This is a genomic window from Plantibacter sp. CFBP 8775 (assembly GCF_014839505.1).
Lineage (GTDB): Bacteria > Actinomycetota > Actinomycetes > Actinomycetales > Microbacteriaceae > Plantibacter > Plantibacter auratus.
The window spans coordinates 2,262,758-2,319,810 of the sequence record NZ_JACYNV010000001.1 but is presented as its reverse complement, the minus strand read 5'-3'; the positions used below and the strand labels follow the sequence as shown (position 1 = coordinate 2,319,810).

The 57,053-nt window shown below is 69.7% G+C and carries 48 protein-coding genes, 1 other RNA gene and 1 pseudogene (2 of these 50 running past the window's edge); 17 read left to right on the top strand and 33 right to left on the bottom strand.

Annotation, left to right across the window (positions count from 1 at the left end; genetic code table 11):
- Positions 1–836, bottom strand: partial view of an alkaline phosphatase family protein gene (locus tag IFR14_RS10940; protein ID WP_249406908.1) — the 5' portion only. Its footprint begins 307 nt before the window's first position; 836 of the gene's 1,143 nt are visible here — the first part of the coding sequence; the start codon lies at positions 834–836; its stop codon lies beyond the left edge, outside the window.
- Between the two features lie 87 nt (positions 837–923).
- Between IFR14_RS10940 and IFR14_RS10935 the strand changes: the two genes are divergently transcribed.
- Entirely contained in the window at positions 924–3,431 is a 2,508-nt protein-coding gene (locus tag IFR14_RS10935) for a DNA gyrase/topoisomerase IV subunit A (RefSeq protein WP_191941077.1), read from the top strand.
- Positions 3,432–3,523: 92 nt separating this feature from the next.
- On the opposite strand, the gene IFR14_RS10930 is transcribed toward IFR14_RS10935, so the two are convergent.
- On the bottom strand, positions 3,524–5,602 hold the full coding sequence (locus IFR14_RS10930) for a DNA gyrase/topoisomerase IV subunit B (protein WP_229938850.1): 2,079 nt from the start codon (positions 5,600–5,602) through the stop codon (positions 3,524–3,526).
- 231 nt (positions 5,603–5,833) lie between these two features.
- Between IFR14_RS10930 and IFR14_RS10925 the strand changes: the two genes are divergently transcribed.
- Positions 5,834–6,064, top strand: a complete 231-nt coding sequence (locus tag IFR14_RS10925; RefSeq protein WP_079705880.1) for a DUF7455 domain-containing protein — start codon at positions 5,834–5,836, stop codon at positions 6,062–6,064.
- A gap of 107 nt (positions 6,065–6,171) precedes the next feature.
- On the opposite strand, the gene IFR14_RS10920 is transcribed toward IFR14_RS10925, so the two are convergent.
- The 5 genes from IFR14_RS10920 to IFR14_RS10900 form a co-directional block, all read right to left on the bottom strand.
- Positions 6,172–6,921 carry a hypothetical protein gene (locus IFR14_RS10920; protein WP_191941076.1) on the bottom strand — a complete coding sequence of 250 codons (750 nt, stop codon included), beginning with the start codon at positions 6,919–6,921 and terminating at the stop codon, positions 6,172–6,174.
- Complete coding sequence (locus IFR14_RS10915) at positions 6,918–8,180, bottom strand: MurT ligase domain-containing protein (protein ID WP_191941075.1); 1,263 nt, start codon at positions 8,178–8,180, stop codon at positions 6,918–6,920. The genes IFR14_RS10920 and IFR14_RS10915 overlap by 4 nt, the downstream gene beginning before the upstream one ends.
- A gap of 4 nt (positions 8,181–8,184) precedes the next feature.
- Complete coding sequence (locus tag IFR14_RS10910) at positions 8,185–9,507, bottom strand: RNA polymerase sigma factor (protein ID WP_079706303.1); 1,323 nt, start codon at positions 9,505–9,507, stop codon at positions 8,185–8,187.
- Between the two features lie 185 nt (positions 9,508–9,692).
- Positions 9,693–11,000 (bottom strand): MFS transporter, encoded by a 1,308-nt coding sequence (locus IFR14_RS10905; protein WP_086473334.1) that lies wholly within the window; start codon positions 10,998–11,000, stop codon positions 9,693–9,695.
- 9 nt (positions 11,001–11,009) lie between these two features.
- Positions 11,010–11,933, bottom strand: coding sequence for a proteasome assembly chaperone family protein (locus tag IFR14_RS10900; protein WP_079705876.1), 924 nt, complete (start codon positions 11,931–11,933; stop codon positions 11,010–11,012).
- Between the two features lie 120 nt (positions 11,934–12,053).
- Between IFR14_RS10900 and IFR14_RS10895 the strand changes: the two genes are divergently transcribed.
- The 3 genes from IFR14_RS10895 (at position 12,054) to IFR14_RS10885 (ending at position 16,574) form a co-directional block, all read left to right on the top strand.
- Positions 12,054–13,556: a leucyl aminopeptidase gene (locus IFR14_RS10895; protein ID WP_191941074.1), complete on the top strand. Its 1,503-nt coding sequence runs from the start codon at positions 12,054–12,056 to the stop codon at positions 13,554–13,556.
- 95 nt (positions 13,557–13,651) lie between these two features.
- A complete protein-coding gene (gene lpdA / locus IFR14_RS10890; protein ID WP_064293772.1) occupies positions 13,652–15,025 on the top strand; it encodes a dihydrolipoyl dehydrogenase in 1,374 nt (457 codons plus the stop codon).
- Positions 15,026–15,086: 61 nt separating this feature from the next.
- Positions 15,087–16,574 carry a 2-oxo acid dehydrogenase subunit E2 gene (locus IFR14_RS10885; RefSeq protein ID WP_191941073.1) on the top strand — a complete coding sequence of 496 codons (1,488 nt, stop codon included), beginning with the start codon at positions 15,087–15,089 and terminating at the stop codon, positions 16,572–16,574.
- Between the two features lie 30 nt (positions 16,575–16,604).
- Here the strand turns inward: IFR14_RS10885 and IFR14_RS10880 are convergent, their stop codons facing one another.
- Positions 16,605–18,119, bottom strand: a complete 1,515-nt coding sequence (locus IFR14_RS10880) for a hypothetical protein (protein ID WP_191941072.1) — start codon at positions 18,117–18,119, stop codon at positions 16,605–16,607.
- Positions 18,120–18,250: 131 nt separating this feature from the next.
- Between IFR14_RS10880 and IFR14_RS10875 the strand changes: the two are divergent.
- Positions 18,251–18,916 (top strand): annotated as a pseudogene (locus IFR14_RS10875) (DUF4191 domain-containing protein); the annotation flags it as partial.
- A 51-nt stretch (positions 18,917–18,967) separates the two neighbouring features.
- On the opposite strand, the gene IFR14_RS10870 reads toward IFR14_RS10875, so the two are convergent.
- Positions 18,968–19,399: an RDD family protein gene (locus IFR14_RS10870; protein WP_191941307.1), complete on the bottom strand. Its 432-nt coding sequence runs from the start codon at positions 19,397–19,399 to the stop codon at positions 18,968–18,970.
- A gap of 139 nt (positions 19,400–19,538) precedes the next feature.
- Here IFR14_RS10870 and glnA point away from each other — a divergent pair, with 139 nt between their 5' ends.
- Entirely contained in the window at positions 19,539–20,963 is a 1,425-nt protein-coding gene (gene glnA / locus IFR14_RS10865; RefSeq protein WP_056005986.1) for a type I glutamate--ammonia ligase, read from the top strand.
- Between the two features lie 75 nt (positions 20,964–21,038).
- Here the strand turns inward: glnA and IFR14_RS10860 are convergent, their stop codons facing one another.
- From IFR14_RS10860 to IFR14_RS10845, 4 genes are all read right to left on the bottom strand, one after another.
- The gene (locus tag IFR14_RS10860; protein WP_191941071.1) at positions 21,039–24,032 is read right to left on the bottom strand and encodes a bifunctional [glutamine synthetase] adenylyltransferase/[glutamine synthetase]-adenylyl-L-tyrosine phosphorylase; all 2,994 of its coding nucleotides are present in this window, start codon (positions 24,030–24,032) and stop codon (positions 21,039–21,041) included.
- Between the two features lie 21 nt (positions 24,033–24,053).
- Positions 24,054–25,409, bottom strand: a complete 1,356-nt coding sequence (locus IFR14_RS10855; RefSeq protein WP_079705870.1) for a glutamine synthetase family protein — start codon at positions 25,407–25,409, stop codon at positions 24,054–24,056.
- 97 nt (positions 25,410–25,506) lie between these two features.
- Positions 25,507–27,474: a hypothetical protein gene (locus tag IFR14_RS10850; protein ID WP_191941070.1), complete on the bottom strand. Its 1,968-nt coding sequence runs from the start codon at positions 27,472–27,474 to the stop codon at positions 25,507–25,509.
- Positions 27,475–27,578: 104 nt separating this feature from the next.
- On the bottom strand, positions 27,579–27,764 hold the full coding sequence (locus IFR14_RS10845; RefSeq protein WP_064293764.1) for a hypothetical protein: 186 nt from the start codon (positions 27,762–27,764) through the stop codon (positions 27,579–27,581).
- A 34-nt stretch (positions 27,765–27,798) separates the two neighbouring features.
- On the opposite strand from IFR14_RS10845, the gene map reads away from it, so the two are divergent.
- Entirely contained in the window at positions 27,799–28,701 is a 903-nt protein-coding gene (map, locus tag IFR14_RS10840; RefSeq protein WP_137241724.1) for a type I methionyl aminopeptidase, read from the top strand.
- A 9-nt stretch (positions 28,702–28,710) separates the two neighbouring features.
- Positions 28,711–29,487 carry a polyphosphate--glucose phosphotransferase gene (gene ppgK / locus IFR14_RS10835; protein WP_085510829.1) on the top strand — a complete coding sequence of 259 codons (777 nt, stop codon included), beginning with the start codon at positions 28,711–28,713 and terminating at the stop codon, positions 29,485–29,487.
- A 128-nt stretch (positions 29,488–29,615) separates the two neighbouring features.
- Here the strand turns inward: ppgK and rnpB are convergent.
- The 4 genes from rnpB to IFR14_RS10815 all read right to left on the bottom strand — a co-directional run bounded on the left by rnpB (position 29,616) and on the right by IFR14_RS10815 (position 32,305).
- Positions 29,616–29,982, bottom strand: an RNA gene (gene rnpB, locus IFR14_RS10830) — RNase P RNA component class A.
- Between the two features lie 71 nt (positions 29,983–30,053).
- Positions 30,054–30,791 (bottom strand): zinc ribbon domain-containing protein, encoded by a 738-nt coding sequence (locus tag IFR14_RS10825; protein ID WP_137241725.1) that lies wholly within the window; start codon positions 30,789–30,791, stop codon positions 30,054–30,056.
- A gap of 44 nt (positions 30,792–30,835) precedes the next feature.
- Entirely contained in the window at positions 30,836–31,651 is an 816-nt protein-coding gene (locus IFR14_RS10820; protein ID WP_191941306.1) for a Nif3-like dinuclear metal center hexameric protein, read from the bottom strand.
- A gap of 36 nt (positions 31,652–31,687) precedes the next feature.
- Complete coding sequence (locus IFR14_RS10815; RefSeq protein ID WP_191941069.1) at positions 31,688–32,305, bottom strand: LysE/ArgO family amino acid transporter; 618 nt, start codon at positions 32,303–32,305, stop codon at positions 31,688–31,690.
- Positions 32,306–32,373: 68 nt separating this feature from the next.
- On the opposite strand from IFR14_RS10815, the gene IFR14_RS10810 reads away from it, so the two are divergent.
- From IFR14_RS10810 to IFR14_RS10800, 3 genes are all read left to right on the top strand, one after another.
- Positions 32,374–33,273: a LysR family transcriptional regulator ArgP gene (locus IFR14_RS10810; RefSeq protein ID WP_137241727.1), complete on the top strand. Its 900-nt coding sequence runs from the start codon at positions 32,374–32,376 to the stop codon at positions 33,271–33,273.
- Positions 33,274–33,336: 63 nt separating this feature from the next.
- Positions 33,337–33,756: an organic hydroperoxide resistance protein gene (locus tag IFR14_RS10805; RefSeq protein WP_064293757.1), complete on the top strand. Its 420-nt coding sequence runs from the start codon at positions 33,337–33,339 to the stop codon at positions 33,754–33,756.
- 80 nt (positions 33,757–33,836) lie between these two features.
- A complete protein-coding gene (locus tag IFR14_RS10800; RefSeq protein ID WP_159878695.1) occupies positions 33,837–34,001 on the top strand; it encodes a hypothetical protein in 165 nt (54 codons plus the stop codon).
- Positions 34,002–34,015: 14 nt separating this feature from the next.
- Here the strand turns inward: IFR14_RS10800 and IFR14_RS10795 are convergent, their stop codons facing one another.
- From IFR14_RS10795 to IFR14_RS10785, 3 genes are all read right to left on the bottom strand, one after another.
- Positions 34,016–34,255, bottom strand: coding sequence for a hypothetical protein (locus IFR14_RS10795; RefSeq protein WP_124769288.1), 240 nt, complete (start codon positions 34,253–34,255; stop codon positions 34,016–34,018).
- A gap of 133 nt (positions 34,256–34,388) precedes the next feature.
- Entirely contained in the window at positions 34,389–35,315 is a 927-nt protein-coding gene (locus tag IFR14_RS10790) for an aldose 1-epimerase family protein (RefSeq protein WP_191941068.1), read from the bottom strand.
- A gap of 10 nt (positions 35,316–35,325) precedes the next feature.
- On the bottom strand, positions 35,326–36,624 hold the full coding sequence (locus IFR14_RS10785) for a kynureninase (RefSeq protein WP_191941067.1): 1,299 nt from the start codon (positions 36,622–36,624) through the stop codon (positions 35,326–35,328).
- A 71-nt stretch (positions 36,625–36,695) separates the two neighbouring features.
- Here IFR14_RS10785 and IFR14_RS10780 point away from each other — a divergent pair, with 71 nt between their 5' ends.
- Together IFR14_RS10780 and IFR14_RS10775 are read left to right on the top strand one after the other, a co-directional pair.
- Positions 36,696–37,340: an FMN-dependent NADH-azoreductase gene (locus tag IFR14_RS10780; protein WP_191941066.1), complete on the top strand. Its 645-nt coding sequence runs from the start codon at positions 36,696–36,698 to the stop codon at positions 37,338–37,340.
- A gap of 90 nt (positions 37,341–37,430) precedes the next feature.
- On the top strand, positions 37,431–39,002 hold the full coding sequence (locus IFR14_RS10775; protein ID WP_137241731.1) for a molybdopterin-dependent oxidoreductase: 1,572 nt from the start codon (positions 37,431–37,433) through the stop codon (positions 39,000–39,002).
- Between the two features lie 24 nt (positions 39,003–39,026).
- Here the strand turns inward: IFR14_RS10775 and IFR14_RS10770 are convergent, their stop codons facing one another.
- The 4 genes from IFR14_RS10770 to IFR14_RS10755 form a co-directional block, all read right to left on the bottom strand.
- Entirely contained in the window at positions 39,027–39,803 is a 777-nt protein-coding gene (locus IFR14_RS10770; protein WP_137241732.1) for an SGNH/GDSL hydrolase family protein, read from the bottom strand.
- A gap of 45 nt (positions 39,804–39,848) precedes the next feature.
- The gene (locus IFR14_RS10765) at positions 39,849–40,892 is read right to left on the bottom strand and encodes an LLM class flavin-dependent oxidoreductase (RefSeq protein WP_191941065.1); all 1,044 of its coding nucleotides are present in this window, start codon (positions 40,890–40,892) and stop codon (positions 39,849–39,851) included.
- Positions 40,893–40,961: 69 nt separating this feature from the next.
- Entirely contained in the window at positions 40,962–41,312 is a 351-nt protein-coding gene (locus tag IFR14_RS10760; protein WP_064293749.1) for a hypothetical protein, read from the bottom strand.
- 177 nt (positions 41,313–41,489) lie between these two features.
- Complete coding sequence (locus IFR14_RS10755; protein ID WP_191941064.1) at positions 41,490–42,149, bottom strand: ThuA domain-containing protein; 660 nt, start codon at positions 42,147–42,149, stop codon at positions 41,490–41,492.
- Between the two features lie 210 nt (positions 42,150–42,359).
- On the opposite strand from IFR14_RS10755, the gene IFR14_RS10750 reads away from it, so the two are divergent.
- Both IFR14_RS10750 and IFR14_RS10745 read left to right on the top strand, forming a co-directional pair.
- A complete protein-coding gene (locus IFR14_RS10750) occupies positions 42,360–43,715 on the top strand; it encodes an O-acetylhomoserine aminocarboxypropyltransferase/cysteine synthase family protein (protein ID WP_191941063.1) in 1,356 nt (451 codons plus the stop codon).
- Positions 43,712–45,043, top strand: a complete 1,332-nt coding sequence (locus tag IFR14_RS10745; RefSeq protein WP_191941062.1) for an LLM class flavin-dependent oxidoreductase — start codon at positions 43,712–43,714, stop codon at positions 45,041–45,043. Before IFR14_RS10750 ends, IFR14_RS10745 begins: the two co-directional genes overlap by 4 nt.
- Before the next feature lie 12 nt (positions 45,044–45,055).
- On the opposite strand, the gene IFR14_RS10740 is transcribed toward IFR14_RS10745, so the two are convergent.
- Positions 45,056–46,042, bottom strand: coding sequence for an NAD-dependent epimerase/dehydratase family protein (locus IFR14_RS10740; RefSeq protein ID WP_191941061.1), 987 nt, complete (start codon positions 46,040–46,042; stop codon positions 45,056–45,058).
- A 111-nt stretch (positions 46,043–46,153) separates the two neighbouring features.
- The gene (gene arfB / locus IFR14_RS10735) at positions 46,154–46,576 is read right to left on the bottom strand and encodes an alternative ribosome rescue aminoacyl-tRNA hydrolase ArfB (protein WP_159878673.1); all 423 of its coding nucleotides are present in this window, start codon (positions 46,574–46,576) and stop codon (positions 46,154–46,156) included.
- Between the two features lie 79 nt (positions 46,577–46,655).
- Here arfB and IFR14_RS10730 point away from each other — a divergent pair, with 79 nt between their 5' ends.
- The gene (locus IFR14_RS10730) at positions 46,656–47,663 is read left to right on the top strand and encodes a diacylglycerol/lipid kinase family protein (protein ID WP_342365683.1); all 1,008 of its coding nucleotides are present in this window, start codon (positions 46,656–46,658) and stop codon (positions 47,661–47,663) included.
- A gap of 7 nt (positions 47,664–47,670) precedes the next feature.
- Here IFR14_RS10730 and IFR14_RS10725 read toward each other — a convergent pair whose 3' ends face one another.
- The 7 genes from IFR14_RS10725 to IFR14_RS10695 all read right to left on the bottom strand — a co-directional run.
- Complete coding sequence (locus IFR14_RS10725) at positions 47,671–48,381, bottom strand: cyclodeaminase/cyclohydrolase family protein (RefSeq protein WP_191941059.1); 711 nt, start codon at positions 48,379–48,381, stop codon at positions 47,671–47,673.
- Between the two features lie 24 nt (positions 48,382–48,405).
- Entirely contained in the window at positions 48,406–49,416 is a 1,011-nt protein-coding gene (locus IFR14_RS10720; protein WP_191941058.1) for a LacI family DNA-binding transcriptional regulator, read from the bottom strand.
- A 49-nt stretch (positions 49,417–49,465) separates the two neighbouring features.
- A complete protein-coding gene (locus IFR14_RS10715; RefSeq protein ID WP_191941057.1) occupies positions 49,466–51,718 on the bottom strand; it encodes a beta-L-arabinofuranosidase domain-containing protein in 2,253 nt (750 codons plus the stop codon).
- 2 nt (positions 51,719–51,720) lie between these two features.
- Positions 51,721–54,081 (bottom strand): beta-glucosidase family protein, encoded by a 2,361-nt coding sequence (locus IFR14_RS10710; protein ID WP_191941056.1) that lies wholly within the window; start codon positions 54,079–54,081, stop codon positions 51,721–51,723.
- Positions 54,078–54,971 carry a carbohydrate ABC transporter permease gene (locus IFR14_RS10705; protein ID WP_079002436.1) on the bottom strand — a complete coding sequence of 298 codons (894 nt, stop codon included), beginning with the start codon at positions 54,969–54,971 and terminating at the stop codon, positions 54,078–54,080. Before IFR14_RS10705 ends, IFR14_RS10710 begins: the two co-directional genes overlap by 4 nt.
- On the bottom strand, positions 54,971–55,930 hold the full coding sequence (locus IFR14_RS10700) for a carbohydrate ABC transporter permease (RefSeq protein WP_079705845.1): 960 nt from the start codon (positions 55,928–55,930) through the stop codon (positions 54,971–54,973). Before IFR14_RS10700 ends, IFR14_RS10705 begins: the two co-directional genes overlap by 1 nt.
- An 82-nt stretch (positions 55,931–56,012) precedes the next feature.
- On the bottom strand, positions 56,013–57,053 hold the 3' portion of the coding sequence (locus IFR14_RS10695) for an extracellular solute-binding protein (protein ID WP_191941055.1). 219 nt of this gene lie beyond the right edge of the window; only the last 1,041 of its 1,260 coding nucleotides appear in the window; its start codon lies off the right edge, out of view — the gene reads right to left on this strand; its stop codon occupies positions 56,013–56,015.

The following is a 57,053-nucleotide window of genomic DNA, read 5'->3' as shown; positions in this document are numbered from 1 at the left end:
AGGTGAAGGCATCGCGGCTCGCCGCCGATGTGGCGGACACCGGCGACCAGCTCGGGGACCTGGTCGAAGAGCACGTGCTGGTGCTGTGCAACGTCGATCACCCCGTGGTCGGCGGTGATGAGCGCGCCGGTCGACGCGGGCAAACGTGACGACCACCGCTTGAGATCGCCGTCGAGCTCCTCGAGGAGCGCCGTCCAGCGGCCCGACTCCCACCCGTACTCGTGCGCTGCCTGATCGAGCTCGGGGACGTACACGTAGCTGAGTGTGGGGCCGGCGGTCGTGGACGCGATCTCTCGGGCCGCGTTGAGGCGGTCCGCCATCGAGCGTCCGGCCCGGTAGTCCGCCCCTCGGAGCACGGCTCGGGTGAAGCCCGAATTGCGGTATCGCTCCTGACCGATCACCGTCGTGGTGACGCCCTCGGCTCTCGCTCGCTCGAACACGGTCGGGAGGCGCTGCCAGGTCTCGGGCACCATGCCGGCGTCCCAGCCGCTGAGTTGGTTCACGACCCGGTCCCCCGCCACGTCCCGTGCTCGGTAGCTGACGAGGCCGTGCCGGCCCGGCAACGAGCCGGTGGTCAGCGTCGCGATCCCGGCCGCGGTCGTCGACGGGAACGCCGACGTCGTGGTGGAGCGCGGACCGAGGCGCGGCGCGAGGAACCGAGCGTGGGCGGCTGCTCCACGGAGGTTCGCGGCGCCGAGGCCGTCGACGAGGACGACGACGGCATGGTCGGCCCGGGGCAGCGATCCACCGCCCACCGTCAGGGATGCGAGGCAATCCGGGAGGACACCGGCAAGGCTGCGTGACTCCGGATCGACCGTCGGTAGCATGGTGGTCATCGGGCTCAGTCTCGCACACCGCGCTGACGACCACGCCCCGCCATCCTCGCCGAGCACCGGCTCGACTCCCCTCAGCAGAGACACGGAATGACCCGCCAACAGCAGACCCCGCCGACGGAGACCAGTGGCGAGCGCATCGAGGACATCGATGTCTCGTCGGAGATGCAGACCTCCTTCCTGGAGTACGCCTATTCGGTCATCTACGCCCGTGCCCTCCCCGACGCGCGCGACGGCCTGAAGCCGGTGCAGCGCCGCATCCTCTACCAGATGACCGAGATGGGCCTGCGCCCGGATCGTGGCCACGTGAAGTCGGCCCGCGTCGTCGGCGAAGTGATGGGGAAGCTGCACCCGCACGGCGACACGGCGATCTACGACGCACTCGTCCGCCTCGCACAGCCCTTCACGCTCCGCGTCCCGCTCATCGACGGGCATGGGAACTTCGGCTCGCTCGACGACGGACCCGCCGCGCCGCGGTACACGGAGGCCCGGCTCGACGCCGCCGCACTCGCCCTGACGGCCGACCTCGACGAGGACGTCGTCGACTTCGTCCCGAACTACGACAACCAGTTCATGCAGCCCGAGGTCCTCCCGGCCGCGTTCCCGAACCTCCTCGTGAACGGCGCCAGCGGCATCGCGGTCGGTATGGCGACCAACATGGCGCCGCACAACCTCGTCGAGGTGATCGGCGCGGCCCGGCACCTCATCGCGCATCCTCAGGCCACCCTCGAGGACCTGATGGAGTTCGTCCCGGGTCCCGACCTCCCCTCCGGCGGCACGATCGTCGGGCTGGACGGCATCAAGGACGCCTACGCCACCGGTCGCGGCTCCTTCAAGACCCGCGCCAAAGTCTCCGTCGAAGCGGTCACCGCGCGGAAGACCGGTCTGGTCATCACCGAACTGCCCTACCTGGTCGGTCCGGAGAAGATCATCGAGAAGATCAAGGACGGTGTCAGCTCCAAGAAGCTCAACGGCATCTCCGACGTCACCGACCTGACGGACCGCATCCACGGGCTCCGCCTCGTGATCGGGATCAAGACCGGCTTCTCCCCCGAAGCCGTCCTGGAGCAGCTCTACCGCTACACGCCCCTCGAGGACTCCTTCAGCATCAACAACGTCGCGCTCGTCGACGGCGGCCCGCAGACGCTCGGCCTCCGGGAACTGCTGCAGGTGTACGTCGACCACCGCATCAGCGTGGTCACCCGCCGGAGCCGGTTCCGGTTGGCAAGACGCAAGGAACGCCTCCACCTCGTGGAGGGCCTCCTCATCGCCATCCTCGACATCGACGAGGTCATCCAGGTCATCCGCGCGAGCGACGACTCCGAACAGGCCCGCGCGAGGCTCATCGAGGTCTTCGACCTCTCGCAGCTGCAGGCCGAGTACATCCTCGAGCTCCGTCTTCGACGACTCACCAAGTTCTCGCGGATCGAGCTCGAGGCCGAGCGCGACAAGCTGCTGGCCGAGATCGCCGAACTCGAGCGGTTGCTCGGGAGCCAACGACTCATCCGCGCCGCGGTCTCCGCTGAGCTCGCCGCTGCGGCCGAGCAGTTCGGCACACCGCGCCGGACCATGCTGACGAACGCGAAGCCGAGCGTCGCGACGACCGGCCGAGGGAAGAGCGCCCCGGTGCTCGAGCTCGCCGACACCCCGTGCCGCGTCTACCTCAGCGCGACCGGACGGGCGCTCCGCGTCGACCTCGAGCAGGACGCGCCCGCCCCACGACCCGGTCGGCGGAGCAAGCACGATGCGATCCTGAGTGTCGTCGAGACCACGAGCCGCACCGAACTCGGTGCGGTCACGAGCCTCGGTCGCGTCATCCGGTTCACCCCGCTCGACCTCCCCGCGGTGCCGGCGGCCTCCATCCAGCTCGCGGCCGGAGTCCGGATGGGCGAGTACCTGTCGCTCCCGAACCGCGATGAGCGCGTGCTGGCGATCGTCTCGCTGACCTCGGAGCAACCGATCGTGCTGGGAACCGAGACCGGCGTGGTCAAGCGGGTCATCCCCGGCGACCTGCCGAACAAGCCGGACTTCGAGGTCATCACGCTCAAGCCGCGCGACCACGTCGTCGGGGCGACGCAGGTCGGCGACGACGCGGAACTCGTCTTCGTCGCCTCCGACGCACAACTGCTCCGGTTCGCCGCGACGTCCGTCCGTCCGCAGGGGCGGGCCGCGGGTGGCATGGCCGGCATCAACCTGGCGGCCGGTGCGAAGGTCATCTCGTTCACGGCGGTCCTGCCCACCGACGACGTCGTCGTCGTGACCGTCGCGACCAATTCGCTGACGCTCGCCGGAACGGACACCGGGAGCGCGAAGGTGTCGGAGTTCTCCGAGTTCCCCGCCAAGGGTCGTGCGACCGGCGGTGTCCGGTCGCAGCGCTTCCTGAAGGGCGAGGACCAGCTGGCCGTCGCGTGGGTCGGCGCCGCTCCGGCGCACGCCGTCGGGACGGACGGGACACCGCGGACGCTCCCGGAGGTCGGCGCGAAGCGGGATGCCTCAGGGGCGCCGCTGGACGCCCCCGTCGGGTTCATCGGCGGCGCGATCACCGCACCGGCAGCACCGGCGACGGACGACGCGGTAGCGAGCGACGAATCGTCCTGATCGGAGCTGCGCACTGACGAAGGCCCGGACTGAGCGCACTGCTCGATCCGGGCCTTCGTCGTCGGTCCTGCTTCTCGGTGGACGACCGACGATCAGACGTCGATGCTCTCCCGTGACAGCCGGTCGGAGCTGTCGACGATGAACTCCTTGCGCGGGGCGACGTCGTTGCCCATGAGGAGTTCGAAGATCCGTCCGGCCGACTCCGCATCCTCGACCCGGACACGGCGCAGCGTCCGGTGACGGCGGTCCATGGTGGTCGTGGCCAGCTGGTCGGCGTCCATCTCGCCCAGGCCCTTGTAGCGCTGGATCGGTTCCTGGTGCTTCTTGCCGGTGCGCTTGAGGTCGCTGAGCACCGCGTGCAGTTCGGCTTCGGAGTAGGTGTAGATCGTCTCATTCGGCTTGGAGCCGGGATTGATGACGATGACGCGGTGGAGCGGCGGTACCGCGGCGAACACGCGACCCGCTTCGATCAGCGGCCGCATGTACCGGAAGAAGAGCGTGAGCAGGAGCGTCCGGATGTGGGCGCCGTCGACGTCGGCGTCGCTCATGAGGATGATCTTGCCGTAGCGGGCGGCGTCGAGATCGAACGATCGTCCGGAGCCCGCGCCGATGACCTGGATGATGGACGCGCACTCGGCGTTCGACAGCATGTCGGAGACGGAGGCCTTCTGCACGTTGAGGATCTTGCCTCGGATCGGGAGCAGCGCCTGGTAGGAGCTGTCTCGGGCGAGCTTCGCCGTACCCAGTGCCGAGTCGCCCTCGACGATGAAGAGTTCGCTGGACTCGAGGTTGCCCGAGCGGCAGTCGACCAGCTTGGCCGGGAGCGACGAGTTCTCGAGCGCGTTCTTGCGGCGTTGCGTCTCCTTGTGGGTCCGCGCGGAGATCCGGGACTTCATCTCCGACACGATCTTCTCGAGCACGAGCGCGGTCTGCGCCTTGTCGTCGCGCTTGGTCGAGGCGAACCGCTCCTTGAGCTCCTTCGTGACGACGTTGGCGACGATGGCGCGGACGGCCGGCGTGCCGAGGATCTCCTTCGTCTGGCCCTCGAACTGCGGCTCCGCGAGGCGCACCGTCAGCACCGCTGTAAGGCCGGCGAGGACGTCGTCCTTCTCGAGCTTGTCCGTGCCGACCTTGAGTCGACGGGCGTTCTGCTCGACCTGGGCGCGGAGGAACTTCAGGAGGCCCTGGTCGAATCCGAGTTGGTGCGTGCCGCCCTTCGGCGTGGCGATGATGTTGACGAAGCTGCGCATGACCGTCTCGTACCCGGTACCCCACCGCAGCGCGATGTCGACCTCTGCCTCGCGCTCCACCTCGGTGGCGACCATGGTGCCCGACGGCGACAGCACCGGGACGGTCTCGGTGAACGTGCCGCTGCCGGTGAGGCGCCAGGTGTCGGTGAGCGCGGTGTCGCCCGCGAGGTAGTCGACGAACTCGGAGATGCCGCCCTCGTAGCGGAACATCGCCTCGGTCGGCTCCTCGACGGTCTCGTCGCGGATGTGGATGCCGAGCCCCTTGATGAGGAAGGCGGTCTGGCGCGCGCGGCCGAGGAGCTCCTCGGCCTGGAACTGGGCGCCTTTCGTGAAGATCTGGCGGTCGGCCCAGTAGCGGATCCGGGTGCCGGTCACGCCGCGCTTCGTCTTGCCGATGACGCGGAGCTCGCTCTGCTTCTCGAACGGCGTGAAGGGTGCGTCCGGGGTCGGCTCCCCCGTGTCGGCGAAGATCCCCGGCTCACCGCGGTGGAAGGACATGGCGTAGGTCTTGCCGCCGCGATCCACCTCGACGTCGAGTCGCTCGGACAGGGCGTTGACGACGGATGCGCCGACGCCGTGCAGCCCGCCGGACGCGGCGTACGAACCGCCGCCGAACTTCCCGCCGGCGTGGAGCTTGGTGAAGACGACCTCGACACCGGAGAGGCCGGTCTTCGGCTCGATGTCCACCGGGATACCACGTGCGTGGTCGCGCACCTCGACGCTCTGATCGGCGTGGAGGACGATCTCGATCTGATCGCCGTACCCGCCGAGGGCCTCGTCGACGGAGTTGTCGATGATCTCCCAGAGGCAGTGCATGAGGCCACGCGAGTCGGTGGAACCGATGTACATGCCCGGTCGCTTGCGCACCGCCTCGAGGCCTTCGAGGACGGAGAGATGCCTGGCGGAGTAGTCGCTGCTCACGCTTCCCAGCGTAGTCGTCGGCACCGACACGCCGAGGGAGACACTCGGCGCGCGATCGCCCGGACCCGCTCGACGGCGCGTTCTCGCGGGCCGTCGACCCATCCGGCTGCACGGTTGATCCGAATCATCTACGCGCACAGCGAAACGAACACGGAATGGGACCCCGTTGTGACAATCGCGTGCTTTCATGAGTACTACGAGTTTCGTAGCCGCCCGAGTCAGGAGGAGCACATGTCACAGACTGCTACCGAGAGCACGCCGAGTGACCTCGACGCCCAGCAACTGACTGCCGCCGATCGTTGCGATCTGTGCGGAGCACAGGCCTACATCCGCGTGCAGATGAACAGCGGTGAACTGCTGTTCTGCGCGCACCACGGCAAGAAGTACCAGGAGAAGCTGACGCAGGTCGCGACCGACTGGCACGACGAGTCCGCGCGACTCTTCAACGAGCAGCGCGCCTAGTCCACCGGCATCACGACGAAGGGCCCCGGATCCGAGATCCGGGGCCCTTCGTCATGTCATCGAGGAAGCTCGGTCTCAGACCAGCGCGGGCTCGATCGCGCGCGTACTCAGGCGAGCGCCGAGACGATCTGCGCTCTGGCGTTGGCGGCGATCTCGTCGAGGTCGTGGAGCTCTGGCGATTCGTCGAGCATCGAGGTGCCCCCGGCGACCGTGATCGCCAGACGGAGCAGTCGATCGGCCAGTTCCGGGTTCTTCGCGAGGACGGGACCGTGCAGGTGGGTTCCGACGAACGGTCCGACCAGCGCACCCTCCGTGCCGTCGCCGTTGCCTCGTCCGTGCTGCACGGTGCCGATCGACTCGACGCCCGTCCCGGCTCGGAAGTCCCGCCCGTGGTTCTCGTACCCGACGAGTACCGGGGCGTCGAGCTCGAGGCCGCCGCTCGGCACGACGACGAGGTCGTCACTCGCCCGCGCGCGCCGCAACGGGGCGTCGCCCTCGATGATGGCGAGGCCCTCGACCCAGCTCCCCGGTACCAGCTCGAGCCGGCGAGTGAGGAGCTTCCATCCGTTGGCGACCGCGAGGACGGGCACCCCGGCCTCCACCCAGGCGATGAACGCGTCGCGGAACGGCCGCAGCGTCTCGAGCACCTGTGGCGCCGACGGGTCGTCGCACGACCCGAGGACGACCGCGTGGACCGTGCTCGGGAGCTCGGCGACCGATTCGACGGGGACGAGCTCGACGGCGAGGCCACGCGCGCGGGCCCGGCGGGCGAGGACCGCGCCGTTCTCGGCGTCGCCGTTCACATTGCAGCTCGAGGGCAGGAGGACGGCGATGGTGATCGTCGGCTCAGTCGTCATGCGTCGTCCTGATCGTTCGAGGCGAGGCCGAGGTGCGCGCGGGTACGGCGCATCGAGTCGGCGGTGAAGATCACGGTCTTCCGACCGTGCGCGGGCGCAGGGAGTGCGAGGAACGCGTCCAACGCCGTGCCGAGGTCCGGTTCGATCCGGTCGATCTCGACGCCGTCGTAGCCCAGCTGCAGCGCGGCCTCCCAGGCCTTGGACCCCGACACGAGCGCAACACGACCGAGCCTGGACGTGTCGACCGGCCAGAGGTACGAGGGATCGCGGACGTCGCTCCCGACGGCAACCAGGATCTGCTCCGTGTCGGCCGCCAGGCTGTCGACGTTGAGCTGGAAGCTCGCGGGGTTCTGGACGAGGACGAACTCGACCTCGACACCGCGGACGGTCGTCACCTCACCGCGGCCGAACACCGGCGTGAGCGCACGGAACGACTCCGACGCGATGGTGAGCTGGAACTCGGGGCCGAGGATCGCGGCGGCGCCGGAGAGGGCTGCAGCGGCATCCACGGCGTAGTGCACGCCGCGAGCCGGCAGACGGAACCGGACGGTCTCGCCGCGGTGGGTGATGGACACCAGGTCGCCGTCGAGGGCTTCGACGACGGTTCCGGAACCGGGATCGACCCGATCGGACGAGGTCGTGCTGTACCCCAGGCCGCGTGCGCTGGCGCCGAGCACGGCCGTCGAGACGCCGTACCGCCATCGCCTCGCGTCGCTGCCTGGCGCGACGGCGTCGACGAGCGCGTCATCGCCGTTCAAGACGAGCGACGTGCTCGATCGGGCAGCGATCGCGTCGAGCATGCGCGCCACCATGGCAGCGTCGTGGAAGCGGTCGATCTGGTCGACGGACACGTTGGTCAGGATGACGTGGGCGGGCGCGAGTCGCGGCGCGATGAGCGCGCCGTGTCCTTCGTCCATCTCGAGCACCCCGAGCTCGGCGTCGATCCGGCCGCGGAGGTCGGCTCGTTCGAGGAGAGCCGAGGTGAGCCCCTGCGAGATGTTCGCCGTGGACGGGTTCGTGAAGACCGACACACCGTGGGCACGCAGGATGCCGACGAGCATCTTGGTCGTCGTCGACTTCCCGCTCGAGCCGCTCACGATCACGAGACCACGCGGGAAGGCGTTCAACGTGTCGGGGAGGAACCCGGGCGCGATGCGGTTGACCACGAGGCCGGGAACGGCCGATCCCCCGCCCGGCTTGCGCAGCCTGGCGAGGAATCGGACGGCACGACCGGCGAGGATGGCCGGGGCGTAGCGCATGCTCCTACTCGAGGTAGTCGCGGAGCGACTGGGATCGGCTCGGGTGACGCAGCTTCGCCATGGTCTTCGACTCGATCTGCCGGATGCGCTCACGGGTGACCCCGAAGGTGTCGCCGATCTGGTCGAGCGTCTTCGGCATGCCGTCGCCGAGGCCGAAGCGCATCCGGATGACGCCCGCTTCCCGCTCGGAGAGCGAGTCGAGGAGCGACTCCAGCTGCTTCTGCAGCATCGTGAAGCTGACGGCGTCGGCCGGCACGACCGCCTCGGTGTCCTCGATCAGGTCACCGAACTCGCTGTCGCCGTCCTCGCCGAGGGGCGTGTGCAGCGAGATGGGCTCGCGGCCGTACTTCTGGACCTCGATGACCTTCTCGGGCGTCATGTCGAGTTCGCGGCTGAGCTCCTCGGGCGTGGGCTCGCGGCCCAGGTCCTGCAGCATCTGCCGCTGGACGCGGGCGAGCTTGTTGATGACCTCGACCATGTGCACCGGGATGCGGATGGTGCGTGCCTGGTCGGCCATGGCGCGCGTGATGGCCTGACGGATCCACCAGGTCGCGTAGGTGGAGAACTTGAAGCCCTTGGTGTAGTCGAACTTCTCGACCGCACGGATGAGGCCCAGGTTGCCCTCCTGGATGAGGTCGAGGAACTGCATGCCGCGGCCCGTGTACCGCTTGGCGAGGCTCACGACGAGTCGGAGGTTCGCCCCGAGGAGGTGGCTCTTGGCGCGGGCGCCGTCCTTCGCGACCCACTGGAGCTCACGGCCGACCCGCGAGCGCTTCTCGAGGTCGGAGAGCTGGGCGAGCTTGTCCTCGGCGAAGAGGCCCGCCTCGATGCGCATCGCGAGTTCGACCTCTTCGGCCGCGTTGAGGAGCGCGACCTTACCGATCTGCTTGAGGTAGTCCTTGACCGGGTCGGCGGTGGCGCCGGTGATGGCGGCCGAGTACACCGGGATCTCGTCGTCGTCGCTGTTGGAGAGCACGAGTGCGTCGGTGGGGAGGGTGATCTCCGGCACGGACTTGTCGTCCTCCTCCTCGACCGCTTCGGTGGCGTCGCCTGCGGGCGCGTCGACCACGGCGTCGTCGGCGACGACCTCGACGACGACGTCCTCGTCGTCCGTGCCCTCATCGGGCTCCGTGCTGGACTTCGTGCCCGCCTTGGCGCGGGTGGCCTTCTTGGGAGCAGCCTTCGCTCGGGTCGTGGTGGCCTTGGTGGTCCGAGCCTTCGCTGCGGGAGCCTCCGTGGCCTCGTCTGCTGGCGCTGCTTCGTCTGCGCGAGCCGTCTTGGTGGCCATAGCTGCACCTTCCTGTTCGGACCCGGCATGGACAGTCATCGCCGGATCGTCCGTGATTTCGGACATTACGAGGACCCATGTCAAGTCTTGGTGCAGTGCAACCCGAAAAGGGCCGCCGACATTCCGAGAGGTGAACGGGTCCGTGTTCCATTATAGCGCGCGGCGGAAGACCTCAGAGCCACAGGCCGTTTGTCAAGGGTGGGATCGGTGGACGAAGCGAACGCTCAGCGACGGCGACCGAGCCTGGCACGGACAGCGATCCACAGCGGACCGACGGCGATGCCCTCGTCCTCGGCGAAGCGTCTCCGCGTGCGGGACCGGGCGACGAGCAGCATCGCGACCCCGAATCCGACCACCAGGTACTGCACGGAGAAGGCGATCCGGAAGCTGTCCATGGAGTAGTCGGCACGGGATCCCCCGCTGACCGCGTCGATGATGAGACCGATGAGGAACATCATGACGAAGCTGGCGAGGAACCCTCCGACGTTCACGATGCCGTTCGCCCCGCCGAGCGCGCGGATGGGGTTGAAGGTGCGGGCGAAGTCGAACCCGATGAGTGAACCGGGGCCGCCGACTCCGACCACGACGAACAGGACGATCACGAGCCACATCGGTGGGACGCCCGGCCAGAGGAGGAGTGCGGCCCAGGCGACGCCCATGACCGTGACGATCCCGAGCACGAGGTTGCTCCGCCGGTAGGGGAACCGGGCGGTGAGCACCCCGAGGATGGGTCCGGCGATCATGCCGGAGACCACGATGACGATGAGCAACGATGCGGCGAGGGGCTGCGGGTAGCCGAGGGCGTAGACCATGAACGGGAAGCCCCAGAGGAGCGTGAGGACCGTACCGGAGGACTGGGTGACGAAGTGCGACCAGAACCCGAGACGCGTCCCTGGCCGACGCAGACTGATGACGACCTCGCGGACGACGTGGCCCCACGTCTCGGGGCGCGGCGCCTCGTCGGAACCGGACGGCCGGTCGCGGACGACGATCACCACCCCGACGAGCGCCAGGAGGACGAGTCCGGCCGCACTGAGGAACGCCGGCGACCAGCCGAAGGCGTGCAGGACGAAGGAGAACGGCACCGCCGAGAGGATCTGTCCGATCTGCCCGATGTTGCCGACCCATTGCGAGACGATCGGCACCCGACGGGTCGGGAACCAGGAGTTCACGAGCCGCAACACGGAAGTGAACACCGCGGCGTCGCCGAGGCCGACCAGCATCCGCCCGACGATCGCGCCGCCGAGTTCGGTCGTGAGACCCAGCCAGACCTGGCCCGCCATGACGACCGTCAGCCCAGCGAGGATCAGGACGCGAGGTCCGAGGCGGTCGATGAGCACCCCGACCGGGACCTGCATCGCGGCGTACACGATCAGCTGTGCGACGGCGAGGGTCGACAGCGCTGCGGCGTCGATCTGGAACCGCTCGGTGGCGTCCACCGCCGCCACGCCGAGCGTGGACCGCTGCATGACGGTGATGAGGTAGGCGAACACCCCGACGCCGAACACCCACCAGACGCGTCGAGATCCCACCGATCCAGCTTAGGTGGTCGAGCGGTCCTCGTCGCCGTGGCGCCGGCTGGCGAGGAACTTCTCGAGCTCCGCGGCGATCTCGTCGGCCGTCGGGAGCGCCCCGTCGATGTCGGTGAGCGGCGATTTCGGCGAGTTGTCGGCCATGTAGGCGTCGTACCGCTCCTCGAGCGTCGTGACCAGCTGGCCCAGCTCGTGGTTGGTCCCGACCTGCTCATCGATCTTGACGAGGAAGTCGCGGCTGTCCTCGCGGAGGCGGTCCGTGGGGAAGATGAGCCCGGTCGCCGCGCTGAGGCTCTCGATCGCCGTGATCGCCGCGGCCGGGAACTCCGTGTCGGCGAGGTAGTGCGGAACGAGGAGCACGAACGCCGCGATGCTGTCGCCGCGCTCGTAGAGGCGGTACTCGAGGAGGTGGAGGACGTTGGACGGCACCTGGGTGCGGGGGCGCCAGACCGAGAGCGACTCGATGAGGTCGAACCGGTTGCCGCTGACGGTGACGCCGATCGGCCTGGTGTGCGGGACCGGCATCGGGATGGCGTGCACCCACGTGGTGTCGCTGACCCGGAAGCGATCGACGAGCTCGAGCACGGCCGCGACGAACCGGTCCCAGAGGAAGTCGGGCTCGAAACCGGTGAGCAGCAGGAATGGCGACCCGAGCTCGTCGTGGGCGAGCGACAGGGTCAGCCGAGGTGGCCGGTACTCCGTCAGGTGGTCCTGGTCGAACGAGATGATCGGCCGGCGGGCCCGGTAGTCGAGCAGGACGTCGGCGTCGAACTCGGCGATGACCGTCGTGTCGAGGACGTCGTCGAGGTAGGCGTTCAACTGCCCGACCGCGCCGCCGGCGTCGGAGAACCCGGTGAGCCCCGCGACGAGGTGGAGGCCGGCGGGGATGTCGATCTCCGGGTGCACCTCGTAGAGGTCGTCAGGCGTAGGCATGGTTCAACTCTAAACGGGGGTGTCGCAGCGCCCTTCCCCTCCGAGCGTCGGCGGTACCGCCGAGAGCGAACACCGGCGGCCCCGCCTCGGTCCGGAACGGCACGTGCCTACGATGGAGGCATGACGATCCCTGTGCTCTCCGTGTTGTCCGCTGCCGTCGAGGGAGTCGAGGCCGAGCTGCTCGTCCTCGCGGTGAGGAAGGGCGACGACGGACCTGAGCTCCTGGCGCCCGATGTCTACGCGCCGCTCGCGGACGAGCTGCGCGCCTCCGGTGTCACGGGATCCGAAGACCAGGTGCGACGCCTCCCGGACCGGTTCGGCGCGGCCTCCGGTCTCGTGCTGGTCGGCCTCGGTCCGGATGCGGACGACGCGGCCTTCCGACGAGCCGCGGGTGCAGTGACCAGGACGATCGACGGCCAGGCCTCGATCGCGTTCGCGTTGACGGAGGAGACGGCCGCCGCCGCCGAAGCCGTCCTCGAGGGGGCGGCCATCGGTGCCTACCGCTACACCGCGTCGCGCGGGGTCGGATCCGCGCCGGCGCCGACACCGCTCGAGCAGATCACCGTCGTCGTCCCGTCGACCGTCGACGCACCGGATGCCGGGCTCGCGGAACACGCCACCGCGGTCGCCGAGGCCATCGCGCTCGTGAAGGACCTGGTCAACACGCCGCCGAACGAGCTCTACCCGGCGACCTTCGCCGACGCGGCCCGAGCAGCGGTCGACGGCCTCGACGTCGAGGTCGAGGAATGGGACGAGACCCGCTTGGCCGAGGACGGCTTCGGCGGCATCCTCGGCGTCGGGCAGGGTTCCTCGCGGCCTCCGCGACTCGTCAAGCTGAGCTACCACCCGGAGGCCGCCAGGAGCCACCTGGCCCTCGTCGGGAAGGGCATCACCTTCGACAGTGGCGGCCTCTCCCTGAAGCCGCCGGTCTCGATGGTCGGCATGAAATACGACATGACCGGCGCGGCGACCGTGCTCGCCGTCCTGGCCGCGGCCGCGCGTCTCGGGGTGCCCACCAGGCTGACCGCATGGCTCTGCCTCGCCGAGAACCTCCCGTCGGGCACGGCGATCCGGCCGAACGACGTCCTCACCATCCGGGGCGGACGCACGGTCGAGGTCACCAACACCGACGCCGAGGGCCGGCTGGTCCTCGCCGACGGACTCGTCGCTGCAGGCGAGGAGGGCCCGGACGCCATCATCGACGTGGCGACCCTCACGGGAGCCGCCGTGGTCGCGCTCGGCAACCGCTACACGGGCGTCATGGGCGACGCGTCCTTCGTCACCGACCTCATCGCGACCGGTTCCGGTGCGGACGAACTGTTCTGGCCGATGCCGTTCCCCGCGGAGCTGCGCAAGGTCCTCGACTCCGACGTCGCCGACCTCGCCAACGCCAAGCCCGGGACCACCGCGGGCGGCATGCTCGTCGCAGGCACGTTCCTCCAGGAGTTCATCGCCGAGCGGACCGACGAGGACGGCGGCACCACCCGCATCCCGTGGGCACACCTGGACATCGCCGGGAGTGCGATGAACGGCGACGCCCCCTACGGCTTCACTGCCAAGGGCCCGACCGGCGTCGCGGTCCGCACCCTCCTCGCAATGGCCGAGGAGATTAGCCACCCGTAGTAAGGTCGGTGGGGGCGGTTCGACCCGCCTCGACGCCGCCGAACACACCACGACGGTTTCCGATCGACCACGAAGCACACACAAGGAGCAACGGAGTGTCCGAGCAGAATTTTGACCTGGTAGTCCTGGGAGGCGGAAGCGGCGGATACGCTGCGGCGTTGCGCGCTTCGCAGCTCGGCCTCACCGTCGGCATGATCGAGAAGGACAAGGTCGGCGGCACCTGCCTCCACCGCGGTTGCATCCCGACGAAGGCGCTGCTGCACTCCGCCGAGGTCGCGGACGCATCGCGCGAGTCGGAGAAGTACGGCGTCAAGTCCACCTTCGAAGGCATCGACATCGAGGGCGTCACGAAGTACCGCGAGGGCATCGTCGCGAAGAAGTACAAGGGACTCCAGGGCCTCGTCAAGGCCCGCGGCATCACCACCATCGAGGGTGAGGGCCGTCTGGTCTCCCCGACGAGCGTGCAGGTCGGCGACGACCTCATCACCGGCAAGAACGTGATCCTCGCGACGGGCTCCTACAGCCGCTCGCTCCCCGGTCTCGAGATCGGTGGCCGCGTCATCACGAGCGAGCAGGCGCTGCAGCTCGACTTCGTGCCGAAGAAGGTCGCCGTTCTCGGCGGCGGTGTGATCGGCGTCGAGTTCGCGAGCGTCTGGAAGTCGTTCGGGACCGAGGTCACGATCATCGAGGCGCTCCCCCACCTCGTCCCCAACGAGGACGAGTCGATCAGCAAGGCCCTCGAGCGCGCGTTCCGCAAGCGCGGCATCGAGTACTCGCTCGGCGTGCGGTTCCAGGGCGTCACCCAGGACGACTCGGGCGTGCACATCACGCTCGAGGACGGCAAGACGATCGACGCCGAGCTGTTGCTCGTCGCCGTCGGCCGTGGCCCGTCGACCGCCGGACTCGGCTTCGAGGAGGTCGGTGTCACCATCGACCGCGGCTTCGTCATCACCAACGACCGTCTCGAGACGAACATCCCCGGCCTCTACGCCGTGGGCGACATCGTCCCCGGCCTGCAGCTCGCGCACCGCGGCTTCCAGCAGGGCATCTTCGTTGCCGAGGAGATCGCCGGTCTCAAGCCGGTCATCATCGAGGACGTCAACATCCCGAAGGTCACCTACAGCGACCCCGAGATCGCGTCCGTCGGTCTCAGCGAGGCCAAGGCGGCCGAGCAGTACGGTGCCGACAACATCACGAGCTACGACTTCAACCTGGCCGGCAACGGCAAGAGCGAGATCATCGGCACGAGCGGCAACGTCAAGGTCATCCGCGTCAACGACGGCCCCGTCATCGGTGTGCACATGATCGGCGCCCGCGTCGGTGAGCTCATCGCCGAAGGCCAGCTCGCCGTCAACTGGGAGGCCTACCCCGAGGACATCGCGCCGCTGATCCACGCGCACCCCACGCAGAACGAGGCGCTCGGCGAAGCATTCCTCGCGCTCGCAGGCAAGCCCCTGCACGCGCTGTGACGCATTCCGAACACCCCAATAAGCTAGTGAACACACAACAGGTTTCAAAGGAGACAAGGTCATGAGCGAATCCGTCAGCCTCCCGGCACTCGGCGAGAGTGTCACCGAGGGTACGGTCACCCGCTGGCTGAAGAATGTCGGCGACACCGTGGAGGTCGACGAGCCACTGCTCGAAGTGTCGACCGACAAGGTCGACACCGAGATCCCTTCGCCCGTCGCGGGTGTCATCGAAGCGATCCTCGTCCAGGAGGACGAGACCGTCGAGGTCGGCACCGCTCTCGTGACCATCGGCGATGGTTCGGGTGCGGCTGCGGCCGAGGAGCCCGCGCCCGCCGCGGAACCGGCTGCTGCCGAGCCCGCTCCGGCTGAGCCCGATCCCGCGGCCGAGCCCGAGCCGGCACCTGCTGCCGCGCCGGCTCCCGCTGCTGCTCCGGCTCCCGCCGCTGCGCCTGCTGCTGCACCGGCACCTGCTGCTGCACCGGCACCTGCTGCTGCACCTGCTGCTGCACCTGCTGCTGCTCCGGCTCCTGCTGCTGCTCCGGCGCCCGCCGCTGCTCCGGCTCCCGCCGCTGCACCTGCTGCTGCTCCGGCACCAGCTGCTGCGCCTGCTGCTGCGGCTCCGGCCGCCGCTTCGACGCCTGCCGCCGGCGGGGTCGTCAACTCCGGCTACGTCACGCCACTGGTGCGTCGTCTCGCCAACCAGCACGGGGTCGACCTCAGCACGGTCACCGGCACCGGTGTCGGCGGACGCATCCGCAAGGAAGACGTCCTGCAGGCTCAGAGCGCCGGTGGCGCCACGGAGTCGCCCGCTGCTCCGACCGTCCAGGTCTCCGAGCTGCGTGGCACGAGCAAGGCCATGTCGCGTCTGCGCAAGGTCGTCGCCGAGCGCGCCGTCGCTTCGATGCAGGGCACCGCCCAGCTGACGAGCGTCGTCGAGGTCGACGTCACGAAGGTCGCGGCACTCCGCACGGCCGTCAAGGACGAGTTCCTCGCCAAGACCGGCAACAAGCTGTCGTTCCTGCCGTTCTTCGCCCTTGCTGCCAGCGAGGCGCTCCAGACGTACCCGATCATCAACGCCACCGTCGACGGCGACCAGATCGTGTACCCGGAGACGGAGAACCTCGCGATCGCCGTGGACACCGAGCGTGGTCTGCTGACGCCGGTCATCCGCAACTCGGGTTCCAAGTCGATCGCCGAGCTCGGTGCCGAGATCGCCGATCTCGCGCAGCGCACTCGCGACAACAAGCTGCAGCCCGACGAGCTGTCGGGCGGCACGTTCACGCTGACCAACACCGGTTCGCGCGGCGCCCTGTTCGACACCCCGATCGTGTTCCTGCCGCAGTCGGCGATCCTCGGTACGGGCATCGTCACGAAGAAGCCGGTCGTCGTGACGGTCGACGGTGCAGACGCCATCGCGATCCGTTCGACGGTCTACCTCGCGCTGAGCTACGACCACCGCATCATCGACGGCGCGGACGCTGCACGCTTCCTCGTCCAGGTGAAGAACCGCCTCGAAGCAGGCGACTTCCGCGGCTCGCTCGGGATCTGATCCCGAACCGATCGCGCTGTGTCCACCGCCTCATCCGGCGGTGAACACCTCCCGCAGACGCCAGCCCGTCTCGCCCCTCACCACGAGGAGCGTGACGGGCTGTCGTCGTCCTGCGGCGGCCTCGTCCGTCTCGGACGGCTCGGCCGTGCCGCGCAGGACCGCCGCGTCGCCCTGACGGTCGACGAGGTCCAGACTCGCCGCATCGATCGATCCGATCCCGACACCGAGGTGCTCGTCGTCCTCGAATGGGGACCCGCGTTCGACGGAGTCCCAGACGCACCCCTCCTCCCCCGTCGTGCGGCACTGATCACGTCGACGGACGAGCTCGCGGGCCGCGGCCGCCGGATCGTCACCGGTGACCACGTCGACGGCGTCAGCTTCGTCCGCCGGTGGCGTCGGCGTCTCCACCGGCGGCGCGATCGTCGTTACCGCCGCGGACGCCGGGCCGACTGAACCGGCCGGCGTCGGTGCGATCGCGGTGCTCGGGTCTTCGGACGGCAGGAACACCATCGCCGCCGACACCAGTGCCGCTGCCGCGCCCGCCGCTCCGATCACGAGTCGACGACGTCTCGGGCTGGAGTCGACGGACGGCGTCGAGCGGGTCGCGGCCGTGACCCGTGTGCCTCGACCGGGTCGCCAGGCCAGACGACGCAGCGACGACCCGGGATGTCGTGACCGACGCCTCGATTCGACAGCGGCTCGTCGGGTCGGCGGGAGCGGAGCCGTCCGCTGCGCGCGATCGGCGGAAGCACGGATGGCATCGGCAGGTGATGCGGACGGCGGGTCGACGCGGTCGAGCAGGACCGGGAGCGGTCGTGCCAGGGCGTGGATCCGCTGTTGCAGTCGGTTGGCGATCTCGTGGTCGGCGAGTTCAGGCACGACGTCGGCCCAGGCCGCGGTCGAGGGGGCCTCGTCGGGGTCGGTCGCCTGCAGGACACCGTCCATGAGCCCCGCGAACGCCGTCCAATCGGCGGCGAACGCCGGAGCGGTGCGGCCGAGCCCACCATCGATCGTCTGGTGGTCGACGGGAGCTGCGCCCGACCAGCCGGAGAGGACCGGTCGGCCGTCGTCGGCGAAGCGCACGGCCGAAGCGCTGATCGACCCGTGGCTGATCCCGGAGAGGTGCGCCGCGCGGATGGCGTCGACCAGTGGTGCCAGGATCGTGACGGCCTCACCGGGAGCGATCGACTCCCGGCGGCGCAGCAGTTCTCCCAACGTGCCGCCGGCGAGCCGCTCGACCAGCAGACACGGGAGGCCGGTGCGATCCTCGGCGACGTCGACGAGTCTCACGATGTGCGGGTGGTCGAGTCGGGACAGGATGGCCGCGCGACGCCAGAGGTCGCGTTCGGCGGCGTCCGCCCTCGCTCGGAGCAGCACGGCGTCGCCCGCCGGGGCGGCCTGGTCGGTGCGCCCTCCGTGCGCGGATCCGGCGTGGGCGAGCACCGTCGAGTAGGCCGTCCACTCCCGGCCCTCGCCCAAGCGCCGGACGAGACGACGGCCGGCAACTCGGGTTGTGGTGGCCGACGGGTCTGGCAGTGTTTCCATAGCTCGATCCTCCGACGCGGAGCCCCGTCCGACGGCGTCGGCGCACGCGGCTGTGGACAAGCTCCCCGCGCCGCCGGCCTGTGGAGCAGAACGCAGCATCAGGACCCTCCGTCACCGGCTATCCTGGGAGCATGGCTCAGAAGGACGCGCCCCCGGCGGCGCAGAAGGAACCAGGGCGGATCAAGCAGCTCTGGCAGGTGTTCCAGCTCACCCGTCGCCACGACAAGGCGGCGCAGTGGTTGATGCTCGGCGGCTTCATCCTGCCGGTGCTCATCGGTGTCGCGGTCGCGCTGCTGTTCTCGGCGGGCAACATCTTCGCGCTCGTCATGTGGATCATCGCGGGCGTGCTCGCCGGCATCCTCGCGGCTCTGTTCATCCTCACCCGGCGCGCGGACAAGGTCGTCTACACGCAGATCGAGGGTCGGCCGGGCGCGGTGGGCCAGGTGCTCCGCGCTGCCCCGCGCTCGTGGCAGACCAGCGAGATGCCCGTCGCCGTGAACCCGAAGACCCAGGACGCGATCTACCGGGCCGTGGGCCGTGGTGGCGTCGCACTGATCGCCGAAGGACCCCGATCGCGGACCTCACGCCTGCTCGAGGACGAGAAGCGCAAGGTCACCCGCATCCTCCCGAACGTGCCGATCACGGTCTTCCACGTCGGCCCGGACGCCGACTCGGTGCAGCTCCGTCAGCTCTCCGGCGCCCTCCGGAAGGTCAAGAAGTCCTTGACCAACCCCGAGGTGCTCGCGGTCAGCAACCGTCTGTCCTCGTTCGGGACGCAGCTCCCCATCCCGAAGGGCGTCGACCCGATGCTCCTGACGGAGGGCGGCCGTTCGCGTTTCCGGCTGCGTTCAGCGCACCCGCAGGAGCACCGTGCCGGCGACCTTGTCGTGGAAGCCGCGCTGGTCCGAATCCCAGACGAGCGCTGGAACGACCACGCAGAGGAGCACCGTCCGGACGGCCGGCCGCCAGAGTCCGACCCACCCGCCGGTCAACGGCATGAGACGCATCCCGCAGAGGCGATGGCCGAGACTGCCGCCGATGGTCGGGATGAACACGAACTGCATGATGGCGAAGATCACGAGCGTCGCGGTGGCGTCGTAGGCGAAGAACGCGACGGAGAGGACGACCGCCAGGGCCCAGTCGATGACGAGGGCGGTGATCCGCCGACCGACCCGCGCGACCGACCTGACGCCGCTCTCCGGGAGTCCCAGGCGTTCACCGGGGAAGGCGCTGGGAGGAAGCTCTCCGAAGGTCCGTGGATTCTGCGGGGTGTGGGGCACTGTGCCATTCTATTCGGGCGGGGATTCTCGTAACATCCACGAAACATGGGTGTCATGGCGGGGTAACCCCCTCCCCGTAGTCTCACAGATGGCTGCGCTGTGCAGCCTCCCTGTACCAACCCCATTTGGAGCCATTCACATGTTCAGTGATTCTTCCGAAGTGCTCAAGTTCATCAAGGACACCGATGTCAAGTTCCTCGACATCCGCTTCACGGACCTTCCCGGCGTGCAGCAGCACTTCAACATCCCGGCCAGCACCGTCGACGAGGAGTTCTTCACCGTCGGCCAGCTCTTCGATGGTTCGTCCATCCGTGGCTTCGCCAACATCCACGAGTCGGACATGCAGCTCATCCCGGATGTCTCCACCGCTTACATCGACGCCTTCCGTGCCGAGCGCACGCTCATCATGGTGTTCGACATCTACAACCCCCGCAACGGCGAGATCTACTCCAAGGACCCGCGTCAGGTCGCCAAGAAGGCTGAGAAGTACCTCGCCTCGACCGGCATCGCCGACACCGCGTTCTTCGCGCCCGAGGCCGAGTTCTACATCTTCGACGACGTCCGATACGAGGTGAACCAGCACTCGAGCTTCTACTCGGTGGACTCCGAAGAGGGAGCCTGGAACACCGGGCGCGCCGAAGAGGGCGGCAACCTCGGCAACAAGACGCCCTACAAGGGTGGCTACTTCCCCGTCAGCCCCGTCGACAAGCAGGCCGACCTCCGCGACGACATCAGCCTCAAGCTGATCGACGCCGGCCTCATCCTCGAGCGCGCGCACCACGAGGTGGGCACCGGCGGCCAGGCCGAGATCAACTACCGCTTCGACACCATGGTCGCCGCGGCGGACGACATCCTCAAGTTCAAGTACATCGTGAAGAACACGGCTGAGCTGTGGGGCAAGACCGCGACGTTCATGCCGAAGCCGCTCTTCGGCGACAACGGCTCGGGCATGCACACGCACCAGTCGCTGTGGAGCGACGGCAAGCCGCTCTTCTACGACGAGAACGGCTACGGCGGCCTGTCCGACCTCGCCCGCTGGTACATCGGTGGCCTGCTGAAGCACGCCCCGGCCGTCCTGGCGTTCACGAACCCGACGGTGAACTCCTACCACCGCCTGGTCCCCGGCTTCGAGGCCCCCGTCAACCTGGTCTACTCGGCCGGTAACCGCTCGGCGTCGATCCGTATCCCGATCACGGGCACGAACCCGAAGGCCAAGCGCATCGAGTTCCGCGCGCCCGACGCCTCCGGCAACCCGTACCTCGCGTTCGCCGCTCAGCTGATGGCCGGCCTCGACGGCATCAAGAACCGCATCGAGCCGCACGAGCCCGTCGACAAGGACCTCTACGAGCTTCCCCCCGAGGAGGCCAAGAACATCCCGCAGGTGCCCGCATCGCTCGGCGCTGCACTCGAGGCGCTCGAGGCGGACCACGAGTTCCTCCTCGCCGGCAACGTCTTCACACCGGAGCTCATCGAGACCTGGATCCAGTACAAGCGCGAGAACGAGATCAAGCCGCTGGCTCAGCGCCCGCACCCGTTCGAGTTCGAGCTGTACTACGGCGTCTGACGACACCTGCTGCACCGCGAACCGCCCGTCATCCGCTCGGATGGCGGGCGGTTCCGTATGGTCGAGGCGATCGGCTCAGATGCCGTAGAAGCCGTGTTCGAAGACCGTCCGGGCGCGCCGGGTGGCCGCGAGGTAGTCCTGCTCCAGGAGGCTCGCCGACCCGGTCGGGTATTCCAGGAGCCGCGCGACACCTTCGAGCTGTTGTCGGTCGCTCGGCAGCACGTCCTGCGTCTTGTTCAACCACAGCGTCATGGCCGAGCGGATCCGCGACGCCAGGATCCAGGCCTCACGGAGTCGTTCGGCGGACTCCCGGTCGACGAGATCCGCCTCCACCGCCGCGTCGAGCGCTCGGAGCGTCGAGGTGGTTCGCAACGACGGCACCGCCGCGCCGTGCTCGAGCTGGAGGAGCTGCACGAACCACTCGACGTCGCTGAGCGAGCCGCGCCCGAGCTTCAGGTGTCTCGTCGGGTCGGCGCCCTGCGGCAGCCGCTCGTTCTCGACACGTGCCTTGATCCGCTTGACCTCGCGGACGGACTGCTCGCTGATCGCCGCTGGGTAGCGGACCGTGTCCGCCACCTCGGTGAACGCCTCGATGAGCTCGGTGTCGCCCACGACTCCGGCGGCGCGGAGCAGCGCCTGGGCTTCCCAAGTGAGCGACCAGCGCGCGTAGTAGTTGCGGTAGGAGTCGAGGGAGCGCACGAGCGGACCGTTCTTCCCCTCCGGACGGAGGTCGAGGTCGAGGTCGAGCGGGAGCCGGGCGTCCTCGCTCAGACGCTTGAGTTCTGCGGCGATCGCTCCGGCCTGGCGCTGTGCATCCTGGGTGTCGACCCCGTCCTTCGGCCGGAACACGTAGAGGACGTCGAGGTCCGAACCAAGGCCGAGCTCTGCGCCGCCGTAGCGGCCCATGGCGATGATGGCGAACTCGATGTCCGCGCCGAGGCCGCCGATGCGTCTGACGGCGCCGAGGAGCCCTGCGAGCGTGGCCGTCGACACGTCCGTCAGTCCGGCTGCGAGGCCCTGCACGTCGAGCATCCCGACGGTCGACGACATCGCCAGCCGGAGGACTTCGCGTCGCCGCACCGCGCGGATGGCGGCGGCTGCGGTGTCCGGTGAGTCGTGTCGTCTGAGGATGGCGGCGATCTCCTCGCCGAGCGCGGACGACGATCGTGGGAGGAGGTCCTCGTCCCCCGCGAGCCAAGCGGCCGACTCGGGGATGCGGTCCATGAGCTCGCCGATGAACCGGGACCCCGAGAGGACCCGCGTGAGCCGCTCGGCTGCGCCTGAGGAGTCGCGGAGCATCCGCAGGAACCAGTGCGACTCGCCGAGGGACTCGCTGAGCCGCCGGAACGCGAGCAATCCGTAGTCGGGGTCGGCGCCGTCCGCGAACCAGCCGAGCATCACGGGGAGCAGATGCCGCTGGATGTTGGCGCGTCGAGACACACCGGCGGTGAGCGCCCCGATGTGGGCGAGCGCGCCGCGGGGGTCGACGAAGCCGATCGCCGCGAGTCGCGCCTCCGCCTGACCGCTCGTCAGACTCAGACCGCTCTCGGGCAAGGCCGCGACCGCCGAGAGCAGCGGCCGGTAGAACAACCGCTCGTGCAGCTGCCGGACACCGTGCTTCGTGGCCTCCCAGCGCGTGACGAGGGCCTGTGCGGTCGTCGCGAGCGTGCTCGACCGGGCCAGGGAGCGGAGCGACGGCTCGTCGCGCGGCATCATGTGCGTGCGCTGCAGGCGCGTCAGCTGCAGGCGGTGTTCGAGCACACGGAGCAGGCGGTAGTCGTGCGCGAACTCCTGCGCCTCGGCTCGACCGATGTATCCGGCGGTCGCGAGGCCGTCGAGGGCGGCGAGGGTTCCGCGTTGATGCACGGAGTCGTCGAGCTGTCCGTGGACGAGCTGCAGCAGTTGGACCGTGAACTCGATGTCGCGGAGCCCGCCCGGGCCGAGTTTCAGTTGGTAGTGGACGTCCTCCGCCGGAATGTGTTCGGTGACCCGTTCGCGCATGCGCTGCACGGATTCGACGAAGCCCTCGCGGGACGCACTCCCCCACACCTTCGGCTGCACCGCCTCGATGTAGCGGGCACCGAGGTCGGGATCGCCGGCGAGGGCCCGTGCCTTGAGGAGGGCCTGGAACTCCCAGCTCTTCGCCCAGCGGTCGTAGTAGACGAGATGCGACTCGAGCGTGCGGACGAGGGCGCCGGCCTTCCCCTCCGGACGGAGGTTCGGATCGACCTCCCACAGGCTCGGCTCGAGACCAGCCTGTCCGAGACCGCGCATGGTGAGGACCGCGAGCCGGGTGGCGATCTCGACGGCACGCCCGTTGTCGAGCCCGTCCTCGTCGTCGCCCGAACCCTCACCGACGAAGATGACGTCGACGTCGGAGACGTAGTTCAGCTCCCGTGCGCCAGCCTTGCCCATGCCGATGATGGCGAAGCGGGTGGCCGCGACCTCCTCGCGCGGGTACACGCCGGGGCCCCTCGGGCCGCTCGTCTGCGTGCGTGCGACGGCGATGGAGGCCTCCAACGCACCCGCTGCGAGGTCGGAGAGGGCACTGGCGACCCGGTCGAGCACGACGATCGGGTCCGGGGCGCAGAGGTCGAAGAGGGCGACCTCTGCGAGCAGTCGGCGGTAGACCACGCGGATCGCGTCCCAGGCCGGCTCCTCGACGATCGCGGCGAAGCCGTCCTCGGCACCGACGCTCGCGAGCAGTTCGTCGCGCGCCTCCTGCAGCGTCGGGACGCGGGTGACCGGCAACTCGAACACCGACAGCTGGTCGGGGTGGCGGAGGAAGAAGTCGATGAACCCCTGCGAGGCGCCGAACAGTCGGAACAGTCGCTCGGCCGAGGCCTGGTCCGCCAGGAGCGCCGACAGCTCGTCGGGTGACTTCCGACCGACCATCAGCACACCGACCAGCGCGGCGTCGGGGTCGGCCGCGACGGCGAAGGAGGGCGACAGCGACGCCGGGTCGAGCTGGACGAGCTCGGCGAGCTCGTCCAGCCGGTCCCGGGCCTCACCCAGACCGGTGAACCCGAGTCGGGCGAGCGTGCTCAGAGAGATGTTCTCGCGGACCATGCGACCGACCGGTCCCCTCGTCTAGAGCATCTCCAGGTTGCTGGCCAACTCGAAGGGGGTCACCTGGGCCCGGTACTCGTGCCATTCCTGTCGCTTGTTCAGCAGGACGTAGTTGAACACCTGCTCGCCGAGCGTCTCCGCCACGAGTTCGGAACCCTCCATCAGGCTGACCGCGCGATCGAGGCTGGCGGGCAGGGCGTTGTATCCCAGTGCCCGACGCTCGGTGTCGGAGAGGGTCCAGACGTTGTCCTCGGCCTCCGGCGGGAGCTCGTAGCCCTCCTCGATGCCCTTCAGCCCAGCGGCGAGCATGAGCGAGAAGGCGAGGTACGGGTTGGCGGCGGAGTCGATGGCGCGGTACTCGACCCGAGCGCTCTGGCCCTTGTTGGGCTTGTACAGCGGCACGCGCACGAGTGCGGAGCGGTTGTTGTGGCCCCAGCAGACGAAGCTCGGGGCCTCGGACAGCTTGTTCGGACCGACGCCACCCCAGAGTCGCTTGTAGGAGTTCACGAACTGGTTCGTCACCGCGGTGATCTCCGGAGCGTGCGTCAGGAGTCCGGCGATGAACTGCCGGCCCGTCTTCGAGAGCTGGTACTGCGCACCCGCCTCGTAGAAGGCGTTCGAGTCGCCCTCGAACAACGACATGTGCGTGTGCATGCCGCTGCCGGGCTGGTGGACGAGCGGCTTCGGCATGAACGTCGCGTAGACGCCCTGCTCGATCGCCACCTCCTTCACGACGGTGCGGAAGGTCATGATGTTGTCGGCCGTCGTCAGGGCGTCGGCGTACCGCAGGTCGATCTCGTTCTGGCCGGGTCCCGCCTCATGGTGGCTGAACTCGACGGAGATCCCGAGGTCTTCGAGCATCCGGACGGAACGTCGACGGAAGTCGTGCGCGGTGCCACCGGGGACGTTGTCGAAGTAGCCCGCGGAGTCGACCGGCTCCGGTCCGTCGACGCCGTACTGCGAGGACTTCAGCAGGTAGAACTCGATCTCGGGGTGCGTGTAGAACGTGAACCCCATGTCGGCGGCCTTCGCCAGGGTGCGCTTCAAGACGTTCCGCGGGTCGGCGACGGCGGGCTGGCCGTCAGGCGTCGTGATGTCGCAGAACATGCGCGCCGTCGGGTCGATCTCGCCGCGCCACGGCAGGATCTGGAAGGTCGTCGGATCGGGGTGGGCCAGGAGGTCCGACTCGTAGGAGCGGCTGAGCCCCTCGATCGCCGATCCGTCGAAGCCGAGGCCCTCGGAGAACGCGCCTTCCACTTCGGCCGGGGCGATCGCGACGGACTTGAGCGTCCCGACGACATCGGTGAACCACAGCCGGACGAACTTGACGCCCCGCTCCTCGATCGTGCGGAGAACGAAGTCGCGCTGCTTATCCATCTGCCCCTCTTCCTTCGGCCGGCGGCCCGTGTCTAGGCTACTGGCTCCGTCCCGGTTCCCGCTCATCAGCGCGCGCCGGGCGTGGGCGATCCACGGCTCACCACCAGGCGAGGACGAAGAGTGCGGTCCAGCCGGCCGTCGCCGCCCACAGCAGTGAGAGGGCGGCGATCCGCAGCCGCGATCCACGGTGGGCCCCTTGCCAGACGGGCACCAGCCCGAGGCAACTCACGAGGAGGGCGATGGAGAGCCACGGCAAGGCGGCGGGCACCCCGACGAGAGCGATCGCCGGACTCGAGGCAGCCGCACGGACGAGCACGACGGCTCCGCCGATCGCCCACGTCGCTCCGAACACCGGAGCGATCCCCAGCAGGAGGCCGTCCTGGACCGGCTGGCGCCGAAGCGCCTGGGTGATCAACCGGTAGCCCCACGCCACGGACCATCCGATGGCCACGAGCCCGAACAGGATGGGCAGCACCAGTAGCAGCCACCCGCCACCGGTGTCCGACGAGGTCTGCTCGGCCCATCGCGGGCTCGCCGCGACATCGGCTCGATCGACGACGGCGACGGCCGCGTCGTCGGCGTCGCAGAGCGCCGCCCGATAGCTCGCCGGATCGCTGAGCCACGCGCGCACCGCGACCCGCGCGCACGCACTGCTGACCGATGGGACGGCTCCCGACCCGGGGAAGACCGCCACGAGGGCGTCCGCCGTGCCGTCGGCGAGGGGGACGACGAGGGCGGCGGCCTGTTCCGGTGCGCTGAGCACGAAGACCGACGTCCCGATCGCTCCCGGCGGCGGCGTCGCACCCACGGCGAACGAGGAGCAGGCAGCGGCCGCGACGTCCTCCAGCAGCGTCGGCGTGGTGACCTCCGCGTCCGAGCGTTCGATCGCCCCAGGCCAGCCGGTCGTCGAACACCCGAGCACGCGGTCGAGGATGCCACCGGAGTCGGCCAGCTGGGCGGTCGCATCGTTCGCCACGGGATCCAGCACCGTGCTGTCGCCGTCCGCGACCGAGCTCAGGAGCACCGGGAGTGCCGCCTGGGCGGTGGGTTCGGACAACGCGTGTGAGGCGATCGCCAAGAGCGCGTCGCCACCGAGGGTGATCGGGCGCGGTCCGGAGGTGCGGTGCGGTTCGGCGACGAGCTCATCGGTGGCGGCGCTGAGGATCCCGGCCGAACGTGCGACCTCGGTCGGCGCGGTGTCCGGGGTCGCGGACGCCGGTTCCTCGGCGGCGGCGGCCTGTGGTGCCGCCGGCGGGGACGGAACGGGACCCTGCGGCTCCTCGCCGCGCGCACGGACGACGGCCAGGGCGGCCGCCACACCGCCCGCGGAGACGATCCCGGGTGCACCCAGGTCGGGGCCGTCGAGGACGACACCGTCGACACCACCCGGATCGACGTCGGACGCCGCGAGGGCCACGCCGGCCGACGAGCCCACGGCCAGGATGGTCCACCGGTCGTAACCGAGCTGCTGCCGGAGGTCACGGAGGTCGGCCGCCGCAGGCGCGACGCCGAAGTCGCTCGGCACGACGCCGTCCTCCTGCCAGGCCGCGGTGCAGGAGGCGAAGGCCGCGCCGACCGCGGCGACGCGGGTTGCATGGTCCCCATCAGCGCCGAGCGAGGCGCGGATAACCGCGGTCGCCGGCGCACAGTCGAGCGACGGCGTGGCGTCGCGACCGCCCCGGCGTTCGACGAACACCACGTCGCGGTCGGAGGCCAGCCCGCCCTCGACCGCGAGCTGCTGGATGTCGAGCGTCGAGAGCGCCGACCCGCCGGCGAGGTAGACGAGCGGCGGTCGCCCGGTCTCGAGGGCGGCCGGTACGAGCACGTACGGCAGGGTCGCCTCCGCCGAGTCCGGCACCGCGCGAGACAGGGGCACCGTCAACACGCCGCAGCGGGAACCACCGGGGACCGCGGTGACGCACTCGGCGGTACTGACCTCGGCGGTGACCATCGGCGCTGCACCGGCGGGCGACGCCGGCATGAGGAGGAGTCCGAGGGTGAGGGCCGCGACGGCACCTCGTCCGACGGCGATCGGTCGCCTCCGCGGACGGTCGATCCTGTGCATGTTCCCCCCGCTCGAGCTTCATCGCTCGGCCCATCCTGGCGGATCACACCACGCCTGCGGAAGAGGGCTTGCCCGCAATCCGCTCGTGTTGCGACCCGGGTGGCTCAGTCCTCGGCAGCCTCGTCGGCGTCCCACTTCGCGCTGTTGGCGCGCAGTCGCTCGAGTGCGTGCGAGGCCTCCGCAGCCGTCTCGAAGGGGCCGACGCGGTCGACGACACTCGACTCGAAGCCGAACTCGACCTGACCGGTCTTCGTGTTGTACCAGTACTGCTCGGATGGTTCCTTCGCCACGGCGCGTCTCCCCTGCTCGGTTAGGCTTGATCCTATGCCTTTCGACACCGCAGGTCACCTGATCCCCGGTCGCGTCGGCCGCCCCCGATCGGTGCCGGAGACGATCGTCCGCCCCGAGTACGTCGGCCGCGCCGCACCGGCCACCGACACCCGGGGCGATCTGTATTCGGCTGAGGAGATCGAACGCATCCGGGTCGCCGGGACCATCGCCGCCGATGCGATCCAAGCCGTCGGCGCGGCGGTCCGTCCCGGGGTGACCACCGACGAGCTGGACGCCATCGGACACGCGTTCGTCATCGGTGCGGGCGCCTATCCGTCGACGCTCGGGTACCGCGGCTACCCCAAGTCGATCTGCAGTTCGGTCAACGAGGTCGTCTGCCACGGCATCCCCGACGACACCGCCTTGCGCGAGGGCGACCTCGTGAACATCGACATCACCGCCTACCTCGACGGCGTGCACGGCGACAGCAACGTGACCTTCCTCGTCGGCGACGTCGCCGACGACACCCGTCTCCTCGTCGAGCGCACCCGGGAAGCCCTCAACCGCGGTATCAAGGCCGTCGCCCCCGGCCGGCAGATCAACGTCATCGGTCGTGCGATCGAGTCCTACGCGAAGCGGTTCGGGTACGGCGTCGTCCGCGACTTCACGGGCCACGGTGTCGGCCGGTCCTTCCACTCGGGGCTGATCGTCCCCCACTACGACGCCGCGCCGCTGTACGACACGGTGATGGAGCCGGGCATGGTGTTCACGATCGAGCCGATGCTCACGATCGGATCCCAGGACTGGGAGCAGTGGGACGACGACTGGACGGTCACGACCCGCGACCGGTCGTTGACCGCGCAGTTCGAGCACACGCTCGTCGTCACCGAACGCGGGGCCGAGGTCTTGACCCTTCCGAGCACGATCGACACCGCCGCAGCGCCCGCGGCGCTCTAGGCTGGACGCATGACGAACGCAGCTCCCCGGTCCGCCGTCGGCATCGATATCGGAGGGACCGGCATCAAAGGTGCGGTCGTCGATCTCACAACGGGTGCCCTCCTCACCGATCGGGTGAAGATCCCCACGCCGAAGGGTGGCGAGCCGAAGGACATCGTCGTGACGGTGCGGGAGGTGCTCGAGCAGCTGTCCCCGGCCTCCGACGGACTCCCGCTCGGCGTCTGCTTCCCCGCGATCGTCCGCAACGGCCGGACGATGTCCGCGGCGAACGTCTCCGACGCCTGGATCGGCCTCGAAGCCGAGCAGCTGTTCGAGCAGGGCCTCGGGCGGGAGATCACCTTCGTGAACGACGCCGACGCGGCCGGGTACGCCGAGACCGAGTTCGGGGCAGCCAAGGGCGCAAGCGGTCTCACGATCCTGACGACCCTCGGCACCGGCATCGGCACGGCGCTCATCTACAACCGCACGTTGATCCCGAACGCCGAACTCGGGCACCTGGAGATCGACGGCAAAGACGCCGAGACGCGGGCGTCCTACGCGGTCAAGGAGCGCGAGGACCTGAGCTGGGAGAAGTGGGCCAAGCGCCTCCAGAAGTACTACGAGCGCCTCGAGTTCCTCTTCTCGCCCGATCAGTTCGTGGTGGGCGGCGGCGTGTCCAAGCACGCGGACCACTTCCTGCCGCTCCTGAAGCTCGACACCCCGATCATCCCCGCCGTGCACCGGAACAACGCGGGCATCCTCGGCGCAGCCGCGCTCGCCGCCGGCCCCGCCGAACGCATCGCCTGAGCACTGCGGGGCGCGCTGCGGCGGTGCCGTGCTGAGGTGTGAACGGGTCGACCGGTACGCCGGGTTCTGTCCCACGCTTGCGCGGATGTCGCAGTACGGCTCGACGCAGTCGCGGCCGTGCTGGGGTGTGAACGGGTCGACCGGTACGCCGGGTTCTGTCCCACGCTCTCGCGTTTGGACGGCCATCTCTCTCGGGACGACGTTGCCGCCGCCCTCTAGCGGTCTACCCGGGAACTTGGCGAGCAGCCTCAGCGTTCCCTGTTGACCTTGCTCCGGACGAGGTTTACCGAGCCGACCGGGTCACCCCGGTCGCTGGTGGGCTCTTACCCCACCGTTTCACCCTGACCGTGGTCGCCCACGGCGGTCTGTTCTCTGTGGCACTGTCTCGCGGGTCACCCCGGGTGGGTGTTACCCACCGCCCTGCTCTGTGGAGCCCGGACGTTCCTCGGCACCGACACCCGGAGGTCTCGGTGACGCGACCGTCTAGCCGGCCCGTTCACGGAGACGAGTCTACCGGCCCGCGACAACGGCCGTGGACCGCCGGTGTCGTGCAGCCAGTGTCCGGCTCAGATGAGGCCGGACTCGTCCGTTCGGACGACGATCGCGGCGCACTCCGGGCACTGCACGACCACTTCGGACGGTGCGGCGCGGACGGCCTGGAGGTCGTTGCCGGTGAGCGACATCTTGCATGCGCCGCAGGTGCCGGCGCGGAACAGTGCTGCACCGATACCGCCGCGGGCGCGGCGCTGGTCGTAGAGGGCCAGGAGGTCGGCGGGGATGCCGGGTGCGAGAGACTCGCGGTCGGCGGTGAGTCGTGTCCGTTCGGCCTCGAGTTCGACGAGTTCGGCGTCGCGCTTGGCGACGACCTCGTCGAGGAGTTCCTGGAGTCCGGCGCGCTCGGCGTCGACCTGGGCGACGGCGTCCTCCGCGGCCTCCACCCGCTCCATGACGTTCAGCTGGATCTCCTCGAGGTTGTTCTGGCGGTTCTGCAACGAGGCGATCTCGCTCTGCAGCGCTTCGACGTCCTTGACGGAGGTCGACGACTGGAGGCGGTCGGCGTCGCGCTTCATCCGGGCCGCGACGACGGCGACGTCGGACTCGATGCGCCCGAGCTCGGTCTGTGCGTCGTCGCGGACGCCGACCCGCTCCAGCCGACGGAGGCGGACGGTCTCGATCTCGGCCTGGAGCTGCGCGATGCGCGCGGCCTCGGGGAGGTTCGCCGCGCGGTGGGCGGTGCGCTGCACGCCGGTGTCGATGCTCTGCAGGGTGAGCAACGTCTTCTGGTCTGCTGGGCTGGCTTTCACGTCTGTTCCAAACTCTCGACTCATCACCCTACCGGCCGCGCCGACTACTGGGTGACGACGAAGTCCCACGGGTCGGTACGCAGCTCGCTGACCCGGACGTCGAGTCCCGGGAGCTCTCGTCGGAGCGCGTCGGCGGCCCCCTCCAGCCACAGCCACTCGCTCGCCCAGTGGGAGACGTCGACGAGGGCCGGCCCGCCACCGAGGAGTGCCTGCTCCCGGGCCTCGGACGCCGGGTGATGGCGGAGGTCGGCCGTGATGTACACGTCGGCCGCGCGGACCGCGGGGTGGGACAGGAGCGAGTCACCCGCTCCCCCGCAGAGCGCGATCCTCCGGACGGCCTGGTCATACTCCCCGGAGGCACGGACCCCGGTGGCGGTCGCCGGCAGGATCTCGGCGAGGGCACGTGCGATCGCGCCGAGCGTCGTCTCCTCCGGGAGGTCGCCGACCCGACCCAACCCGGTCAGGCCGTCGGCGGCCGGGACGATCGGAGCCGGGTCGTGGAGGCCGAGACGTTGCGCGAGGACGTCCGAGGTCCCGTCGACGACGACGTCGGCGTTGGTGTGTGCGGCGATGAGTCCGGCGCCGCCACGGATCAGGCGCGTGATGAGCGACCCCTTGTACCGGTCACCCGCCACGGTCGTGACACCGCGCATCAGCAGCGGGTGGTGGACCAGCAGCAGGCCGTCGGGGCGCTCGAGCACCTCGTCGACGGTCACGCCGACCGCGTCGATCGCCAGGAGCACATGCCCGACCGGCTGGTCCGGGTCGCCGACGAGGAGCCCCGGGGCGTCCCAGTCCTCGGCTCCGGACAGTGGCCAGAGGCGCTCGACGACCGTGTTGACCTCACGCAGGGTTCTCATCACCCGGCAATCCTAACCAGGCACCCTCGAGCACGCTCAGGGGCGCAGGACGAGCATGATCGCGAGGGCGATCATGACGACCGCGATCGCGACGTCGAGGATGCGCCAGGCCACCGGCTTCGCGAAGACGCCGCGGAGCAACCGAGCGCCGTACCCCAGCGCGGTGAACCACAGGATGCTCCCGAGGACCGCGCCGACGGCGAACCACCAGCGCCCCACCTCCCCGTGCGTGTTCGCGATCGAGCCGAGGAGGAGGACGGTGTCGAGGTACACGTGGGGGTTCAGCCAGGTGAGGCCGACCACGGTGAGCACCGCCGCCCTGAGTGAGAGGCCGTTGCCACCGCGGTCGGCGGCGAGACCGGACGGGGCGAGCGCACGGCGTGCGGCCAGCAGACCGTAGCCGAGCAGGAAGGCCGCGCCGGCCCAACGGAGGACGACGAGGACCACGGGGAACCGCTCCACGACGAATCCGATGCCGCTGACACCGGCGATGATGAGCACCGCGTCGGAGAGTGCGCACACGAGGACGACCGGCAGGACGTGCTCGCGCCGGATGCCCTGCCGGAGGACGAAGGCGTTCTGGGCGCCGATGGCCACGATGAGTGAGAGGCCGAGGCCGAGGCCCGCGATCGCGGCCTGCAGTGCGGAGGTCATCCTCCGACCGTAGGAGGCGCAGCATGATGAATCCAGTTCAATATTCTGATGAATCATAAGATCCTCTTATGATGGATTTCCATTTCGAGCAACTGCGGGCCTTCGTCGCTGCGGTCGACCACGGCACCTTCGAGTCGGCCGCCCGGGAGCTGATGGTCACGCCGTCGGCCATCAGCCAACGCATCAAGACCCTCGAGCAGAGCGTCGGACGGGTCCTCCTGCTCCGGACCAAACCGATCACCATCACGGCGTCAGGTGAGATCGTGCTCCGCCTCGGCCGCGCGGTGCACCTGCTCGGTCACGACGCGGCGCTCGAGTTGCACGCCGACGACGCGCTCGCCCCCGCCACCCCGGCGGTGATCCCGATCGTCGTGAACGCGGACTCCCTCGCCACCTGGCTGCTGCCGGTGCTGGCGGACGTCGCCGCCCGGGAGTCGGTCGTCTTCGACCTCGCTCGCGAGGACCAGGACCATTCGACGGAGCTCCTCCGTGCGGGCAGCGTCATGGCCGCGGTCACCTCGAACGCCGAGCCCGTCCAGGGGTGCACGGTGCGGCTCCTCGGTCGGATGCGTTACCGACCGATGGCGTCACCCGCGTTCGCGACGCGCTGGTTCGAGGACGGTGCGACCGCTCAGGCGCTCACGGCAGCGCCCGTCGTCGTGTTCGACCGGAAGGACGATCTCCAGGACGCCTACCTCCGACGACGTGGCGTCGACCCCGCCACCCCGCCGCGACACCATGTTCCGGCCTCGGCGGACTTCGCGACCGCCGTCGGCCTCGGTCTCGGCTGGGGCATGCTCCCGGACGCGCAGTCCGACGCGCCGCTGCGCAGGGGCGAACTCGTCGTGCTCGACGAGACCGGCGGCGTCGACGTCCCGTTGTTCTGGCAGCAGTGGCGACTCCACTCCCGACTGCTCGAGCTCGTCACGACGGCGGTGGTCGACGCGGCCCGATCCTCGCTGCACTGAACGACTGCCGAGAGGTCCCGGAGAAGGTGCACCGGGCACCCACGACGGTGCAAGGATGGAGCAATGGATATCGCGTACACAGCAGTTGCCCATGCCACCGGAGGCGGACGAGACGGACACGTCCGCAGTGAGGACGACCTCCTCGACTTCGACACCCGTCCCCCGAAGGAACTCGGCGGCAGCGGCGAGGGCACCAACCCCGAGCAGTTGTTCGCCGCCGGCTTCGCCGCGTGCTTCCTCAGCGCCCTCCACGCAGTCGGGCGCACCGCGAAGCTCGACACGAAGGACGCCGAGGTGTCGGCCAGCGTCGGCATCGGATCGAACGGTGAGGGCGGCTTCGGCCTGGCCGTCGAGCTCGACGTCTACGTGCCGAACGTGACGCACGATGAAGCCCAGCAGCTGGCCGACCAGGCGCACCAGGTGTGCCCGTACTCGAACGCCACACGCGGCAACATCGACGTGACGGTGTCGATCGTCGACTGACGAAGCTCCCGCCCGCAAGGGCTGTCGATCGTCGTGTCCGCCGGTTACGCTGGCGGGCACGACGATCGAGAGGAAGCATCATGTCTGATTTCGGGGCGGTCGAAGGCATCCGTGACGAGGGCGCCGCAGCCATGCTGCCCGGGCTCCCGGACGCCGTGGTCGAGGACGAGTCGCTGGATGACGACGCGCCCGCCGAGGACGCAGCAGACGAATCCGGTATGGGTCTCGCCGGCTCAGGGACCTGACGCGCGGATCGAGCTCAGCGCAACATCGACGCGGCGATGACGCCGACGATGCCGAGTTGCAGTGCGAGCACGATGCCGATCGTGATGAAGAGCGTGCTCCAGAGGACGATGTTCCCCAGGAGGACGCCCACGAAGGCGCCGAATCGTCCGCGCGGTCGAGCCGTCGACCGCGCCACTTGAAGCCGCTCGGTCTGCGCGACCCGGGGCGTGGACAGGGTGAAGAGATTCGGGCTGGTGTCCAGGTGCGTGGTCATGCCACCAGTGTCCGTCGACACCCGGGGGCGGCACATCGGACGCCGGGGCGATCATCGTCCCCGCGGCGTCATCCTGTGAGCTGATCCTCCTCCGCCCGCGGGACGGTCGACCGTCCGCCGAACGGCGTGCCGGTCACACCTGCGTGAGTCGGATCCCCCAGGACAGCGACCACCGCTCGTCGGGCTCCAACCACCGGAGTCCGGTCCCGCTGTTCAGCGCATCGGCGGGAGCCGTCATGGGCTCGATGGCGATGGCCTGCGTCGGTCCGTCTGCCCCCGGGAAGTTCTTCGGCGTGTAGACCTGGACGAACCGGAAGTCGTCGTCCGCCCAGAGCTCGACGGTGTCGCCGTCCGGTGCAGTGAGCCGGTGTCGGACGGCACCGTCGACCTGCCGGACCGAACCCAGGCCGACGTCGATCGAGAGATCGCCCACTCGAGCGCCCGAGCGCAGATCGTACGGGGTCCCGTCGACGGGACGGGAGACGACCGGGATGCGCTGCTCGTCCGTCTCGAACCAGGTGTCGGCCGCCAGCGTCACGGTGAGGTCGGCGGTCGGCACGTCGCCGAGCGCCAGGTAGGGGTGAGCGCCGACGGCGACCGGCGCGGGGCGACTCGACCGGTTCACGATGGTGTGGGTCACCCGGAGGCCGTCGTCGTCCAACGTGTAGGCGACCGAGGTGTCGAGGCGGAACGGGTAGCCGTGCTGCGGGAACACCGAGGCGAGCAGGGTCACCGCGTGATCGGTGTGATCCTCCGCCCGGTACCCCGTGTTGCGCAGGAGACCATGGGAGGCGTTCCCGGTCGCCGCCTCGGTGACGTCGAGCTGCTGCGGTTCACCGTCGAGCGTCCACCGGGCATCCCGGACGCGGTTGGGCCACGGCACGAGCACCATCCCGCACCCCATCGGGGCGACGACGTACTCACCGAAGGACTGCACGAGGGTGCGTCCGCCGACCGTCAGTTCGCGCAGTCCGGCGGCGAGTTCGGTGACCGTCGCTCGGACCTCGCCCTGCGGACCGGCGTGGTGGAGACGGTACTGGGTTCCAGAGGCAGCGGGCATGCCGCCAAGCCTACGACGGACGTCCGCCAGGCGGGGTGGAGCCGTGTGACGCCGTCCACCGGTGGACGGCCTCGGCGATCCGGATCAGCCCGAGTTCGAGCTCGGCGAAGCCGGAGCTCAGGGGCGCGACCCCGATGCGGAGACCGTCCGGGTGCCGGAAGTCGGGGATCACACCCGCATTCCAGAGCAGCGGGGTGATCTCGCGGAACGACGGGTGACCGAGCGTCACATGACCACCGCGACGCGCCGCGTCACGAGGGGTCATCACCCTGACGCCGGAGCCTGCGAGGTGCTCGTCGGCCCAGGAGATCGCGAACGTGGTGAGCGCGACGGACTTCGCCCGGATGGCGGCGACCCCGGCGGACTCGATGAGCGTCAGCGAGTCCTCGAGCGGCAGCATGCCCACGATCGGCGGCGTCCCGCTGAGGAACCGGCGCATCCCGATGGCCGGCTGATAGGCGTCGGCCATGGCGAAGACGTCGGCGGCGCCCATCCACCCCTGGATGGGCTGGAGGAGCCGGTCCTGATGGCGCGCCGCGACGTAGGCGAACGCCGGAGCACCGGGCCCGCCACCGAGGTACTTGTAGGAGCAGCCCACCGCGAGGTCCACGCCCCACTCGTCGAGCTCGATCGGGACCGCACCGGCGGAGTGGCACAGGTCCCAGAGGACGAGTGCTCCAGCATGATGCGCGATCGCGGTCAGCTCCTCGACGTCGAGCAGCGCTCCGGACAGGTAGTCGACCTGGCTGAGCACGACGAGTGCGGTCCGCTCGTGGACCACCTCGCGCAGCTGGTGCGCGGCGACACCGTGGACCGGGTCGGCGTCGATCCATCGGACACGCAGATCCCGTTCAGCGGCGATCCCCTCGATCACGAAGCGGTCCGTCGGGAAGTTCCCCGCATCGATCACGAGCTCGTCGCGCGGAGCGGCCCCTCCGGCGGACGCCGTCGCGTCGACCGCCGCGCGGATCAGCTTGTAGAGCAGCACGGTCGTCGAATCGGCGACGACCGTCTGGCCGGGTGCTGCACCGAGCACGACCGATCCCAGGCGGTCGCCGAGCGTCAGCGGGAGCTCGAACCAGCGGTCGTCCCACGACCGGATGAGCCGCGTCGCCCACTCTTCCGCGATGAACGACTGCAGCCGCTCCGCCGTGGCCCGCAACGGCCGCCCCAGGGAGTTCCCGTCGAGGTAGGCGACGACGCCCTCGGCCGGGACGAACGCCGCGCGGTGTTCCGCGAGCGGGTCGGCCTCGTCGAGGACGCGTGCGTCCTGGCGGGCGGACGTGGTGGGGGCTGGGGCGTCGACCATCCTGCGACGGTAACCGCCACCGGTGCGCGCCGCAAGGAAGCGGACCGGACCCGGCTTGCTAGCGTTGCCGCATGCCCACCCTCCTGCACCTCGACTCCTCCGCCGATCTCGACACCTCCCGATCCCGCCGGCTCTCGCAGGCCGTCGTGGACGCCTGGTCGACCGCCGACCCCACCGGCATCGTCGTCCGTCGCGACCTGCACCTGGATCCGGTCCCCCACCTCGCCGACGCGAGTCTCCACTGGGCGCCGGCCGACCGCCGCCCCGGTGCGAACCCGCCCGCCGAGGCCGAGACGCTCCAGCGCGTCCTGCTCGACGAGCTGCTCGGCGCCGACATCGTCGTGATCGGCGCGCCGCTCTACAACTTCTCGATCCCGTCGTCACTCAAAGCATGGATCGACCACATCCACGTTCCTGGTGTCACCTCCGCGGACACGGGAGCGCTCACCGGCCGGCCGGTCGTCATCGCCACCAGCCGTGGGGTCGCCTACGACGCGGGCAGCCCGACCGAGGGTTGGGATCACGAGGTGCCGGCGCTGCGGACGTTGTTCGGCGGAGCGCTCGGCATGGACGTCCACGTCATCACGACGAGTCTGACCCTCGCCGACCGTGATCCGGCGCTCGCAGCGCAGCTCGAACGGAGCGAGCAGGAGTTCGCCGAGGCCCTCCGGCTGGCGTCCGAGACGGGACTGCGGCTGGCCGTCTCGACGGCCTGAACGCCGAGACGACGGGCGGACGACGGATCCGACCCGTCTGATCCGGGCAGTGCTCCGAACTCCTGTCGAGCCACGATCAGGGAGAAGAACATGCCATCGAAGCACCAGACCGGCACCACGCGGAGCGGACGACGTCTCGTCTGGTTCGCGGCAGCACTGTCCGGAATCGTCGCAGCAGCGGTGTTCCTCGCGATCGCCGAGCTGGCGGCGCTGTTGTTCGCCCGAGGCAGCAGTCCTCTCCTCACCGTCGGATCGTTCGTCATCGACATCGTCCCGCGGTGGGCGAAGGAGTTCGCGATCGAGACCTTCGGTGGCAACGACAAGATCTTCCTCCTCGTGAGCCTCGGGGTCGCCGTCGTGATCGCCGCGGCGATCGCCGGGGTCCTGCAGCAGATCCGTCCACCGCTCGGTGTCGTGGTCCTCATCGCGGCCGGCGTCTTCGCCGGCGCGACGACCGTCACCCGCGCCGGTGCCACTCCGCTCGCCGTCGTCCCCGTGATCCTCGGTCTCGCGGCCGGCGTCGTGATCCTCATCCTCCTGAGTCGTCGCCTGCCGAAGCGAGCCGCGAACGGTTCGGACGACGAGCGCGCGGCGTTCGACCGCCGAGGCTTCTTCCGCGTGGCCGGCATCGCGGCGGCCGGTGCCGTCGTCGTCGGGGTGGGCGCACGCCTCGTGAACGTCACCACCTCGTCGATCACGGCCGTCCGCGACGCCCTCAAGCTCCCTGCGCCGAAGTCGACCGTCACGATCCCCGACGGAGCCGAGGCGGACGTCGACGGCCTCAGCCCGCTCTTCACACCGAACGACAAGTTCTACCGCGTCGACACCGCGCTGACCGTGCCGACGGTCGACCCGGCCACCTGGACGCTCACGATCGACGGCATGGTCGGCGAGCAGGTGCAGATCACCTTCGAGGAGCTCCTCGCCATGGGGCTCGACGAATACGTCATCACCATGACCTGCGTCTCGAACGAGGTGGGCGGCAACCTCCTGGGCAACGCGAAATGGCTCGGTATCCCCGTGCGCGACGTCCTCAAGCGGGCGATGCCCGACTCGAAGGCCGACATGGTCCTGTCCACGAGCGTCGACGGGTTCACGGCGAGCACACCGATCGAGTCGCTGACCGATCCGAACCTGGACGCGATCCTCGCCGTGGCGATGAACGGCGAGCCGCTACCGCTGGAACACGGTTTCCCCGTGCGCATGGTCGTCCCGGGCCTCTACGGCTACGTGTCGGCGACCAAGTGGCTGACGAAGCTCACGGTCACGACCTTCGACAAGGACGAGGCCTACTGGACCCCGCGCGGATACGATGCGAAAGCGCCGATCAAACTCTCCTCGCGGATCGACACGCCCCGGATCGACAAGCAGCTGCCGGCCGGACCGGCGAAGATCGCGGGTGTCGCCTGGGCCCAGACCGTCGGCATCGCCAAGGTCGAGGTCAGCATCGACAACGGCGACTGGCAGAGCGTCAACCTCACGACCGCCATCAACGACGACACCTGGGTGCAGTGGTGGATGGACTGGGAGGCGACCGCCGGTACGCACTACGTCGCCGTCCGTGCGACCGACAAGGCCGGGAACCTCCAGATCGAGGAGCAGGCGCCGATCGCTCCCAACGGATCCTCCGGTTGGCAGCGCACGCTCGTCCGCGTCGGCTGACGATACGCGGCTGACCGGTGCCGGTCAGCCGCGGGTGTCGACCGGCTGCAGCTGGGCGATCTTCGGTTCGCGGCCGTCGCCGGAGGAACGTCCGGTCAGGCGGCGCCCGATCCAGGGCAGCACGTGCTCGCGGTAGTAGGCCGCGGTGCGACGTTGACGCGGACCGGGCGGCGCCGCAGCGACGTCGTCGATCCCCCACTCCTCCGGGACCGGCACGTCGAGCGCCGTCAGCACGTTGCTCGCCACCCGGGCATGGCCGAGGGCGTTGAGATGCAGGCGGTCCACCGACCAGTACCGGAGGTCGGCGAGCGTCCGATCAGCCCAGTTGTCGACGAAGGTCACCCCGTCACGCGGATACCGCACCCGCACGGCCTGGGCCAGCTGCTCGCCGCGGCGGGCGAGGAGCGAACCCATCGGGATGTGAGCGGAAGGGTTCGCCCCGCTCAACAGCAGCACGTGGGCTCCACCGGCGCGCAGGCGTTCGACCGCACCGTCCAAGCGGTCGGCGACGCCGTCGATCGACACCCGCGGGCGCATGATGTCGTTGCCGCCGCCGTTGAAGCTGACGAGGTCCGGACCCATCGCGATCGCACGGTCGAGTTGTTCGTCGAGGATCGGCAGGAGCTTCCGCCCGCGGATGGCGAGGTTCGCGTAGCTGACGGTCTCCGTGGACGCCCGGGCGAGGCCGAGGGCCACGAAGTCGGCCCATCCGCGGAGGGTGCCGTCCTCCCGGAGATCCCCGTAGCCCTCACTGAAGCTGTCGCCGATGGCCACGTACCGTCTGAACCCGTGCTGCGTCATACCTGCACTGTACGCGCGACCGGAAGCCGTCTCCGACCGGTCCGCTCAGGCCGGACGGGACTCCCCGTCCGTGGCCGGTCGCCAGCCGAGGGCTGGCCCGAGCGCGCCGGCGATGTCGGTGAGCAGCTGCGTGTAGTCGTCCGGTTCGAGCGTGAACGGGAGGGCGAAGGCGACCTCGTCGACCTCCTGGAATCCGGCGTGCTCGTGCAGCCGCTCCGCGATCTCCGCACTGCTGCCGACGAGGTCCTCCGCGAAGAGCATCCGCCGCGGCCCATGGGCGACGCCGACGCGGTGCCGTCTCGAGTCGACGTACTCGTGGTACCGGGCGCGTTGGGACGCGGTCGCGGAGTCCGTCGGGATGACCACGAGCCCCTGTGACACGCGGGCCCGCTCACCCGCCGGGTGGAGTTCTCGGAACCGACGCACCTGGGCGGCCTGGTTCGCGGCGAAGTCCGTCGTGCCGTCCTCGGCGGCGATGACGCTGCTCGTGAGCAGGTTGAAGGAGTGCTCACCGGCCCAACCGGCCGACCGCAGGCTGCCGGCTCCGTACCAGAGCCGCTCCGCCAGACCGTCGGCATGCGGCTCGACCCGTGAGGAGTAGTCCTCCTGGCCCTCACGACCGGCGGCGTCGCTGACGACGTCGCCACGGATGAAGGAGCGGAGGCGCAGGACGCGGTCGTAGCCGAGGTCCTCCTGGTCGAGCGTCGACGGATAGATCGCGTGCTTGAACGCGTCGAACCGCATCGGCTCCCCGGTGCTGAAGCCGGGAAGCACTCTGCCTCCCGAGAGGACGTCGACCGTGCCCAGATCCTCCGCGAGCCGGAAGGGGTTCTCCGCGCCGAGCGGTGTGACCGCGGTACCGAGCGCGATGCGCTTCGTGCGCTGCGTCGCCGCCGCGAGGACGGCGACCGGCGAGGAGATGCCGAACTGCAGGTGCCGGTGCCGCAGCCAGGCGCTGTCGAACCCCAGGCGTTCACCGAGCTCGATGAGCTGCAGGGTCGCCTCGTGCCCGGCCGCCGGCTCCTCGGGGTCGAACAGGCCCATCGTGAGGAACCCGAGTCTGCGGAGCGGTGCTGAGGATCTGGCCATGCATCGACTCTACGACGCCGTTCCGACGCGACGACGCCGCAGGAGCTGGACGTGCCCGCGCCGCGGGTGTCAGCTCGGCGAGCCGGCCAGCACGGTGAACATGGCGCCGATGCTCCCGAGGATGAAGAGCATCGTTCCGAGCTGCATGGTCAGCGACTTGTTCCGGGACGCCGTCGGGACGTCCACCTCCAGGATCGGACAGCCGGACCAACCCAGCAGACCGATGCTCAAACCCACGATGACCGAGCAGCACCACCAGACCACGCGGAGTCCCTCGGCGAGGACCGCCGGTCGCCAACCTGAGCTGAGGAGGAGCCCGAGGACGATCGCGGTGCTCCCGACCGCGACGCCGAACCAGACGGTTCCGGTGCGCATGATGCGCTGGACGTTGTTCTCGGGTGACATGAGGTCCTGTGACACGTGGTGCGGCTTTCTCGAGGTTCCGATTCCTGACGCGGGCCGCATCCGGCCGTCATGGTCGCTCGCAGCCCCGAACAGGAGCATAGACCCGGTCACGAGGCGCGACTCCCGTTCGACGGGGGCTTGCGCCGACGAGGGTCGCGACACAGACGAAGCCGATCGAGGATCCGTGACGGATCACGCAGACGGCGCCCGGGCCACCCACCGTGCCAGCGTCGCGAGCAGCGCACGGTGCTCCGCCGAGGCGTAGGACTGCTCGTCGTGTCCGAGTGCGTCGACGGCGACGCGCGAGGGCCCCACCTCGCGGACCCACACCGCAGGGAACCGCTCGCCGTCGACGTCGTGCTCGGCGACGGTGGTGCTCCGACCGACGGGTTGCAGCCGCAGGTACTGTTCGTCGTCCACCGGGATGTCGCCGAGCGCTCCGCCGTCGGGCGATGCCAGGCCGCGGACGACGGTCGGGCCCATCGGCGGATGCCAGGACACACCGGGTAGCCAGAGCGCCCCGATCGTCGGCGCCCAGTCCGGGTAGTCGCGGAGTGAGGCGAGCGCCGCGTGCATCGCGAGGACACCGATCCCCCGACCGAGTGCCTCCGCGAAACCGTCGATCGCGGCCGCGGGCGCTCGGCCCTGATCCTCGGACCGCCACGGGTCGCCGGCGTTGACCACCAGGAGCTCCACGCCCTCGAGTCGCGTCATCGCACGATCGACGTCCTCGTCGATCTCGACCGCGAAGCCGGCCGTCTCCAGGACCTCCGCGATGAGCGGGCTCGTGCGCGCGTACGGGTGCCACGGATCCGCATACCGACCGCTCCCCGATGCGATGAGTGCTTTCACGGTTCCCCCTCGTCCGATCCGTCGGCGCCGGCACCGTGTCCGCGGCCGACGCCTCTCCAGGGTACGGGGCCTCCCCCGACGGCTGCGTCGCCGGCCGATTGTGTCCGCGCATGTCGTCGTCACCTGCGCCCGCCCCGATCCCGACCGTAGAGTGCCTGTCACCGACGCCGGGGCGTCGACGACGGCCGAGCTGACGGAGAGGACGAGGCGATGCATGAGCGGAACCGAGGGGGCTTCAGCACCCGACAGCTGCACGCCGGTGGCGCACCCGATGCGCCGCTCCAACCCCGGGCTCTGCCGATCTACGCGAGTGCCGGGTTCGTGTTCACGGACTTCGACGAGGCGGAGCGGCGGTTCGGACCGGACCCTGGTGGATACAGCTACAGCCGGGTCGGCAATCCGACGATCGATGCCGTCGAGCGCCGTCTCGCCGCGTTGGAGGGTGGTGTGGACGCGCTGCTCCTCGGCTCCGGACAGGCGGCCGTCGGCGTCGCCCTGCTCTCCCTGCTCGAGGCCGGCGACCACCTGCTCACCGCGCCGAGCCTGTACGAGGGCTCGCGCAGCCTCTTCACGGAGAACTTCGGTCGGCTGGGGATCACCACGAGCGAGGTCGCCGATCCGCTCGACGCCGACGCCTGGGCGCGTGCCATCCGACCCGAGACGCGCGCGATCTTCGTCGAATCCATCCCGAACCCACGCAACGACCTCACGGATCTCCGTCTCGTCGCCGACGTTGCCCATGCGCACGGGGTCCCGCTCGTCGTCGACAACACCTTCGCCACGCCCTACCTCCTGCGTCCCATCGAGCACGGCGCCGACATCGTCGTCCACTCGGCCAGCAAGTTCCTGGCGGGCCACGGCACCGTGCTGGGCGGGGTCGTCGTCGACGGCGGCACGTTCGACTGGGCCGCTCGCGCAGACCGCTACCGACACCTCACCTCGCCGCTCGCCGCGCTCGGCGGGCTCAGCCACGTCGAGGCGGACGGGCGTGCAGCGCTGGCCGCCTACGCACGGACATCGGTCGCGCTGCGTCTCGGCCCGACGCCGTCGCCGTTCAACGCGTTCCTCATCGCACAGGGCATCGAGACGCTGTCACTCCGCGTCCAACGGCAGAGCGAGAACGCCCTCGCCCTCGCGACCTGGCTGGCGGGCCGAACCGAAGTGGCCTCGGTCGACTACTCGGGACTCAGCGACAGTCCGTTCCGAGGCCTGGCGGACCGGTATCTGCCGGATGGACAGGGATCGGTGTTCTCGTTCACCCTGCACGGCGGACGGGACGCAGCGCGGACGGTCATCGACCACGTCGGCCTGTTCACGCGGATGACGAACCTCGGCGACGTCCGGTCGCTGATCCTCCACCCGGCCTCGACCACGCACGCCCAGCGTTCGGCCGAGCAGCTCGCGGCGAGCGGCATCAGCCAAGGACTCGTGCGGATCTCCGTCGGCATCGAAGACGTCGCCGACCTCATCGCGGATCTCGCCTCGGCGTTCGACGCGCTCCCGGTCCGGGAACCGTCGACGAGCACCGGCGCGAGCGTCACGGCGGACGAGGCGGTCGCCGCGTGAGCGCCCGGCAACGCTTCGGCTGGTTCCTGTCACGTGGGTTCGGTCCGCACGGTTGGGGGCATCCGTACCTCGACTGGGACTACCGCTGGCAGGAACCCGCCCTCTACCAGCAGGCCGTGCGCGAGCTCGAGCAGGCGGGCCTGGACCTCCTGATCATCGAGGACGCCCTGTCACTGGGGAACCCCGAGACGCTCGACCTCCGCATCCGCGGCGCCTACGGCGGGCCGAAGCACGACCCGCTGAGCCTCGCCCCGTTCCTCTTCGCGGTGACGGAGCGCATCGGCATCATCCCGACCGTGAACCCGTTGCAACTGCCGCCGTACCAGGCGGCACGGCAGTTCGCGACCCTGCAGCACCTCAGCCGCGGACGGTTCGGGGTGAACGTGGTGACCGACGTCGGCAGCAGCCGTCACTTCGGCGAGCCGGTCGTGCCGCACGACATCGCCTACGAGCGGGCGGAGGAGTGGCTGGACGGCGTGCGCGCGCTCTGGCGGAGCTGGCGACCCGGCGCGTACGTGGGCGACACCGCCTCCGGACGCTTCGCCGACGGCCGCCACCTCGACCGCGTCGAGCATCGCGGCGCACACTACGACTTCGACGGGCCGCTCAACGCCCTCCCCTTCGACGAGGACTCCGGTGGGGAGCCCGTCATCGTGTCGCCGGGCTCCTCGCCGCGAGGGCTCGCCTTCACCGGACGACAGTCGGACGTCCAGCTCGCCCTCGCACCGCTCGACATCGCGAGCCTCCGTGCGTACCGGAGACGGGTCCTCGACGCGTCTGCTGCCGTCGGTCGGGACACCCCTCCCGCGATCCTGTTCGTGTTCAAGCCCGTCATCGTGTCGAGCAGCGCCGAGGCCGATCGACTCGTCGCCGCCTCGGAACAGCCGGACGATGAGACGCTGCGCTCCGTCGCACTCGCGTGGTCGAGCGACCTGGAGACGGACCTCACCGCGCTCGACCTCGACCGACCGGTGGACCCGGCCGTCTTCGGCGACCACGTGTCGCGCGGCAGCCTCGACGCGTTACGCGGACCGTACGAGTCCTTCGCGGCGGCGACGCTCCGGGAGCTGCTCGTGCCCAAGGCACGACTCGGGCGGATCACCGACGGCAGCGGTGTCGTCGGCACGGCAGCGGAGGTGGCCGACCACATCGAACGCGCCGGCAGCGAGGCGGACAACGACGGGTTCATCTTCTCGGCCGACCTCCATCCGGTGACCGTGCACCGCATGCTCGACGAACTCGTGCCGATCCTCCGACGCCGCGGGATCCTTCAGCGTCCGAAGGTCGACGCACCGCACGGACTCCGGAGCTCGTTGCAGGCCCCCTGAAGGATCGCGTCGTCAGCGGCTCGTCTGCAGCGCTGCACGTGGTTCGGGCAGGTCCAACTCCCCGCGGGCGACGAGCGACCGGACGGACTCGAGGACCGCCTCCGTCGAGGTGTAGGCGGGTTCGTATCCGAGCAGCGACCGTGCCTTGTCGATCGACGCGCAGTGGCTCCGTACCAGGTGCTCCCAGGTGGTGTCGGCGTGCTCCGTCGGTGTCTCGGCTCGGAAATGCTCCCAGGTCACCGACTCGAGCTCGGCCGAGTGTCCGAACCAGCCGGCGACGACGTCCGCGTAGCCGCGGACGGTCACCGCGGCGGCCGAGGTCACGTTGAGGTCCTCGCCGGCGACACGATCCCGGTTCGCGACGGCGAGCTCGAACGCCTGCGCGACGTCGTCGGCGTGCACGTGGTGCAGCAGCTCGGCACCGAGCCCGGGGATGCGCAGCGGTGCACCGAGCGCGAGGGTCCGCCAGACCCCGAGGTCGAGGTTGCCCAGCGGGTTGATGGGCGCCCACCCCGGTCCGACGATGTGCCCGGGATGCAGGGAGGTCGTCACCAGTCCTCCGTCGGCGGTCTCCTGCTGGAGCAGCCGGGCGATCTGGTCCTTCTGGACGCCGTAGTCGCCGAACGGCGCCGTCCCGGAGCCCTCGACGATGGGGACGGACGCGCTGGGACCGTAGCGCCAGATCGATCCGCAGTGGAGCAGCTGACCCGTGTTGCCGCGCAGTCCTTCGACGAGCGCCGTCGCCGAGGCGACTGTGAAGCAGACCAGGTCGATGACGACGTCCGGGCCGAGGTCCGCGATGCGTCGCGCGAAGACACCGTCCCGGTCCTCGGCCTCCCGATCGGCCCGGATCCGCTCGACCTGGTCCCACTCGGGCGCGTCCGTGTACGGCGAACGATCGCCGCGGCTCACGCTCACGACCTCGTGGCCGGCCCGGACGAGTCGCGGGACGAGGAAGGTGCCGATGTGGCCGGTCCCGCCGATGACGACGATGCGCATGGTGTTCCTCCGTTCGCGCACGACGACGGCGTCGACGGGTGCGCTCTCCGGGAACGCTAATGGACCGGACCGTCCGACGCACGCCCTTGCGGGCGGCGACGTCGTGACCCGCTAGTCGTCGGAGGGACGTCGCCGTTGCTGTTTGGTGGCGCTCCGCTGCTGTTTCGCGGCGAGGTGGCGTCGCGCCGATCCGCGGGTCGGACGCGTGGGTCGGCGCGTCGGCGCCGGCGGCGCGAGGGCCGACCTGATGCGTGTCGCGAGCGCTTCGAGTGCGAGTTCGCGGTTCCGGAGCTGCGATCGCTCGCGGGAGACCGTCACGGTGATGGCACCGCCGACCAGCCGGGCGCCGAGCCGCTCGAGCAGTCGGTCTCGTTGCTCGTCGGTGAGGACGGTCGACTCGGCCACACTCCACGTCAATTGGACACGGCTGTCGGAGGTGTTGACGTGCTGTCCGCCCGGGCCGGACGACCGGGAGAAACGCCACTGCAGCTCGGCTGCTGGGATCGTCAGTCCGGGCGACACCTCGAGGTCCATGGGGCAAGCGTCTCACGAACCCGCGGCACGGCTCGCGTCCACCGCTGGTTCCGAGCCGGTGCCTCCTATCCTTGACGCTGTGAACGATGCACCAGCCGAACGCGGACGTCGACGCGCAGCCGTCGTCGTCAACCCCTCCAAGGTCGACATCAAGGTCCTCCGCTCGGCCGTCGCCGCCGCTGAATCGACGCACGGACTGGCACCCTCCACCTGGCACGAGACGAGCGCCGACGACGACGGCCGGGGTGCGTCCGCGGCCGCGATCGCCTCGGCACCCTCGGTCATCCTGGTCGCGGGAGGCGATGGGACACTGCGGGTCGCCGCCGAGGCCATCGCATCCACCGGCATCCCCCTCGGGCTGGTCCCGGCCGGAACGGGGAACCTCTTCGCCCGAGCGCTCGGCCTGCCGTTGGGCGACCTCAAACGGTCTGTCGAGATCGCCTGCTCAGGGCGTGACCAGGTGGTCGACGTCGGGCAGGTCAGTCTCGGGCGCAGCGACGGCACGAACCGGGACGAGGTCTTCCTCGTCATGGCCGGCATCGGCCTCGACGCGCACATGGCCGGCCACACCAACGAGCGGCTGAAGCGACGGATCGGCTGGCTCGCCTACTCCGATCCGATCGCGCGGAGCATCATCGGGAACCGGCAGTTCGACCTGCACTATCGACTCGACGACCGCCCCGAGGCGGCTGCGCGAGCGCACACGATCATCGTCGGCAACTCCGGCACGCTCACCGGTGGGGTCCTGCTGCTCCCCGAGGCCGTCGTGGATGACGGCCTGCTCGATGCCGTCATGTTGCGCCCTGGCAAGGGTCCGGGTTGGGGGAACATCGGCTACCGCCTGACGTTCAACCGGATGCTGCACCGCACGCGGTTCGGCCGGTTGGTCGGACGATTCTCGCCCAAGGCACGCGCGATCAGCTATGCACAGGCGCGGACGATGCACCTCAGACTCGAGGAGCCGCAGGAGATCCAACTGGACGGCGACTCGCACGGTTCGGTGATCTCGGTCTCGCTGACGAACCTGCACCATGCCCTGATCGTCCGGGTTCCGAGCGGCCCGGCTGCGCGCCCCGGCGGGCGCTGACCACCGGCTACGACGCCGCGTCGGTGGGAGCGGCCTCGGAGTCGATCGATACCGCGAGCCGGTCGATCCGCTCGAGGGCGCGGTCGAACACGGGGACCAGTTCCCACAGGCGCGGCTCATCGGCGCGGACCTCCTCGAGGGAGGCGTGTGCGCTGCGGACCGAACCGAGATCGAAGCTGACGTTGGTCCGCGCTCCCGTGATCGCGGCGCGGAGTGCGCCGATCGCCACCGCCACGTCGGCGATCAGCGCCGGGTTGCCGTGCTCGGTCAGCCACGCGAGATCGTCGATCGCGTCGACGGCATGCTCGCCCAGGCGTGCCGAGGCCGCGGCCGCCTCGATGGACGCAGCACGGATCGCCTCGTCGCGTTCGACGCCGGTCGGCAGATGGAAGGCACTGCCGAACGCTCGCGAGGCATGGGCGTCCTCGTCGGCCAGACGCAGCGCCAGCTCGGAGCGTGCCTCAGCGCGAGCGCGGAGTGCGGCGATCGCCGCCTCGGCCTCGGCCTCGGCCGCGTCCCGCCCGCTCGCGTCCTCGGTGGCATGCGTGGCTCGGGTGTAGCCGGCGACCATCGCGGTGAGGCCGGCGGCGATCGCCAGCATGAGTCCGGATGCGGCCCCGCCGCCGGGGTTCCCGGTCGCCGTGCCGAGCGCCTGCATCCACGTCGACACGCTCGAGTGCTCCGTCGACACCTCGTCGGTGTCCGATGATCCCGTCATGGCGACCATTCTCCCGCGTCCGCGTCAGCTCGACGCGCGGACGATGAGTTCGGTCGGGAACTCCGCCCGATCCCCTGGATCCGTCCCGGGCTCAGTCTCGAGGACGAGCTGGACCGCACGCGCGGCCATCGCGCGCATCGGCTGTCGCACGGTCGTCATCGGCGGCGGCATCAACCTGGACTGCGGGAGATCGTCGAAGCCGACGACCCGGATGTCGTCGGGGATGCGGAGCTGCAGCTCCTCAGCGGCGCGGTAGACGCCGTAGGCCATCTCGTCATTGCAGCTGAAGACGCCGATCGGGAGCCCGCCCTGCCTGAGCAGCTTGCGCACGGAGACGAACGCACTCTCCGAGGACCACGGCGACGAGATCTCCTCGACCGTCGCTCCGTCGGCGTGCCGTTCGACCGCCGCTCGGAAACCGGCCTCTCGCGCACGACCGAACCGGTACTTCGGCCGGCCGGTGATGATGAGGAACCGCCGTGTCCCCCGCCGGGCGAGATGCCGACCCGCGTCGAAGCCGCCCTGCCAGTCGGTGGACCCGACGCTCGGCAGACTCCGCGCCGGCTCCGCACGCGGATCGAGGAGCGCGACGGGGATGTTGGCCGAGGCGAGGATGTCGAGCTGGGAGACGTTGGGACGGATGAGGCACACGACGACACCGGCCGATCCCCGCGCACGTGCCCGACTGGGCCAGTCGTCGACCATCGACTCGCTCTCCGGCGTGAGCACCAGGTCGTAGTTCGCCGCAGCGGCCGCCCGCCGCACACTCGTCACGACCGTGTTCGCCCAGGGGTCGTCCCACTGACTCATCGCCAGGTCGAGCAGGCGCGGGACCGAGCGAGGTCGGCCGCGACGTTGTGCTGCGCGGTCGTAGCCGAGGTCGTGCGCTGCAGCGAGGATGCGGTCGCGGGTGTCCGGGGATGCATGGCGCTTCCCGGCGAGCACCCGGGAGACGAGCGACACCGAGCACCCCGACCTCGCGGCGACGTCCGCGAGCGTCACGCTGAGGTCGTCCTGCTCCGGCGTCGTCGTCATGGCTCCATGGTCCCGCATCCCGAGGTGCCGTGCGCATCGGCACCGGTGGTCATGCGCCTTCGGCGATCAGCACGCGGAGCTCGGTGCACCGCGGGGTCTCGTGATCCGGCTGCGCGACGAGCGCGAACCGCCGGACACCCCACCCGGCGCTGGTGGGCGTCAGCGGGTACTCCGCCCACTCCAGGTCGTCGTCTCGCCCGCCCTCCTGCGGAGCGACCGGGGTGCCGTCGATCTCCAGGTTGAAACCGTGGCCCGCCTGGTCGTGCAGCCAGGTCACTCTGACGACCCGGCCGAGGAGATGCGGGTCGACGAGCGTCACGGACAGACGATCGGCCGTGCTCCGCCAGCGGATACCACCCACCGCGCCGCTGGCGCTGGCCACCCCTTCGAACCCGTGATCCGCCTCGGGCTGCTGCTCGCCCAGAGCGACCCGGTCGACCGTCCGTCCGTCGATGCTCGCGGCACGTCGGTCCCGCTCGACCAAGGCGGTGCGGCGCCGAGCGACGGCGTCCTCGTCCGCCGTCGACGCCACGGGGAACGTGACGGTGTACCGCGCGTCGTGCAGACCTGCGAACGGTTCCAGCGGGATCGGTCCTCGGTCGGAGTCGATCCGGAGTCGCCCGTCGGCGTCCCGGTGGGGCACGGCCGACCGCGGGACGATCGGTGCCGAGGCGAGCGGGCTGAGCGGGCCGACCGCCGTGTGTGGGGCATGGGCGCGGCCGGCCAGCACCACGTCGGTCGGCAGCGACTCGCCACGGGCGGCCAGGACGGACGGACCCCAGAGGAGCGAGGTCCAGTCCGAGCCGTCCGGGTACGGTTCCGCACGACCGCCCATGGGGAGCTCGAACGACACGGTGTCGCCGTCGCTCCACTCACGATCCAGGACGAGATGGGCGCGTTCGAGTCCGGCGGTCACCGGAGCGCCGTTGAGGAACACCTCGGGTGTCGGATCACTCCACCCGGGGACCCGGACGCGGAGCCGGAACCGCCGCGGGCAGGTGAGCCCGAGGGTGAGTCCGACCACGCCGTCGGACGGGAAGGCCGTCCGTTGCTCCAGCTCGAGACCGAGTGCCGGGATCCGCACGACGGAGGGCGCGAAGAGCTCGACCGACACCGTGTCGTCGTCGAACCGGTACAGCGACTCACCGTGTTTCGCGTGGCTCTCCAGTCCGGTCCCGACGCAGCACCAGAAGCTGTGCTCCGGCGAGGAGTAGACGCGGTAGTGGTCGGGTCGCATCGAGGTGAAGTAGACGAGCCCACCGTGCTCGGGGTGCTGCGATGACAGGAGGTGGTTGAAGAGGATCCGTTCGAGCGCGTCGGCGATCGCCGGGTCGGATTCGTCGGCGCTGAGCCGTCGGCCCAGCTTGATGAGGTTGTAGCTGTTGCAGGTCTCCGGGCCCTCCCGGTCCTCGGTCATCGGGGTGAAGTCGTCGATGGCATGGAAGTGCTCCCGGACACTGTTGCCGCCGATCGCGACCGTGCGCCGCGTCAGGATCGTCTCCCAGGCGAACCGGGCCGCGCGGGCGAGCGCCGGATCAGCACTCCGAGCGGCGAGGGCGGCGAACCCGACGAACTGCGGGATGCGGGTGTTGGCGTGCAGGCCGGTCAATTCGTCAGAACGACGCGACAGCGGTTCGCTGAGGGCGGTCGACGTGAAGCGGGCTGCCATCGCGAGATGGCGGGGATCGCCCGTGAGGTCGAAGAGGTCGACGTACGCCTCGTTCATCCCGCCGATCTCGGTCTCGAGCATGAGCTGGAAATGCTCGTCGTCGATCCCGGCAGCGAGCTCCTCCCACCACGCGGCGAGGCGCAGGACGACGTCGCGTGCCACCTGGTTCCCGGTCAATCGGGCCGCGTCGATGAGACCGGCGTACAGCTTGTGCAGGTTGTACCAGGGCACCCAGCGGCCGGCGCGGAACGTCGATTCGGTGATCCCCGCTGCGACCTCGGCCCAGAGCTCGGCACTCCGAGGGACTCCACCGACGTATCCGGTCCCCAGATGATCCTGTGCGCGGGCCAGTTCGGCGACCGTGTACTCCAGTCGGGAGCGCAGGACGTCGTCCCCGGTCGAGGCGACCATCAGGGAGCAGGCCGAGAGGTAGTGTCCGGCGGTGTGGCCATCGAGTCCGCGCACCTCCCAGTCGTCGTATGACGGCGCCCGGGGCTCGAGACCCGCCTCACGGAGGAACGGGGCGAGCAGGCGATCGGGTTCGAGGGCTCGCAGGTAGGCGCGGTCGGCCTCCTGCGCCCGGAACAGGGGCCCACCCGTGAGGGTGACCTGGGAGATCGGGACGAACGGCATGGTCAGGCCTTCCTCGCGACCGCGTCGACACGCAGCCAGTCCACGCGGAGCTCGCGCGGCCCGACCAGCTCCCGCCGGTTGCCGGTCACCTCGATCGTGTGGGTGAGCTGACGGTCCAGGGCCGATGGACCTGCGGACAGCACGTACGTACCCGGTTCGACCACCCGACGGCCGTCGACCCCGGTGAAGGACAAGCGGTCGGCCGACACCGAGAAACGCACGGTTGTCGACGTCCCGGCAGCGACCGTGAGGCGTGCGAACGCGAGCAGCTCGACCGAGGGACGCACGACGGAGGCGACCGGATCCGTGCCGTAGAGCTGGATCACCTCGACGGCGTCCTCGACACCCACGTTCTCGACCGTGACGTCGACGAGGACCTCACCGTCGACGGCGAGGCCCGTCGCGCTCGTGAGCGAGCGGTAGCGGACGTCCCCGGCGGTGAGGCCGTGACCGAACGGGAAGAGCGGCGTGGGGTCGAGCACGCTGATCCCGCGGGAGGCCAGACCGAGCGGCGGTTGCAGGTACGTGCCCGGCATGGCCGGTGAGCGAGGGATCTGCACGGGGAGCCGACCGCTCGGCTGCACCCGGCCGGACAGCAGCCCCGCGACGGCCGCCGCGCCCTCCTGGCCGGGGAAGAACGCCTGGACCAGTGCATCGGCCCGGTCGTAGTCCCCCAGCGCGTAGGGTCGCCCGGACAGCACGGTCAGGACGACGGGCGTCCCGGTCGCGAGGACGGCGAGCACGAGATCGTGCTGACCCCCTGGGAGGCGCAGGTCCTCGGCGTCGCAGCCTTCTCCCGAGGTGCCATCGCCGAACAGGCCCGCGATGTCACCCACGGCCAGTACGACGACGTCGGCCGCACGGGCGGCCTCGACGGCGGCCGGAACGTCCTCCTGACCGATCTCGGTGATGCTGCATCCCGGTTCGACGACGATGTCCGCCGTGGGGAACTCGGTACGCACCGCGTCCAGGATCGTCGGGATGGTGATTCCGAGATCGTGCCCGGGATGCTTCGACAGGACGTGGTTGGGGAACGCGTAGCAGCCCACGAGACTGCGGAACTGGTCGGCCGCCGGCCCGATAACGGCGATGCGCGCGGTGGTCCGGAGCGGGAGAACTGTGCGGTTCCTGAGGAGGACGATCGACTCCTCGGCCAGACGCGTCGCGATGGCTCGGTTGCCGGGGCTGTCGAGATCGGTCGATGCGGCGTGCTCCGGCACGAGCGGGCCCCCGTCGAGCAGGCCGAGCTCGATCTTCTGCCGCAAGTGCTGGAGCACGGCTCGGTCGACCAGCCGCCCGTCGAGCGCCCCGTCCTGGACGAGCCTGACGAGGCCGGCGCCGTAGCCGGCGGTCTCCGGGAGCTCGACGTCGATCCCGGCGGTGAGGGCGAGCGCGCCGGCTTCCGCCGCACTGCTCGCGACGTGGTGCATGGTCGCGAGGAACGGGATCGCCCAATAGTCGGCGACGACGGTGCCGTCGAAACCCCAGTCGTCGCGCAGGATGTCGGTGAGCAATTCGACACTGGCACCGGCGGGGACGCCGTCGAGATCGGTGTAGGCGTTCATCACGCTTCGCGCTCCCCCGAGCCGGATCGCCGTCTCGAACGGCGGAAGCACGCCATCGGCGAGCTCGCGGCGCCCCATGCTCACCGGGGCGTGGTTCTTCGCGCCTCGGGACGCGGCGTAGCCGGCGAAGTGCTTGAGCGTCGCCACGACCCCGGACCGCTCGAGACCACGCACGTACGCGGCGCCGAGCTGGCCGACGAGGTAGGGGTCCTCCCCCAGTGTCTCCTCGACGCGGCCCCAGCGGTAGTCGCGCACGACGTCGAGGACCGGGGCGAGTCCCTGATGGACCCCGACCGAGCGGAGGTCGTCTCCGATCGCCTCCGCCATCCGCTCCACGAGCTCCTCGTCGAAGGAGGCGGCCCAGGCGAGTGGCGTCGGGAAGGCGGTCGCACCGTACGCGGCGAACCCCGTCAGACACTCCTCGTGCGCGATCGCGGGGATGCCGAACCGGTTGCCGGCCACGACCTGCCGTTGCCGTTCCCGCAGGCGATCGACGCCCTCGGCCACCGTCACCGGTTCGGTCCCGAAGATGCGCGTCAACTGCCCGAGGCCGCCCGTGAAGTCGCCGGTGGGCGCAGATGTCGGCGCAGCCGGGTCGTCGGCGCCGTCCACGCTCGGCGCGAAGTCGCCCGCCGTGTCGGTGAACCAGACCGAACCGAGCTGACCGACCTTCTCCTCGAGGGTCATCTCATCGAGGAGTGCTCGCGCCCGCTCGTCGGGTGACGCCCGTCGGTCGTTCCAGAAGCCGCGGACGATGCCCGACGTGGTCGGCGTGACGCCGTCGTGTTGCAGGGTCATCCCTTGAACGCTCCGTCCATGATCCCCGTCACCATGCGCTTGCCGACGAAGATGAACGCGATGAGCAGCGGGATGGTGGCCAGGAACGACCCGGCCATCGCCAGGCCGAGGTCGATCGACCGCTGCGACTGCAGGGCCTTGATCGCGATCTGGACCGTGTACATCTCGGGCGACTTCAGGACGATGAACGGCCAGAGGAAGTCGTTCCAGGATCCGACGAAGCCGAGTAGTCCCAGGACGAACGCCGCCGGTCGGATGACCGGGAAGACGATCCGCCAGAAGATCTGCCAGGTGTTGGCACCGTCGAGTCTCGCGGCCTGGAGCAGCTCGTCGCTCACGGAGCTCGAGATGTGCTGACGCATCCAGAAGATGCCGAACGCGCTCGCGAGGCCGGGGACGATGAGTGCCTGCAGGGTGTCCACCCAGTCGAGCGCGGAGATGATCAGGTACTGCGGGATCACACTCAGCTGCGTCGGCACGGTCATGGTGAGGACCACGAGGATGAACAGCGCGTTGCGGCCGCGGAACTCCAGTTTCGCGAAGGCGAACCCGGCCAGGGCGCAGAGCAGGGCCGATCCGACGCCGATCGACAGCGCGACGATGAGACTGTTGATCATCGATTGGATGAACGGCACGGTCTCGAGCACGAGCCCCACGAGGTGGAACAGGTTGTCGCCCGGGTACAGCCGCGGTGGCAGGGTGGTCGCCGTCGCCGAGTCCGTGGTCGCGACGACGAACATGAAGTACAGCGGGAACATGCTCACGACGACGGCGCACACGAGGAGGACGTAGGTGTACCAGGGGATGCGACCGATGCGGCCGCCGTTCCGTTTCCGGCCGGCGGAGGTCGCGCTCGCCATCAGCTGGGTGGAGTTGAGCGTCTCGGACATCAGCGTCCTCCTCGGGTGCGGGTGGACAGGAAGAAGTTCAGCAGGGCGACGAGGACGACGATCACGAACAGCGCGACGCCGATCGCCGAGCCGTATCCGAACTCGAACTGACCGAAGCCCTGCTCGTAGAGGAACAGCGTGAGCGTCTGACACTGTCGTGCCGCACCGCAGGTGAGGCCGGTGGCCGGGTTCACCAGCAGTGGTTCGGTGAACACCTGGAGCCCGCCGATCGTCGAGGTGACGATCGTGAACACGATGATGGGACGCAACGACGGGATGGTGATGTAGACGAACTGCTTCCATCCACCGGCACCGTCGACGGCGGCCGCCTCGTACACGTCGCGAGGGATCGCCTGCAGTGCCGCCAGGTAGAGCAGCGTCGTGTAGCCCGTCCACCGCCAGACGACCATGAGCGCGACGAGGAACCACGAGCCGACCTTGTCGTTGAGGAAGTCGACGTGGTCACCGCCGAAGAAGCTGATGAGGTAGTTGAAGAGCCCGTAGTCACGGTCGAACAGCTGGGCGAACACGATCGTGGTCGCGGCGACCGAGGTGATGTACGGCACGAGCATCGCCATCCGGAACCCGGTGGCGAAGCGCAGGCGGACGTGGTTCAGCAGATGGGCGAGGCCCAGGGCGATGACCAGCTGCGGCACCGTGGAGATGATGAAGATCGCGAAGGTGTTGAGCATCGCGTTCCAGAACCGTGGGTCGGCCGCGAGCCTGGTGAAGTTGTCGAAGCCGATGAAGGTCTGCTGACCGATCGGGTTCCAGTCGAAGAGGGACACCACGAAGGTGAACAGGAGCGGGATCAGGCCGAAGACGGCGAAGATCAGGAAGAACGGGGCGATGTAGACGTAGGGGGCGAAGCGTTCCGGCAGGGTGTTGCGGATCCGCGTCCCGATACCGGGTGGCGACTGTTTCGGCAGCAGCCGAGGTGGGGCGATGTGCGTGGTCACGATGATCCTTCAGGGGCGTTCCGGCGTGTTGCTCGGCCGGAACGCCCCGGGTCGGAGCGGACGGGTGGACGGGGTCGTCGGGTCAGCCGCCGAGGGCGTCCTTCACGGCCTTCATCGCGACGTCCCAGGCCTTGTCCGGTGGGGTGTTGCCGGCTTCGACGTCCGTCACGGTGTTGATCATCGCGGAGCCGATCGTCGCCGTCTCCGGACCGTTGAAGAACGGCTTGAACTCCTGCAAGGACTTGCCGAGCACGGCACCGATCTTCGAGTCGCCGAAGAACGGGTCGGTGTAGTCGGCGATCGCCGTGGACTCGTACGCGGAGACCGTGCTGGGCAGGGCGCCGGTGTCGGTGAAGTTCTGCAGCTGCGACTCGGGTGACTGCATCTCCTTGATGTAGGCCCACGCCGCCTCCGGGTTCGCCGCGCGCTTCGGGATGGCGAGGTAGCTGCCGCCCCAGTTGCCGGCGACCTTGGGCACCGTCGTCACGCGCCACTGGCCCGAGGTGTCGGGCGCGTCCGTCTTGATGCTCTTCAGCATCCAGGAGGGAGCTGCCATCGCGGCGAAGGCGCCGTTGGTCTTGCCCGTGCTCCAGCCGGTGGAGAAGGCGGGGACGTTCGCGGTGATGCCGGCCTCGATCGCCTTGATCGAGATGTCGAACGCCTCCTTCACCTGCGGATTCGTGTCGTACACGAGCTCACCCTCGGGCGTGTAGTACTTCTCGTCGACCTGGTTCACGGTCTGGAAGAAGACCGAGGTGCCGGCGTTGTCCAGGAACGGCTTCCCGGTGGCGGCGACGTACTGCTGGCCGACGGAGATGAAGTCGTCCCAGGTGGGCCAGAGTGCCGCGACCGCGTCCGGTTCCGACGGCAGGCCGGCGGCCTCGAAGAGGTCCGCGCGGTACGCCATCGACATCCCGCCCACGTCGGTCGGCACCCCGATGACGGCGTCGTTCTGGGCCACCGCCTGGTCCCAGACCCACGGCAGGTAGTCCCCGGAGATGTCGTCGGCGCCCATCGTGCTCAGGTCGACGAAGTTGTCCGGGTTCGCGACGAAGTTGGGCATGTCGTCCCCCTGGATGAGTACCAGGTCGGGGACCTTGCCGCCGGCCAACGCCGCGGTGAG

Excerpts from the sequence above, each read along its gene's own strand:
- IFR14_RS10935 (WP_191941077.1), top strand. The coding sequence starts at position 924 with ATGACCCGCCAACAGCAGACCCCGCCGACGGAGACCAGTGGCGAGCGC.
- IFR14_RS10925 (WP_079705880.1), top strand. The coding sequence starts at position 5,834 with ATGTCACAGACTGCTACCGAGAGCACGCCGAGTGACCTCGACGCCCAG.
- IFR14_RS10920 (WP_191941076.1), bottom strand. The coding sequence starts at position 6,921 with ATGACGACTGAGCCGACGATCACCATCGCCGTCCTCCTGCCCTCGAGC.
- IFR14_RS10915 (WP_191941075.1), bottom strand. The coding sequence starts at position 8,180 with ATGCGCTACGCCCCGGCCATCCTCGCCGGTCGTGCCGTCCGATTCCTC.
- IFR14_RS10910 (WP_079706303.1), bottom strand. The coding sequence starts at position 9,507 with ATGACTGTCCATGCCGGGTCCGAACAGGAAGGTGCAGCTATGGCCACC.
- IFR14_RS10900 (WP_079705876.1), bottom strand. The coding sequence starts at position 11,933 with ATGCCTACGCCTGACGACCTCTACGAGGTGCACCCGGAGATCGACATC.
- IFR14_RS10895 (WP_191941074.1), top strand. The coding sequence starts at position 12,054 with ATGACGATCCCTGTGCTCTCCGTGTTGTCCGCTGCCGTCGAGGGAGTC.
- IFR14_RS10885 (WP_191941073.1), top strand. The coding sequence starts at position 15,087 with ATGAGCGAATCCGTCAGCCTCCCGGCACTCGGCGAGAGTGTCACCGAG.
- IFR14_RS10880 (WP_191941072.1), bottom strand. The coding sequence starts at position 18,119 with ATGGAAACACTGCCAGACCCGTCGGCCACCACAACCCGAGTTGCCGGC.
- glnA (WP_056005986.1), top strand. The coding sequence starts at position 19,539 with ATGTTCAGTGATTCTTCCGAAGTGCTCAAGTTCATCAAGGACACCGAT.
- IFR14_RS10860 (WP_191941071.1), bottom strand. The coding sequence starts at position 24,032 with ATGGTCCGCGAGAACATCTCTCTGAGCACGCTCGCCCGACTCGGGTTC.
- IFR14_RS10855 (WP_079705870.1), bottom strand. The coding sequence starts at position 25,409 with ATGGATAAGCAGCGCGACTTCGTTCTCCGCACGATCGAGGAGCGGGGC.
- IFR14_RS10850 (WP_191941070.1), bottom strand. The coding sequence starts at position 27,474 with ATGCACAGGATCGACCGTCCGCGGAGGCGACCGATCGCCGTCGGACGA.
- map (WP_137241724.1), top strand. The coding sequence starts at position 27,799 with ATGCCTTTCGACACCGCAGGTCACCTGATCCCCGGTCGCGTCGGCCGC.
- ppgK (WP_085510829.1), top strand. The coding sequence starts at position 28,711 with ATGACGAACGCAGCTCCCCGGTCCGCCGTCGGCATCGATATCGGAGGG.
- IFR14_RS10820 (WP_191941306.1), bottom strand. The coding sequence starts at position 31,651 with ATGAGAACCCTGCGTGAGGTCAACACGGTCGTCGAGCGCCTCTGGCCA.
- IFR14_RS10815 (WP_191941069.1), bottom strand. The coding sequence starts at position 32,305 with ATGACCTCCGCACTGCAGGCCGCGATCGCGGGCCTCGGCCTCGGCCTC.
- IFR14_RS10810 (WP_137241727.1), top strand. The coding sequence starts at position 32,374 with ATGATGGATTTCCATTTCGAGCAACTGCGGGCCTTCGTCGCTGCGGTC.
- IFR14_RS10805 (WP_064293757.1), top strand. The coding sequence starts at position 33,337 with ATGGATATCGCGTACACAGCAGTTGCCCATGCCACCGGAGGCGGACGA.
- IFR14_RS10800 (WP_159878695.1), top strand. The coding sequence starts at position 33,837 with ATGTCTGATTTCGGGGCGGTCGAAGGCATCCGTGACGAGGGCGCCGCA.
- IFR14_RS10795 (WP_124769288.1), bottom strand. The coding sequence starts at position 34,255 with ATGACCACGCACCTGGACACCAGCCCGAATCTCTTCACCCTGTCCACG.
- IFR14_RS10790 (WP_191941068.1), bottom strand. The coding sequence starts at position 35,315 with ATGCCCGCTGCCTCTGGAACCCAGTACCGTCTCCACCACGCCGGTCCG.
- IFR14_RS10785 (WP_191941067.1), bottom strand. The coding sequence starts at position 36,624 with ATGGTCGACGCCCCAGCCCCCACCACGTCCGCCCGCCAGGACGCACGC.
- IFR14_RS10780 (WP_191941066.1), top strand. The coding sequence starts at position 36,696 with ATGCCCACCCTCCTGCACCTCGACTCCTCCGCCGATCTCGACACCTCC.
- IFR14_RS10775 (WP_137241731.1), top strand. The coding sequence starts at position 37,431 with ATGCCATCGAAGCACCAGACCGGCACCACGCGGAGCGGACGACGTCTC.
- IFR14_RS10770 (WP_137241732.1), bottom strand. The coding sequence starts at position 39,803 with ATGACGCAGCACGGGTTCAGACGGTACGTGGCCATCGGCGACAGCTTC.
- IFR14_RS10765 (WP_191941065.1), bottom strand. The coding sequence starts at position 40,892 with ATGGCCAGATCCTCAGCACCGCTCCGCAGACTCGGGTTCCTCACGATG.
- IFR14_RS10750 (WP_191941063.1), top strand. The coding sequence starts at position 42,360 with ATGCATGAGCGGAACCGAGGGGGCTTCAGCACCCGACAGCTGCACGCC.
- IFR14_RS10740 (WP_191941061.1), bottom strand. The coding sequence starts at position 46,042 with ATGCGCATCGTCGTCATCGGCGGGACCGGCCACATCGGCACCTTCCTC.
- arfB (WP_159878673.1), bottom strand. The coding sequence starts at position 46,576 with ATGGACCTCGAGGTGTCGCCCGGACTGACGATCCCAGCAGCCGAGCTG.
- IFR14_RS10725 (WP_191941059.1), bottom strand. The coding sequence starts at position 48,381 with ATGACGGGATCATCGGACACCGACGAGGTGTCGACGGAGCACTCGAGC.
- IFR14_RS10720 (WP_191941058.1), bottom strand. The coding sequence starts at position 49,416 with ATGACGACGACGCCGGAGCAGGACGACCTCAGCGTGACGCTCGCGGAC.
- IFR14_RS10715 (WP_191941057.1), bottom strand. The coding sequence starts at position 51,718 with ATGCCGTTCGTCCCGATCTCCCAGGTCACCCTCACGGGTGGGCCCCTG.
- IFR14_RS10710 (WP_191941056.1), bottom strand. The coding sequence starts at position 54,081 with ATGACCCTGCAACACGACGGCGTCACGCCGACCACGTCGGGCATCGTC.
- IFR14_RS10705 (WP_079002436.1), bottom strand. The coding sequence starts at position 54,971 with ATGTCCGAGACGCTCAACTCCACCCAGCTGATGGCGAGCGCGACCTCC.